Source organism: Paracoccus pacificus (genome assembly GCF_042680785.1).
Lineage (GTDB): Bacteria > Pseudomonadota > Alphaproteobacteria > Rhodobacterales > Rhodobacteraceae > Paracoccus > Paracoccus pacificus.
Window position 1 is genome coordinate 1 of record NZ_JBHUEN010000018.1, and the last position, 50,839, is coordinate 50,839.

Genomic DNA, 50,839 nt, shown 5'->3' on the forward strand with positions numbered 1-50,839 from the left:
CGGGCGGTCGCAGTCCCCGCTTCAAGCCGCTGATCTCGTCCGTTCAGAGGAATTCAGTGAAAAATCGAGGTGCCCCTGTGTCTCGTCACCCACGAAAAGCCCGACGGCGACACCGGCCTTGCTGCCGGCGTCGATGACCCGCTGGATGGCGGCGTCCAGCTCGGCCGAGGGAAAGCCGACGCCCAGCGATTGCGACAGGTCGGCCGGGCCGATGAACAGCACGTCCACATCGGGGTGGGCGGCGATCTGGTCCAGTTGGTCCAGCGCCGAGGCGTCCTCGATCTGCACCATGGTGACACTGGTCCGATCGCTGTGATCGCGGTATTCGGTCAGCCCCATGCCGCCATAATTCCCCGCCCGGGGCGAGGACGAGATGCCGCGTGCGCCATGGGCGAATTTCACCGCAGCGCAGACCGCGTCGGTGCGGGCGCGGTCGGCGACATGCGGCACCATGACCCCGGTCAGCCCCAGATCCAGCAGCGGCGCGATCCAGTCGGTCGACGCCCCCCAGCGCCGCGACAGCAGCGGCAGACCCGTCGCCCGCGCCGCCAGCGACAAAAGGTCCATGTCGGAAATGCCGATCGGCGCGTGCTCCTGATCGGCCACGGCGAAATCAAGGCCGGCGCGGCCCAGAATCTCGACCAGCTGAACCGCCGGGGTCTTGATGAAGGTGCCGATCACGGTTTCGCCGGCGCGGATGCGGTCACGCAGGGCGTCGCTCATGCCGCGAGGCCCACCAGCTCGGCCCCGGTGGTCGAGGTCATCTTGCGCACATCGTCGTCGCTGTATCCCAGTTCCAGCAGCATGGCGATGATCTGACGCATGCCCTCGGCTGGATCGGGGTTCTTCATCTGGCCCAGGTCCGAACCGAAGAAGGTATGATCGACCCCGGCGGCGTCAACGACCGATTTCAGATGGTCCTCGTCAAAGATCTTGAAGGTCGATTCCACGAACATGCAGATCGAATGTTCCATCTTCACGCCCATCCCCACCAGCGCGGTGATGTCCTGAAACGAGCATTCGTTGACATAGGTGGGATGGTTCAGGAACAGGCGCTTGACGCCGCGCGCGCGGGCTTCCTCATAGAACGGGAACAGCTCGCTGACATGGTGGTGCCCGCCCGAGACGACGGCGTCGGCCTCGGCGATCAGGTCGAGGATCTGCTTGACCTCGTCGCGGACCACGCCATTGTCGTCGGTCAGGGTCAGCGGGATCGGGGCGACGGTCTTGCGGGTGTTCTGCGGGAACTTGAAGCCGGGCTTGCTGGCCTCGTGATCCATGTGGTTCTTGGCATGCGCGGTCGCCATCCAGACGACGCGCGCGCCCTGCTTCAACGCGTAATCGACGGCCGAGGGGTTCAGCCCGCCCAGGGGATTGTTCAGCACGATCGAGCCGATGGCTTCGGCCTTGAAGCCAAGATTGTCGTTGATCAGCTTGGTGATCGGCATGGTCGGATAATAGTGATCCTTCAAAAGGATCGCGCGCATGCCCTGTTCGTCGGCCTGCCGCATCACCTCGATATGATCGACCTTGCGCGGATGCAGCGACGGACCGGAATGGATATGCAGATCCACCGCACCGTTCATCAGCGCGTCGATACGTTCTTTTTCGATTGCCATGGCTAATTCCTTTCGTGTTCAGCCCCGGCGCGCGGCGTCGGGAATAAAATTCCGCCAGACCTGATCGAGGACCGGCATCTCGGTGAATTTCCGTCTTGCGTCCGCGGCGCGACCGATCAGCCCGGCGGCGCTGGTGTCCTTGCGGATCAGGTAATCGTCCAGCTCGCGAACGGTCTTGGTGATCAGTCCGAAGCCGCGCATCATGACCGCCGACGAAAGTCCGACCGCCGAGGCCCCGGCCAGCATCATCCGCGCCACGTCGCCGCCCGATACCGCGCCGTTGATGCCGATCAGCGGTTGATCGGGGCCAAGTGCCGCGCGGGTTTCGGCAAGCCAGTGGCAGGTCAGTGGCAGATTCCAGAAGCCGCCGATGCCGCAGCTTGTGCCCAGCATCGGCGCCATGCTGTCCAGATCGGGCACCATGCCAAGCGCGCGACCCGCGATGACCACCGAGGCCGCGCCGGCCTTTACCGCCGCGCGGGACAGATCGGTCACCTTTTCGCTTTGGCCGGACAGCTTGACCCATACCGGGATCGAGACCGCTTCGGTGATCCCGGCGACGATCCGGCTGACGCGCGCGGGGTCAAGCTCGGTGCTGACGGCGCCTTTCTGGGCCTGGCTGGCGTAGGGGGTGCCGATGTTGAACTCCAGCACCCGCAGCCCGGCGTCCTGAACGGCGCGGGCGTTCGCGACGGCGGCCTCCATCCCGGACAGGATCAATGAGGGCACCAGCAGACAATCCGCCTGCCGGGCCTTTTGGTCCATGCGCACCGCCTGATCCAGCCAATCGCCGAAGGCCAGCGGATGCAGGCCCGAGCGGGTCAGCACCGTCGCGTCGCGGGGCGTGCCCTCCCCCCAGGGAAGAACCGTCCAGTCCGGCGACAGCGCGGCATATTCGGCCTGCGTCAACTGCCGCCGGGCGGCTTCGGATTCGTTGGTGGATTTCATCACCACGGCCCCGGCGCCGGCGTCGATCGCCGCGATGATCCCGGCGTCGCTGATCAGATGTTCGCCCGATGCGGCGATCACCGGATTCTTCAAACGCAGATCACCGACAAGAACGGAACGCCGATCGGACATCATCGCGCCCCCAGAAGCTCGGGCAGGATCAGCGAGATCTGCGGAAACAGCGCCACACAGGTCAGTACGATCAGCGCGATGCCGATCATCGGCAGCGCCTTCACCGCGATCTTTTCCATCGGCCGGCCGGTGACGCCCGCGATCACGAACAGGCACAGCCCGACCGGCGGCGTCACGAAGCCGACCAGCACGTTGAAGACGACCATCACCCCCAGATGCACCGGGTCCATGCCCAGCGTCTGGCCGATCGCCATCAGCGCCGGGACGGTCAGGATCAGGACGCCGATAGTGTCCAGAAACATCCCCATGAACAGCAGGATGATGTTCACCATCAGCAGGATGACGTATTTGTTGTCCGAGATCCCGGTCAGCAGCGCCACCGCCTTTTGCGGCAATTGCTCGATGGCAAAGATGAACCCGGCGACATTGGCGATGGCGATCAGGAAATAGATCGCGGCCGTGATCAGCGCGGTCGATACCAGCGCTTCTTTCAGGAACCGAAGGTTCATCGCCCGATACACGAAGGTCGCGACCAGAAGCGCGTAAAGGGCGGCCAGCGCGGCGGCCTCGGTCGCGGTGAAGATGCCGCCCCGGATGCCGACCACGATCAGGATCGGCAGGAACAGGACCGGGATCGCCTTGACGAAGCCCTGAAAGATCTCGGCCATCGACTGCCGTTCGGCGGTGGGATAGTTGCGCACCCGCGCGACCCAGACCGCATAGATCGACAACAGGATCGCCAGCATGAAGCCCGGCGCCAGCCCCGCTATCAGAAGCTGCGCGATCGAGGTGCCCGACAGCGCGCCATAGATGATCATCGCGATCGAGGGGGGCACCAGCGGCGCCATCAGCGAGGATACCGCGATCAGGCCGGCGGAATAATCGACGTCATAGCCCTGCCGCTTCATGTCGGGGACCATGACCGTGCCGATGGCGGCGGCATCGGCGGCGGCCGATCCGCTGACGCCGCCGAACAGGAAACAGCCCCAGATGGCGGTCAGCGACAAGCCGCCCCGGAACCGGCCGACGATGGAATTGGCGAACCCGATCAGCCGCCGGGTCAGCCCGCCCACATCCATGATGCTGCCGGCCAGCACGAACAGCGGAATTGCCAGCAGCACGAACATGTCCATGCCCGCCAGCATCCGCTGCGGCAGGACCAGCAGAAAGTTGGTCTGCCCGGTCATCACGAAATAGGCCAGCGCGCTGACGCCCAGCACGAAGGCGATGGGCATGCCGATCAGCAGCGTGATCAGAAAGGTGGTGCCAAGCCAGATCATAGCGCCTCCTCCGCGCCCATTGCATGGGCTTCGGCCGAGGGCTCTTTGGCGATGCCGAACAGTTCGTTCAGCGCGACGTGGATGGCCAGAAGCGCCGAGGCCACGACGATCGAGATGTGCACCCAGAACATCGAAATGTTCAGCGCCGTCGCCATCTGAAGGCGGGTGCCCCATGAAAAGATGAAGCCGTACCACATGATGACCGCCAGAAAGATCAGGACCAGAGCGGCCGACAGGATGTCGGCGCCCCGGCGCAGGGCGGGCGGCAGCTTTTCCACCACCAGCCGCATGCCCAGAAACTGCCCGCGGCTGTAGCTGATGCCGGCCCCCGCTGCGACGATCCACAGCATGAGGTAACGCATCAGCTCCTCGGACCAGTAAAGCGAGCTGCCGACGACATAGCGGAAATAGACCTGAAGCACCGCGACGATCAGGACTGCGGCGATACCGACGCAGCAAAAGGCCTCGATCGCGCCGGTATAGGCGCGCCACAATTTGCTCATAGGGGGTCCCCCAACGGCTGGTGGGTGGTTTCAGGCAGGGCCGTGCCGACCCTGCCAGCGGTCACGTCGTCACTGTGCGGGCGTAAGCGATCTGGCCTTTGCCGCGAAAGCCGCGATCAGCGGATCCGAATCCTCGTATTTCTTGACCACCGGCGCGAAGGCGGCGGCAAGCTCGGCCTTGAATTCGGGCGAGGGGGTGACGACAGGGATGTTCAGCTCTTCCAGGTGCTTCATGACCTTGGCGTCCAGTTCCTTCACCGCCATGATCTGCGGCTCGACGATTTCATCGGCGGCCTGCTTGATGGCGGCCTGCTGTTCGGGGGTCAGACCCTCGAACCGGGCCTTGTTGATCAGAACGAAGCTTGGCCAGAAATACTGACCTGTCAGGGTGACGCCCTTGGCGACTTCGTAATATTTCTCGCTTTCGATCGAGGTCAGGTTGATTTCGACCGCGTCCAGCGTGCCGGTTTCAAGCGCCGAATAAACCTCGCCATAGGCCATGGGGGTCGGGTTCACCCCGACCGCCTGCCAGGCGTCAAGGAACATGCGGTTCGGGGCCACGCGGGTTTTCAGTCCCTTCATGTCCGCGAGGCTTTCGACCGGCTTTTTCACCGTCATGAAATGCCGCAGCCCGCCATCGCTCAGCGACAGCGCGATCATGTTGTGGTCCTGCAGCTTGTCCATGATCGCCCGCGCCTCGTCCGATTTGGCCATGGTCACGAAGCTTTCGTAATCCGGGATCAGACCGGGCAATTGAAAGGCATCCACGGACGGAACCAGCGTCGCATAGGCCGAGGTCGAGTTGACCGTCATGTCGATAGTGCCGAACTGCACGCCTTCGGCGACTTCCTTGACGTCGCCCAACTGCCGCGCCGGATAGATGTCGACCTTCACGTCGCCGTTTGAAATCCGTTCGACCGCTTCCTTGAAGCGCACGGCGGTGTTGTGGATCGGGTGGGCTTCGAACACCGCATGGCCAAGGCGCAGGGTGACCGGATCGGCCATCGCGGTGGTGCCGGCCAGGATCGCGGCAGCACTCAGCATTCCAAGCGAAAAATATTTCATTGATTCCCCCTTTGATGTTCCCTATCAGAGAACGCTGTTCTCATATTGACGAAAGTCATGCGGTGAGTCAACATTTGAAAATCATGGAAGCTGACCACGCCCTTACCCAATCCGCCGCCCAGACCGTTCGCGCTGCCGATATGAGCCTGCGGATCTTGCAACATGTCGCCTTTGCGGATGTGCCGCAGGGGGTGACCCAGATCGCCAGTGCCGTCGGCATCGCCAAAGGCGCGGCCTACAAGCATCTGCGGACGCTGCTGGATCACGGGATGCTGGTTCAGGATCCGCTGACCTCGCATTACCGGCTGGGCCCGAAACTGTGGCTGATGGGGCAGCGCGCGCCGCAGGGACAGGCAATGTCCGAGATTTCGCAACCCCTGATGCGCAAGGTCCGCGACGAACTGGGGCTGGCGGTGGTGCTAAGCTCTCCCACCAAAAGCTCGGCCTTTGTTCTGGCCACCTTCAGCAGCAATCAGGCAATCGACATCGGCGTCAAGCCGGGCAGTAACCTGCAACTGCATTGCTCGGCGCAGGGCAAGATCTTTCTGGCCTATGACGCGCATCTACGCGAATCGCTGAAGGATCCGCTGCCCAGGGTCACCGCCAACACCATCACCGACCGCAGCGCGCTTATGGCCGAGCTGGAGCAGATCCGGCGCCAGGGCTATGCCGTCGCCCCCGAGGAGGTTTTGCTGGGCATCAACGCCCTTGCGGCGCCGATTTTCGACCGCAGCGGCGCCTTGGTCGGCAGCATCGGCCTGATCGGCTCGATCGGGCAATTGGGCGCGGTGCCCACGGAACGGCAACTGACCTTGCTGCGTGAATTGACGCAGACGATCTCCAAGCGGCTATAGGGCAGGGCGGCGTTCCATCCGGTACTGTTGCCGCCATGGGCGGGAAGGGTGCCGGGGTGGGGGGATCTGGAGCGGGTGAAGGGAATCGAACCCTCGTATTCAGCTTGGGAAGCTGCTGCTCTACCATTGAGCTACACCCGCGATGACGCCGCACTAGCCGACCGTGCGGGATGCGTCAAGTGCGGGCGGCAACGCCGCCGGCGACCCGGCTCAGCGCAGCCCCATTTCGGCAAGGGCGGCGGCGATCGCGGGGGGCAGGCTCTCCTCGGTCTCGCGGCCCGCCGGCAGGTCGGGCGGTGCATCGTCCGCCGACAGATAGCGCCAGCCCTGAAACGGGCGCCGCGGCACGGCCATCACCCGGACCAGCGTCGGGTCCAGCCGAATCGCGCAACGGTTGATCCCGTCCTCGCCGGTGACCTGATCCAGCCCGATGATCCGCTGGCGCGCCGACATGACCCCTTTGAACACCCAGTAAAGCGAGCCGCCGGCCAGGATTTCGTCGGCGCGCCGGGGCCACATGCGCGTGACATGCGTCGCCGTGCCGCCGCCCCAGCGGCTGGCGATCCAGCGTTCCAGATCGGCGGGGCTGTCCGCGCCCACGCATAGTTTTGCAAGGTGTACAAAGGTCATGGCACGACCCTAATATGCGGGCGCGCCGGTGACCAGCGTCGCACGACGGGCGGCCGTGCGGTCATCACCGCGGCAGGCGTCCGCGGCCCTGCTGCAACGTCGCCCAGTCGGGCCACATGCCCAGTTTCTCCAGCCCGACCAGCAACAGCGCGACGGCGATGATGCCCAGCACCAGAATCACCATCCGCGTCGAGGGCGGGCGGCGTGCCCAACGGGATGCGCGCAGCAACCAAATCAAGTTTCCCATCTTCACCTCTGCCCATCAGCCTTGCATTTTAGCCTGCGATTTTCCAAACCGGAGCCAAAGCTGAACCGGAAAGACCAGTTGCCTAGCCACGACGAAACCCGCGAACTGCCCTATCGGGCGCGACAGATGTATGATCTGGTCGCCGATGTTGAAAGCTATCCCCGGTTTTTACCGTGGAATTCGGCCGCCCGGATCAGGACGCGCCATGCCGGCCCCGACGGATCCGAGATCATCGAGGCGGATCTGGTGATCAGCTTCAAGGTGTTTCGCGAACGTTTCGGTAGTCGCGTGACGCTGTGGCCCGAGGATCTGCGCATCGACACCGAATATCTGGACGGTCCGTTCCGCTATCTGCGGGGCGGCTGGAAATTCACCGATCTGGCCGGGGGTGGGTGCCGGGTAGATTTCCACGTCGATTTCGAGTTTCGGAACGCGATCCTGCAAAAAGTCATCGGCATGGTCTTTGGCGAAGCGATGAGCCGCATCGTCCGCGCCTTCGAGGCCCGCGCCGGCGAACTTTACGGCTGACCCCCGCGTCCCCCCTTGCCCCGCCCGCCGCCAGCCGCTAATCCGCCCCGGTCGGAGGAGTGGCAGAGTGGTCTAATGCACCGGTCTTGAAAACCGACGTGGGGGCAACTCCACCGTGGGTTCGAATCCCACCTCCTCCGCCAGACACCGCCGATTCCCCTCTATGATGCGATATTGCCGTCAATTGCCGTATCATCGCCAAGTGGCAATGAGCCGCCGATTGCAGCCGTTTCCGCGCTACAGCTTACCAATTATACCAGCGGTTCGGTTGGGGACGAAAGGTTGTCAACAAGGCACTCTACAGACTCTTTACTCATCTCCTTGATGCTCGGGATGCTGAATAGTTAAGTTCCGCACATAGCCGCCGAGGCGAGCGTCTCCCCAATCCGACCGGTCCAGCGATACCCGCACGCTATCGACTACCAAGGCTCCGGGCTCGGAGGATTGAGCGCGCATGTAGATCGTCGCCGCCCGATCAGCGTCAAAAGCCTTAGCCAACAGGGTCAAAGCGCGTTCATCGAAGGCCTGCTGCGACTCTTGCGTGTCGTTCTGGTTCGAGCCATCCAGTGCAAGCCGCAGCCGCGTCACGGCACGCTCATTGCCGGTTAGGTAGTAGGAAATCCGATCCGCCAGCACTTTGTCATTCAGTTTCACCGATGGAATGTGCGAGAACCACTCCCATTGTGTGCGGTGATAGTCGTCGGTGACGAGGCCGTACTCTTCGAGAAATAGCCGCGCTGCGTACGGCGACCAACCTTCGGCGCGCGTAACAGTGGGCGGGTTCTTTTCAGCCTCGAAGAGCCGCTTGATTTCCCGGATGGCCTCTTTGATGCCCTGCTTCTCGGCAATTTCGCGCACACGAATATCCCGCGCGAGACGTTTCACCCCGTCAATATTGCAGCCGAACGCGAACAGAGCGCGCCATCGCGCATAGCGTACGATGGTAGCCTGCTCTGGCCTCATCTGTAAATAGATGAAGGCTTCCTCGTAGGCCATAAAGACCGCGAGTAAAAAAATGAACGGAATGAACATGAGCCAGAGCAGCAAGGGCAACCCGAACTCACGTAACGTGTTCAATGACCAGAATTCAGTAATGCTTGCGGCAACCAACCAATAGCTGAAGCCGAGGACAATGAGCCCTGTGAGCATCTGGAGCCCGCGAAGCAGTTTCAGCACTCGTGGCACGCCGGGTTTGTCAGTCTGGTGTTCGCCAACAACTATTAGGAGAGTGAGAAACGCCAGCGCCGGTAGCATTAGCAGTTCGACCCAGAGTGGGAAGCTCACCAACTCGGCAATGAACATGAGGACGGCAGAGAGCGTGAAGGCATCGCGCACCAGCTTGCGTAGCGCATGCGGCTTATCTTTAAGCTGCTGGGCTTCGAAGACGCTGGTAAAACCAACTGTCAGCCACCAAAGCAGGGTCGATTTGAGATTGGGCCAGTCCCAAAAATTCAGCCATGCGAGCAGCCAGACACAAGCCGCCACGTAGAGGGACATGAGCAGCCAGAGCTGCGCAAGCTTAGGCATAAAGAAGGCACGCACGACATTAAAGGCGAGAGGCCGCCCCGTTTTCCACAGAAGCACGGCGGCCAGTAAAAGGAAAAGATAAAATAGGACGGCAATCTCTCGATTGCTCAGGTCGAATCCGAAACTGGCCAATGTGCAGGACATATCTATTTAAACCGCGCCCCGCGCGAGGCGGCAGCCAATAACACCCCACGAAGCGCGGCGATCTGCTTGATGCTTCAATGCTTCAGCCGCGCCTGATCGTTCCAGCCGCCGCGATCATTCGGCTTTGCTTTTGCGGCGGGCGAATGCGGACGGTATCACCATGCCGGCCGCCGCCACCACGCCGATCTTGACCAGATCGCCCAGCACGAAGGGCAGCAAGCCGACGGCGAGCAACTGGCCGGCGGGAACGTATAGGGCAAGCCATGCCAGGCCGATCGCATAGACCGGCACCATTCCGGCCAGCATCGCGCCAACCCGTCCAAGCGTGCCTTTCCCGGCCGCCAGCATGCCGACCAGCCAAGAGGCGATCAGATAGCCCAGAAGATATCCGCCGGTCGGGCCGACCATATAGGCAAGACCGATGCCGCGCTCGGGTGAGCCTGCGAACACCGGCAGCCCGACGGCGCCCGCCGCCAGATAGGTGAGGAAGATCGAAACCGCGATGCGCGGCCCGAATGCCACGGCGAACGCCATGACGGCCAAAGTGTGCAAGGTCATCGGAACCGGCCAGAACGGGATCTGCACCTTGGCGGCGAGCGCCATCAGCGCCGCGCCGGCGATGATCGTCAGCCCGTTGCGGGCCGACAGCGCCAGCCGGCTTTCCATGGGTTTCGTGGCGGCGTTGCTCATGCGGCCTCTCCTTCAGGGTCAAATTATAGATAATTTATGGAAGCTATCGCTAAAGTAATCCACAGAAATGCGGTCATGGCAATAGCCATGCGTAAGGCACCACTTTGGGCCATGCGCCTGACACGCAACGGCCGCCTATTTCGGGCTCTTTTGCCCGATGGTCTGAACATGCCGCGCAAGCAGCGAGACCGCCGTTTCGGACTGTCCGGCCCGCAGCGCGTCCAGAATGGCGCGGTGGTCGCGGTCGGTCGGCGCCTCCCATTCGGCACGCCAGCCAGAGAACAGGAACCGGGCGCTGGCGGTATGCAGATCGTCGATCGCCCGGAGCAGACGCGGCATGCCGCAAGGGGTCAGGATGATGCGGTGGAAATTGCGATTGGCGTCCTCCCACGCCCGAACGTCACGGGCGCGATTCCCCGCGCGGCTGGCTTCCTCGGCCTGATCGAGGATGGCTTTGGTCAGATGCGAAACGGCATTGCGCAAAGCCAGGGTTTCCAGCGCGGCGCGCATCTCGGCAACCTCGCGCACCTCGTCCAGACCGAAGCCTGCGACACGCACGCCCCGACGCGGCTCACTGACGACCAGCCCTTGCGATTCCAGACGCCGGAAAGCCTCGCGCACCGGGACGTGGCTCGCGCCGAACTCATCGGCGATGTGGTCCTGACGCAGTTTCGCACCCGCCGCGATCTCGCCCGCGATGATGCGGCTGGCGAGGGTCCTGCTGATCTGCGCGGCGATCGTGTCTGATTTTGCGGTCGTCATGGTTTTATAGATAATTCACCAAGGACAGGAACGTCGACCCCAAATTCTTTTGCCGCAAATGTGGATCTTGGTTACTTTGGCTTCGGGTCAACTGAAATCAAACGCAATCCAACACCCCCTCAAACTGGGCCCGCCGCATTCTGGTGCCCCGTCCACACCGCGACGCGTGGCCCCGCCCATCTGCGAACCCCACCCGCCCCTCACGTATTGACATGCACCACCACCGACAGCCCGGGCGAGAGGTATTGTGACCGCTCCTGGCCGGGGTCGATGGATATGCGGACCGGCAGGCGCTGGGCGATCTTGGTGAAATTGCCGGTGGCGTTGGTTGCGGACAGCAGGCTGAATTCGGAGGCGGTCGCGGGCGAATAGGATTCCACCCGTCCGGTGAATGTCTGATCGTCAAGCGCATCGACGGTGAAGGTCACCGGCTGGCCGAGCTTCATCCCATGCAGGCCGGTCTCGTTGAAATTGGCGATGATCCAGACGTCCTTGCCGACATGCGACACCAGCGCCGTGCCGGCGGTGACATATTGCCCGACGCGGACCGCAACCTGACCCAGCCGCCCGTCCGCCGGCGCCCGGATCACCGTGTTGTCAAGGTCGATCCGGGCCAGTTGGACGGCGGCCTCGGCGCTGGCGATATTGGCCGTCGCGGTTGAGATCTGGGTCGTTGCGCTGTTGATGTTCTCGCGCTGCACATCCAGCGCCGCCTGGGCCTGACCGACCGCCGAGGCCGCGGTCTGAAGCGCCAGTCCGGATTGTTCGGCCGCCGCCTGCGTGGCCACGCCGCGGGATTGCAGGGCGCGGGTGCGGGCGTCGTCCGACTGCGCGGTCGTCAGCCCCGAACGGGCGGCGGCGAGGGCGGATTCATCGGCGCGGCGCACCGCCTCGGCCGATTGCACGTTCTGCCGCGAGACGGCGAGCGCCGCCCTTGCGGCTTCCAGCGCCGCCTCGGCCTGTGCCAGCTTCTGGCGATAGATCCGGTCGTCCAGCCGCGCGATCACGTCGCCCGCCGCCACGGTCTGGAAATCGGTGACCTCGACCGAGGCGACATAGCCCGACAGTTGCGGTGCAACGGTGGTGACCTTGCCGCGCACATAGGCGTTTTCGGTGGTGGGTTCGGCCGGTGCGAATGGCGGCAAATGCCACGCAAACAGCAGCAGCAGGACGCCGGCAATACCGATCAGGGTGGCGATCAACGTGGGCAGGATATTCGTCTTGGTCATGTCGCGGTCTCGGGTTGGGGGGCGGCCGTGCGGGTTGCAATACGGGCGGCCAGCCAGTCGCGCAGAAGGTGCAGAAGCAATGCGGCCCCTGCCACGACGGCGATAAGGAAAGTCAAAAAATACAGATCGTTATAAGCCATCACATAGGCCTGATTGGCGGTGTCCCGGGCCAGCGAGGATACCGCCTGCGCGCGGCGCAGCATCGCGTCCGGCGCCTGCGGGGCAAGTGCTGCCATCCGCCCGGCGATGTCGGACATGACGGCGGGCGCGGTCAGTTGCAACTGCTCGGCCAGCACCTGCTGGTGCATCGCCTCGCGCCAGTTGATCAGGGTGGTGAACCCGCCCGAGCCGATGACACCGCCAATCGACTGGGTCGACAGAAAGACGATCACGAAGGACAGCAGGTAATTCGGCCCCTTGCGCATGGCCGCACCAAGCCCGGCCAGCATCGCGGGCGCCATGAACAGCATGCCCGAAAACCCGATCAGCGCCTGACTGACGATCATCTGCGCGGGGCGGGTGTCGACGGTCGAATGCATGTCCATCCACGCGCCGCCGGCAATCAGCCCGAGTGCGACCAGATGGAAGGCCGGCAACCGCTGCGGGGTCATCCACGCGACGCAGGCCAGCGCGCCCATCACATTGGCCACAAGGATCACCGCGAACAACCCGGTCATCTGCGACGGCGCCACGCCCAGCATCTGGAACATCCGCGGGCCGCCGGTGCTTTGCTCGGACAGGATCAGGCGGAACAGGAACAGGGTGATGGTCAGGTGCACGATCTCGGGCGAGGCCAGCCAGCGCACGTCGAACAAGGGCGCCTTGCGGTGCAGCTCGATCATCACGACCAGCGTCAGCGCCGTCACGGCGGCGACCAGCACCCAGCCGATCCAGTTCTGGGCGGTCCACCAATAGATCGGCCCCATGACAAAGGCGATGATGATGCCGCCAAAGCCGATTCCGATCAGCAGGACGCTGATGAAATCCACGCCCTGAATGACCTTCTGGCGCGCCACCGTGGTCAGCGGCAGGATAAAGACCAGCGCCAGCGACGCCATGGCCAGCCCGAGTGCTGTCAGGTGGATCCATGTCAATCCGCCGTCCCCGATCAGGACGGGCGAGATCACCCGCGACAGAACCGGGCCGGCCGATATGGCGCAAAGCGCGACCGGCAGGCCAAAGCGCATTTTCCACGCCGGGCTTAGCGGCTCCATCATGTACAGAAATGCCAGCGATGACAGCGGTGCCGCGGCGATGCCGGAAAGCGCCTGCACCACGACCGCCGAGCGAAGATCCGACATCCATACCGCCAAGAAGGAAACCAGCAGATAGGCGATGATGCCAATTTCGGCAAAACGGCGCAGGCCGTACTGGGTGCGGATCTTGATCAGCATCACCGGCAGGACCGCGCGCGGAATCATATAGACGACGGTCAGCCAGCTTGCATCGGTCGTGCTGACCCCCAGATCGCCGGCGATCTGCGCGACGTTCACCGAAACGAAGCCCTGTCCCAGCCCCTGGGTCACCGCCAGAAGGATCGAGGCGAATACATAAAGCACGCCGCGATGCAGCGGCATGCCCGACGGCGGCGCGGGCGTTGGGGCCGGCGTGGTGGCCGGCGGCGCGGCCGGCGCGGTCCGATCGCTCATGGCTTGTTCAGCCTCGCGGCATTTTCGGCAATGCGGTCCAGCACCGCCGCCAGCCGGGATTGGTCTTCTTCGGAAATGCCGTCCAGAACCTGCACGCGCGTATCCAGCATGAATTTGCCGATGCGCGAGGCGCGGCTTTTCTCGGTCAGGAACAGCGCGCGTTTGCGGGCGTCGTCATCCATGCCGCGACGCTCGATAAAACCAGCCGCCTCAAGCGCGTCGATCTGCCGCTTGAGGGTCGGGGCCTCGATCTCCAGCGCCGCGGCAAGCTCGGCCTGGGTCACGCCCTCTTTCTGGGACAGGGTGGTGATCACCCGGGCCCGCGACATGGTCAGACCCAGTTCGGTGGCGCTTTGATCATAATGACGGCGCAGTTCGCGCATGGCGCGAAGCAGGGATTTGAAAAATACCGAATCTTCCATTGAAAGCATGCTAACTAATTGCGAAGCTAAGCACGTAGCATGCTTGCATGATGGTTTCAAGACCGGGGCGAGCGGTTCCGATCAGGCGTTGCCGCGACACCGGGGCAGGCGCCCGCGCGGCAACTCGCGGCGACGAAAATGTTAACTTTGCCATATCCCGGGGGGCTATTCGTCAGCGCAAAAAATGCTAGTTTCCGACAAACTTTCGCCGCAGGGTTAGGTTCAGGCCTCATAGCCAATAGATTACGGTTGCAGCGCGTGCGATGGCGGAGAGGAAAACTTTCGGACATCGCTCATTGCGGGTCGCTACACGCCTCCAATCCTTGAGGCGTCCGAACATGATCTCGATGCGGTTACGCCGGTTGTAGCGCCGCTTGTCGTATTTCACGATCTTCTAGTGCTGCTTGCGGCCCGGAATGCAGGCATGTATCCCTTTGTCTTGCAAGCCTCTCTGAACCAGTCCGCGTCATAGCCCCGGTCCCCGAGCATCCGGTTTACCTTCGGCAGGCTGGACAGGAGTGCCCGCGCACCAATGTAGTCGCTGACCTGTCCGGCAGTGACAAACAGGTCGAGCGGAGGCGGCGACGGGGCCACGACATTCGCGGTCGGTGGTCTAGCTGAACAGCATGCCGCCGTTGATGTCGACATTCGCCCCGGTAATGAAGGCGGAATCGTCGCAGGCGAGGAACAGCACCAGATTTGCGCAATCCTCGGGCGTGCCCTGCCGTTTCAGCGGGGTCGCGGCCTCGACGGTGCGGCGGACCTCGTCCCGGGTGTGGAGGTTGTGAAAATCGGTGTCGATCATGCCGGGGCACAGCGCATTGACGCGGATATTGGGGCCCAGCTCCTTGGCCAGTCCGCGGGTCATGGTCATGACGGCGCCCTTGGACGAGGCATAGGCGACCGAGCCGCCGCCGCCGCCGTCGCGGCCGGCCTGGCTGGCAATATTCACGATGGCGCCGGTTTTCAGATGCGGCAGGCAGGCCTTGACCATCAGGAACGTGCTGGTCAGGTTCAGCTCCATCACCGCCCGCCAGTGGTCCAGCGACATCTCGGCGATGGTCTTGCGCGCGATGATGCCGCCGGCATTGTTCACCAGAATGTCGATGCCGCCGAATTCCTTCACCGTCCGGTCGACCAGCGCATCGACGCCTTCCTGCGTGCGCAGATCGCCTTGCAGGGCGAAGGCGGTGCCACCGGCCGAGCGGATCTCTTGGACCGCCGCATCGGCGCTGTCGCCGCTGGCGAAATAGTTGATCGCCACATTCGCCCCTTCGGCCGCGAGTTTTCTGGCGCAGGCCAGTCCGATGTCACGGCCGCCCCCGGTGACGATCGCGGTTTTCCCGGTCAGTTTCATAAGCTCATTCTCCTTGGGATGTCACAGTGCCGGCGCCGCGCCGACATCGAAAGTCTTGGGCACGACGACGCGAAAGCTGCGGTCGTCGGCATCGGTGAAATACAGGTCGCAATCATAGCCCTGATCGTCGAGAAAGCTGAAAATCCGCTTGGGCGCGGCCAGCGCATAGGGCACCAGAAGGGTGGCGATCCGGTGCCGGCTCGACTTGGGGAATGTCGCTTTCAGGCAGGTGCTGACCGGCAGACCTTCGATTTCGACCGGGTCGACCCCGGGAAAGCCGGTGCGCTGGCTGATCGTGGGCGCGCCGGCCTCGGACCACAGGAACTGACCATAGAACCCGGCCCGCTGACCGCGATAGCGAAAGGTGGCGTCGCCCAGCGTCATCGGCGCATTGGCATGCAAAAGCCAGTCGATGGTTACCGGCTGTTCGGCATCTATACTGTCGATGATCACGAAATAATCGTTGTTGACGAAATAGACCTCGCGCAGGGCGCGGGTCACCTCGGGCGAAAGGCTGCGATAGGCCGCTGTGGCATCGCCGCGGATAAAGATGTGGTCGCCCCGGTCCTCGGCGATCTCCAAGCGCCCCGAGGCCTGGATGGCGCGGGCCTTGTCCTTGCCGGCATATTGCCCCTTGCCGTTGATCAGGATGGCATTTTTCGACAGCGTCTGGCGGCGCCAATTCTGGTGCATGGTGCTGTTGAAGGCGACGTAATGGCCGGACTGGATGGCCAGATCCTCGCCGAAGCCGGCAAGGCAGAAAGCGTTCTGGTCGCCGTGGCTGTGGCTGACCGACCCGAAGGGCGAGGATTTCATCACGAACTGGATGTGCTGGTCGGGGTCGTCCATCCGGTGCTGGATGGCGGCCCAGCCGATGCCCTTGAACCAGCGCAGCCGGTCGGCGGGATCGGGCGGGGTGGGCTCGACCGGCGGGAAATCGGTGCGATAGACCAGATCGTCGAAATTGAAATCCCACCAGCCCCAGTTGTAGAACGCCTTTTCGGTGCCGGGGTTGGTGCGGTTGATGGTGTCGAAATACCATTGATAGGCGCCGTTGCCCGTCACCCCGGCATATTGGCGCAGATTATAGCCGATCTTGACGGCGGGCAGGTCCCCCATGGTGCTGTCGTCGCCGAATGTGGCACGGCGGGTGTCGGGCGATTTGGTGTATAGCGGGAAATCACCGGTCTGCTGAAAGAACGGCCGCTGATAGAGGTCAAGACCAGTGTAGGATTTCAGCAGATTGGCCGCGTCGATCAGATAGGCCATGCCGGTCATCCAGTAATGCGGACCTTCCGCCCAGCCGCCCTGATGATCGCCCCACGGCGAATAGGCCGTATAAAGAAACTCGATCGCATAGTGCAGCCAGTCCTCGGCCTCGGGGGCGTCGTCCAAAAGCGCGATGGCGGCGGGGACAAGAACCGCCGACACCGCGCGGACGGCGTGGCTGTCAAAGGGGAACAGGTGGATCTTGGCGTTCCTGATGATGTGGTCCGCCGTTTCGCGGGTGCGGGCCAGAAGTGCTGCGCGCACCATGTCCCGTTCATCCCCGGACAGTTGGTCGTAAAGCCAGTCATAGCCCCAGGCCAGCGCCAGATTGACCCGAAAGGCCCATTCGTCGGTATAGGCGCGCGAGGTCGTGCCGGCCGGGTTCCACGCGGCGGCGGACAACAGCCATTCCCGGGCGCGGGCCAGCATGGCGGCGTCGCCGGTCACCTGACCGCCGATGGCAAGATGGCGGATCGCGTAAAGCAGTTCCTGACAGTCGATATAGGTCCGGCGCCAGATCGCGGCGACGCGCTTGTGGTCGGGATAGCCGGCGGGCTCGGCCATGATCTCGCGGTCCATCCACGGCAGGACCGAATTCTGATAGAAATGCGCCCAGTTGCAATGCGCCGGATCGGCGGCGAGTGCGCTGCGGAATGCGGCCAGCCGGTCGGGCGTCATCCACAGGCGAGGGTGGCTGCGGTCGGCCGCCGCAAGCCGCGTATCGCGCCCGGCAAGCGGGGTTTCGGGCAGCCCCGCCGGGACCAGAAAGCGGCGCGGCTGGCTCCAATTCGTGCTGGGCAGACCCGTGGCCGGGTCGCAGGTGGCATAGGACCAGTAATGCGTCCCCGCTTCCAGCACCGTATCGGGCGTAAAGAAATTCAGCGGGATCCGGGTGAAACTGCGGGTGCTGGCCGCCGGAAACTCGGGATTGGTGGAAATGCGCAGCACATATTCGGCCTCGTCCTCGACCACGGGCAACCATGTGAACCGGGGCGGGTTCTCGACGATCTCGGTCGTCTCGACCGGTGCGTATTGGATCGTCAGACGGCCCGGGGCGGGTTCGTCAAGAACGGGGGGCGGCGGTTTGGGCATTCTGTAAAACCTTGCTTGGTGGCGGTATCGGCCGGATCGGGTGCGAAAGCGCTATCCGGGTGGGGAAGCGGCTCCCACGCGCGGCGCGGCAATGCACCGCGCCGCCCGCGCGGGACGGGACCCCGCCATCAGCCGCCGTACTGGCGCTTGTAGGCCGTGTTCATCACCTCGATGACCTGCGCGTAGCCCATCTTGTTCAAGGTCGAGATATAGCCGTCCCAATCGGCCTTGACGTCGCCGGTGCCCAGCACCCATGCCTGCTGCCGCTCGAGCATATAGGTCAGGATCGACGGCCAGTAGCGGTCATAGATCGCCTGTTCTTCCTTGTTGAAGTTCACCCCGAGAAAGTCGGGAAGCAGCAGGTCATTCGCCTCGTAAAGTTCGATCCCCTTGCGGGCGGCTTCCGAGGTCCATTGCCATTCGTACCGGTAGTCCTGCCAATAGCCGCGCTGGATCTGGGCGCCGATCTCGTACATCTGGCTGTTGACGGCCATGTCGCTGTTCAGGACTTCGGGCTTATAGGTCGGCTCGCCGTTGACCATGTCCCATTGCTGCCCCTCGACCCCGAAATTGGCCAGATTGCGGCCCGGTTCGGTGAACCAGAAGTCGAAATACTTGATCGTCTCGACCGGGTTCTTGTTCTGATAGCCGATCGCCCAGCCGTCCGGTTTCACCGGGATGCGGCGGTGTTCCTCGACCCGCTTGCCGCCGGCCGAGGCGGGGGGCAGCATGGCGACGAAGTTCATCCCCGGCACCTTGTCCGCCAAGGCCTCGTTGTAGCCTGCGGTCGAGGCGAACCAGTCATGGGTCGCGCCGCCAAGGTTTTCCGACAGAAGATAGTCGCGGGCCGAGTTGCCGCGCGTGAAAACCTCGGGGTCGATCAGCTTTTCCTTGTACCAGCCGGCAAGGTTCGACAGCGCGTCGCGATAGGCTTCCTGCGCATAGGGATGCACCACCTTGCCATCGTCGGTCACGTAAAAATCATGGTTGGTGTCGGACCCCGAGGACCGCGCATCCCACAAGGTGACAAGCCGGATCACCTCGGGCCATTCGCGGGCGAAGAAGGGGATTTCGTCCTTGCGGCCGTTGCCGTTCGGGTCTCGGTCGCGGAAGGCGACCAGCACGTCGTGGAACTCGTCCACCGTTTGCGGCTGTTTCAGGCCCAGCTTGTCCAGCCAGTCCTGCCGGATGAAATAGGCCCGGCCGAATTTGCCGTCGGGAAGATAGGGAATGTAGTAATAATTGCCGTCATAGGCGGTGATGGATTTCAGAATGTCGGGGTGGCTGTCGAAAAACGCCTGAATGTTCGGCGCATACTGCTTGACCAGATCGTTCAGCGGTAGAAATGCGCCCTCGGGGCCGTATTGGTTGACCGGCTGCTTGATCAGATGGCCGCCCACGATGTCGGGCATCTTTCCCTGCGCCAGAAGCAGGTTCATCGCCTCGTTGCTTTCGGTGGTGTTGCGCCCGGCCGTGGCATCCTTCAGATGGATGCCGGTCATCGCGGCGGCGGCCTTTTCGACCGGATAATTCTCGTTATAGCCCTGCGAGCGCGGCCAGTGCATATGAATGGTCAGGTTCAGCGGCTCATCGACGATTTTCAGGTCGTCCTGTGCGAATGCCGGCGCGGTCAGCGCGGTCGTGGCAATGATGGCCATCCGGAATGTCAGTGTTCGCATGCTCTCCTCCTGATGCGATGTTCGGTTATTCCTTGACCCCGCCAAGCATGATGCCCTTGGTGAAGTATTTCTGAAGGAAGGGGTAAACCAGCAGGATCGGGATGATCGAGCAGACGATGATCGCGGCGCTGACCGTCTCGAAGGAATAGGCCGATTTCATCAGCGTATTGGCGAATTCCTGATCGTCGCTCAATTCGACGATGACCTTGCGCAGATAGACCTGAAGCGGGATCTTGCTTTCATCCTGCAGCAGCACCATGGCCCAGAAGAACCCGTTCCAGCGCGAAACGATGCAGAACAGCGCGACCGTGGCGATGGCGGGTTTGGACAGCGGCACGAAAACCTTCCACAGCACCTGAAATTCATTCGCGCCGTCCATTCGCGCGGCTTCCTCGAAGGAGGCCGGGATGCTTTCAAAGAAGTTACGCAGCAGGATGATGTTGAAGCCGTTGACGGCAAAGCCGATGATGATGCCGAAATAGCTGTCCAGCAGCCCCAGATCGCGCATGTTCAGGAAAAACGGGATCAGCCCGGCGTTGAACCACATGGTGAAGGCCACCGTCAGGTTCCAGAACCGCCTGCCGTAAAGCTGCGGACGCGACAGCGCGTAGGCGCCGGGAATGATGAACGCGAGGCTCATCAGCGTGCCGCCGATCGTGTAGATGAAGGTGTTCTTGTACGAGGTCCAGAACATCGGTTCGGACAGGACGCGCTTATACGCCTCGAGTGTGAAGCCGACCGGGGTCAGGATGACATTGCCGGCCCGCGCCTCGAACCCGGTGCTGAGCGAAAGCGAGGCCATGTAGATGAACGGGTAAAGCGTCGAGATCGTGAACAGGCCGATCAGGACCATGTTGACGATGACGAAGATCCTGTCGCCGCGGGAATACAGGTTCATGTTGCGCATCGCGTCCGCCCCCCGCCTACCAAAGCGACGTGCGCGAATAGCGCCGGGCGATGGTGTTGGCCCCGATCACCAGCACGAAGGCCACGACGGCGTTGAACAACCCCGCGGCCGCGGCCAGATCATATTGGCCGCCCTGAATGCCCTGACGATAGATGAAGGTGTTGACCACATCGGCGGTCTGGTAGGTCGCCGGCTGGTACAGAAGGATGATCATCTCGAACGAGACCTCCAGCATGTTGCCGATGCGGATGATCAGCATGATGATGATCGTGGGCAGGATGCAGGGCAGGGTGATCTTCCACATCATCTGCCAGCGCGACGCCCCGTCGACCACGGCGCTTTCGTACAGCGTGGGCGAAACCCCGGCGATGGCGGCCAGATAGACGATCGACTGGAAGCCGGCTTCCTGCCAGATCCCGGTGCCGACGAAGATCGGCCGGAACCACTCGGGCTTGGTCAGAAAATAGACCGCATCGAATCCCAGCCATTCCAGCACCGTGTTGACGATCCCGGCCGAGGGCGAGAATGCGGTGATAACGATCCCGGCGATGATGACCGAGGATATGAAATGCGGCAGATAGACGATGGTTTGCGCGGTCTTGCGGAAGGTCTGGTTCAGCACCTCGTTGAACATCAGCGCCAGGATGATCGGGATCGGAAAGCCGAAGATCAGCCCGTAAAAACTGATGATGACCGTGTTCTTCAACGCCCGCAGAAACTGGTCGTTGTGAAAAAGCGTCTGGAAATGCTCGAACCCGATCCACGGACTGCCCGAGACGCCGCGGAACAGGCTGTAATCCTTGAAGGCGATCTGCAACCCGTACATGGGTTTGTAAAGGAATATCAGCAGCCAAAGGATGGTCGGCAGCAGCATCAGGTAAAGCTGCCATTCCCGTTTCAGATGATCGCCGATGCGGACCACGCGACCGGGGCGGCGATAGCGGCGGGCTTCGCGCGCTTCGATGACCAGTTCCTCGGTCAGGGCGCCTGCGGTTTCGGGATCGCTGCTCATGTCGGGTTTGCCTGACCGGGCAGGGCGGTGCCGGTATCGACGTCGAAAACCCGGATCAGTTCCGGCGCGACGGTGAAGCCGGTGGCGCCCTCGATCGCGCCCATCCGGCCGATGGTGTCGCTGCGGATGACGAAGGGCACCCCGGCAAGCGTGGTGTGAACAAGCGCCTCGGAGCCCAGCGTCTCGACCAGATCCGGCGTGACCGGGACCCGGCCGGGCACATCCTTTGCGGCCAGCGTCACGAATTCGGGGCGGATGCCAAGAATGACCTCGCGCCCGGACGCATTTCGCAGCGCCGCCAGCGGGGCCAGCGGAATCCGGTGCCCGTCCACCTCGGCCTCGGGGCCGCGTGGGCCGTCCGTGACCGTTGCGCGGACCATGTTCATCGGCGGTGCGCCAAGGAAACTTGCGACGAATGTATTCGCCGGGTTCAGGAACAGCTCCATCGGCGTGCCGGTCTGCTCGATCCGGCCGTTGTTCATCACCACGATCCGGTCGGCCAGCGTCATCGCCTCGACCTGATCATGGGTGACATAGATGCTGGTCGCGCCAAGCCGGTTATGCAGGCGCTTGATCTCGGCCCGCATCTGGGTGCGGAGCTTGGCGTCAAGGTTCGACAGCGGTTCGTCGAACAGAAAGACCTTGGGACGGCGGACGATGGCGCGGCCCATCGCGACCCGCTGGCGCTGACCGCCCGACAGATCGGCGGGGCGGCGTTCAAGATAGTCGGTCAGGCCAAGGATGCCGCCGACCTCCCTGACCGCGGCCTGTATCGCCGCCGGCTTTTCCCTGCGGATGCGCAGCCCGAAGGCGATGTTGTCGGCCACGTTCAGATGCGGGTAAAGCGCATAGTTCTGAAACACCATCGCCACGTCGCGATCCTTGGGCGAGACGCGGTTCATCACCCGGTCGTCGATGGTCAGTTGCCCGTCCGAAATCTCCTCGAGCCCGGCGATCATCCGCAGCGTGGTGGATTTGCCGCAGCCCGATGGCCCGACCAGCACCACGAATTCCTTTTCGGCGACCTCAAGGTCGATGCCGTGAACCACCTGCAGGCCGCCATAGGCCTTGACGATGCCGTCCAAACGCACCCCTGCCATTCCACCTCCCTTGACCTGTTGCCCTTGGCCGGCACGTCGACCGGATCCGGTTCCAGGGTTCGTCAGTCGCCTCGTGACCCGGATTCGGGGCCGATAATGATTCGTATAACAATTTTCGACTAGTATACTAGTATTAATTTGAGGTAGGCGTATCGGGACGGTATTTCGCGCAGATTCGGTGTCTGTCGCATGGGCGGCCATCGGCATGGGCAGCGGTCGGAGGGGGAATGATGAAGGTCACCGAGGTTCTTGTGACGCCCATAGCCATCCCCGATGTCCCGCTTGCCAATACCAAGGGCGTGCACCAATCGGTGTTCCTGCGCGCGGTCATCCAGATGCGCACCGACACCGGGCTGGTTGGCCTGTCGGAAACCTATGGCGCCAAGCGCACGCTTGCGGGGCTGCGAAAGCTCGCGCCGTTGCTGGAAGGGCTGGACCCCTATGATCTGCGTGACCTGCGCCGGCGCATCGACGCCGCGTTGGCGGATGCCGGCGGCATCAACGCGCCCACCGCTCTGGCCGATCACAAACTGACTGATGTCGTCTTTAGCGCCTATGAGATCGCCTGTCTGGACCTGCGCGGCAAGGAACTCGGCCGACCGATGTACGACCTTCTGGGGGGTGCTGTCCGCAAGAAAATATCTTTCGGCGGTTACCTGTTCTTCAAATTCGCCAAGCGCGACCTGACATTCGGCCCGGACATCATGGGCGAGGTGATGACCCCCGATGAACTGGTCCGGCAGGCCCGCGCGTTCGTGGACGAATACGGTTTCCGCTCGCTCAAGCTCAAGGGTGGGGTGCTGGAGCCGGATCTGGAAATCGAGACGATGCTGAAACTGCGCGAGGCTTTTCCGCATCATGCGCTGCGCATCGACCCGATGGGCGCGTGGACGGTCCCGACCGCCTTGCGGGTCATCGAAAAGCTGGACGGCGTGCTGGAATATCTCGAGGATCCGTGTCGCGGCATGGACGCCATGGCCGCGCTGTCGGCCCGAACCGATATGCCGCTTGCCACCAATCTTGTCGTGGTCGAGTTCGAACAGGTCATCGAGGCGATCGGGAAGGATGCCGTGCAGATCATCCTGTCGGATCATCATTACTGGCGCGGTGCGACCGGCGCGATCCAACTGGGCGAGATGTGCCGCGCGGCCGGGCTGGGGGTCGCGATGCATTCAAACTCGCATCTGGGCATCTCGCTGGCCGCGATGTGTCACGTCGCGGCGGCGACGCCGAACCTGAGCTATGATTGCGACACGCATTATCCGTGGTCGACGCGCGAGATCATCAAGGGCGGCCGCCCCCGCTTCACCGATGGCGCGGTCCGGGTGCCCGAAGGCCCGGGGCTGGGGGTCGAACTGGATGACGTGGCGGTTGCCGAACTGCATGATCTGTATCAGCGGGCGATGGTCGCCGATCGGGATGATACGGACGAGATGCTGAAATACATTCCCAATTTTGTTCGTAAGGTGCCAAGATGGTAGAATACGCCGACGGCCTTGCAGGAAAGGCGCAGATGCCGCAACTGATCGACCGCCGGACCAGCGTCGACGTGATCTTCGATCACCTTTATGACCGGATCACGAAGCTGGAGCTTTTGCCGGGCGAGAAAATCTCCGAGGCCGAGATCGCGGCCAGTTTCGGCGTCTCGCGCCAGCCGGTCCGCGATGCGTTCAGCCGGCTGGCGAACCTTGATCTGTTGCTGATCCGTCCGCAGAAGGCCACCGAGGTCAGGCGGTTTTCGACGCGCGAGATCACCAAGTCACGCTTTGTCCGCGCCTCGGTCGAAGCGGCGGTCTTGCGGCTGGCCGCCGCCGCCTGCGACGGGCGGGGGGCGACACGGCTGGAGCACGAACTCGCCGCGCAGAAACAGGTCGTCGTCGCGGGCGATTACGCGGCCTTCGGCCGGCTGGACTATCAGTTCCACAAGATCCTGTGCGAGATCGCAAATGCCGAATTCGCCTTTGAGGTGATCGCGACCGAAAAATCCAAGGTCGACCGGCTTTGCCTGCTGAGCCTTGAACAGGAAAACCGGATGCCGCTTTTGCTTGAGGATCACCGCGCCATCGCGCAAGCGGTGATCGCCGGCCGGCCCGAGGATGCGGTCGCGGCGGGCATGGAACATCTGTCGCGGCTGGATGCGACGATCGCCGCCGTTTCGGCCAGCAATGCCGGGTTTTTCGATCCGTGAACGCTGACGTTGCGCCGTCCCTGCGCGGCTGACACGGCTGTTCATCAGCCGGTTGCAGCTATCGGCGACCTTGGTGGTGTCGCTGGCGCCGTTCGCGGATTTCGTCAAATTCCGGTTCGTTGACCCGCTATATTAAGGGCGCATGCAGGCGCGGCGCCGGATCGTCAGGTCGGCTGAACTCGCCGATAGGAAATGTCCCGCGCCAGCCAGCAGCCAAGCCGCAACCCGGTGACGCGGCCATCGGCGTCGCTTTGAAATACCGCCGTCCAGTCGCCGGGGGCGGGCGCGTCCATGCTGCGCCGGGTCGCGACGGTCCAGACATCCGGGCCGACGGGGGCCATGCGCTCGACCGCGCCGCTGCCCAGCATGCCGTGAAAGCGGCAATAACAGCCGCCGTCCCCTGCCATGATCTCTATCTCGGCGCCGGTTTCGTCCGACGCATAGCGCCCCGCGATCCGCGCCGGATCTGCGGTGTCGACCGTGGCCAGCGGCGCAAGCACCATGCGGCTGTTGTCCTTGGCGCGGGTCATGATCAGGTGGTCGTCGTCATGGTCAAGCGTCACGGCGGGACCGGACAGCCTGTCCGCATCGCTTTGATGCAATGCGTCCGGGCCGGTCGCATAGCGCAGATAGGCGGTCTGGCGATGCTGCTGCACGCGCGCAAGCAGGCCGTTCGGCGCCAGCCATTGACCGGTCCAGCGGCCGGTTATCGCGGGCGCGGGCGCCTCGTCCCGGCCAAGGGCGGCCTCTGCCAGCGCAATCGCGGCGCCATGGGCATCGGCTTCGTGGTTGAAGATCACCACCACCGACAGGCGCGCTTCGCGGCTGTTCAGCCGATGCGCCCGGAACCCGCGCAGCGCGCCGCCATGGCCGGTGAAATCAAGCCCCGCGATGGTTTCGCGCGCCAGACCATAGCCGTAAAGCGCCGGCGTGCCGTCCGCGAAAAATGGCTGCGTCGCGGCGCGGCGATACAGGCTTTGGGCATCGTCGCGCGTGCGGTCGATCCAGATCTCATAGGCCAGCATGTCATTCAGCGACGCGACGATGCCGGCATCACCGATCCAGTAGATCCCGTTCCGGGCCGGGAAATGGCCGACCGCCGCATTGCCCTCGTAACCGATGACCTGATCGACAGTTTGCCCGGTATCGGGCGACAGCACCGCCGTCGCCATTTCGGCCGGGTCCCAGATATGGCGGCGATAGAGCGTCTCCAGCGGTGTATCCGTTTCGGTCTCGATCAGTTCGGACAGGATGCGGAAATTCGCGTTGCAATAGGAATATTCGCTGCCCGGCGCGAAATGCCCGGTCCGCATCCGGGCGATCAGCGGCAAAGCATCGGCGCGGCGGAACGGTTGCTCGGCCTTGGCGCCGTGCAGAACCGTCAGGGCCCAATAGTCGCGCAGCCCCGACTGATTGTCGCATAACTGCCGCGTTGTCGGTAACGGCTCGGCGAAATCGGGCAGGTATTGCCCGATGCGGTCGTCAAGGCGCCCCGGGTCGTCAAATTCGGCCAGCAGCACCTGACAGGTGAATTGCTTGGAGATCGAGCAGATCGGCAGCCGCGCGGTGACGCCCATCTGTATGGCGTTGTCCAGATCGGCGTAACCCCACGCCCGCGCGGCCACGATCCTGCCGTCCTTGACCACGCCCGCGACGCCGCCCGGCCCCGGAAACCGGACCGGCAGGCCATCGAGGGCGCGGTTCAGCGTGGTCGGATCCATATCGGTCATGTTCGGTGCCCCGGCGGTTGATGCCGATGCAGATACCCTCAGGCGCCGCGAACCGCCAGACCGCCGTCGACGCGCAGGATTTCTCCGGTGATGAAGGCGGCCTGATCCGAGGCGAGGAACAGGACCGCGTCGGCCACCTCGGCGGACTGGCCGAAACGGCCCAGCGGATGGGCCTTGTTCCAGATCTCGATCAGCGCCTTGCCGCCGTCCTCTTGCGCGGCAAAGACCTGTTCGTTCAGCGGCGTCATGATGGTGCCGGGCGCGACCGCGTTCACCCGGATACCCGCCGGGGCAAGATCGACGGCGGTCTGGATGGTCAGCGCGTTGATCGCCCCCTTGGCGGCGGCATAGGCCGGCCAGCCGGTAAAGCCCCGCAGGCTTTGGACCGAGGACATGTTGACGATGGCGCCGCCGCCGCGTTTGCGCATTTCGGGGACCGCGACGCGCATGCCGCGCCAGACGCTGGTCAGGTTGGTGTCGATGACCTCTTGCCAGTCCGCTTCGTCGATTTCGTCGACCATGCCCTGAAACGGCCGGGCGGCGTTGTTGACCAATATGTCGATGCCGCCGAATGTTTCGACCGCCGCATCGGCCATCGCCTGCATCTGCGCCATCTGCCGGACATCGGTTTCGATGAATAGCGCGCGCTTTCCCAGATCGCGGGCCAGCGCGCTGCCGGCATCGCGGTCCACATCGGCCAGAACCACGCAGGCCCCACGGGCGTGAAACGCCTCGGCGCAGGACCGCCCGATGCCCTGAGCGGCCCCTGTCACGATCGCGACCTTTCCGTTAAAATCCATGATGCCCCCCTGATCCGCCATGGTTGCATAAAGCCAGACAAGACGCGCGGGTTCAAAGCCTTTCAGGGCGGGGTCGGATGATCGGGGCGGGGTCGGGTGATCGGGCAGGGTCGGGTGACCGGGCGGTGTCGGCGATTGTTGGGGCGCATGAAGGGGGTGACGATGACCAGAACCGTATTGATAACCGGCGCGGGTTCGGGGTTCGGGCGCGGCGTGGCGCTGGGGCTGGCGAGGGCGGGGCATGGCGTTATCGCGTCATGCCAGATCTGGCCTCAGGTCACCGACCTGCGGGTCGAGGCCGCGCGCGAGGGGCTTGATCTGCGGGTGATCAAGCTGGATGTCCTGTCCGCGATCGACCGCGCCCATGCGCTGGGTTTCGATTTCGACGTCCTGTTCAATAACGCGGGCATCATGGAATCCGGCCCGGTGGCCGAACTGCCGCCCGAGATCGTGCGCCGCATCTTTGACACCAACGTCTTTGCCGCGCTGGAAATGGCGCAAGGAGCAGCACGGAAATTCATCGCGGCAGGCGCGGGGCGGATCGTCTGGACCTCGTCCGTGGCCGGGTTGGTCAAGGTCCCGTGGGACGGCGCCTATTCGGCCAGCAAATACGCCGTCGAAGGGTTCTGCGCCGCCATGCGCGAGGAACTCGCCCCCTATGGCGTGCAGGTCTGCACCGTAAATCCCGGCGCCTATCGGACCGGGTTCAACGACACCGGGATGGAATCGCAGGATCAATGGTGGGGGCAGGGGCCACGGGTGATGCGCCACTGGCCGGTGCGGGAACTGACCCGCCAATCCGACCCGGCCGAGATGATCGCCGCGATGATCAACGTGCTGACGATGCCAAACCCGCCCTATCGCACCGTGCTGCCCGAGGCTGCCGCGGAAATGGCGCGGCGCGAGCAGACCGAGGAATGGGACAAGCGGCTGTAACCGACGCCCGTGCGGTAACTCACGCCCGCCAACCCACGCCCGCCGTGATGGCCGGGAATGCGGGCTGCTTCTTGCAGGGTCGGTTTCCGGCCGCGTTTTACACGTTATGGGTGTGGTCCTGAACCGAGCGGTATGGATCACTTGCGCGGGTCTATGCTCATGGCCCCGTCCCGTTGCGTCTGACGGTTGTCGGGCTGTGGTCAACCGGCAAGTGGACGGCTAGGCTCTGCGCAAATAGACATAATACCCATACATTTCTAAGCGACACTCGGTCGCGACAGCATTTTGAGGACGGAGCCGCAAGCATGAATGCCCCATTCAAGCAGATTGGCCGCACAGGGCAGTTGACGACGGTACTGGGTCGCGACGCGCTGGCATTGTTGCGCTTTGATGGCCGCGAGGCCCTGAACGACCTGTTCGAATACCGGGTCGAGGCGCTGTCGCCGCAGCCCATACCCGATTACGACGATCTGATCGGCACCCATGCCACCGTCAGCTTTCAGACCGCTTACGGGCCGCGCGAGTTCGACGGAATTGTCGCAACCGCCCGCGGCACCGGCATGACTGAAAACGGCTGGCGACACGAGCTGGTGCTGCGGCCGTGGTTCTGGGTGGCCAGCCATCGCCGCAATCAGCTGATCTTTCACGGCAAGACGGTCAGCCAGATACTGGAGGAGGTTCTGGCGCCCTATGCCGGGCTTGGCGATCCGGCGCTGGAACTGCGCCTGACCCGCGATTACCCGGTGCTGGAATACACCGTCCAGTTTCGTGAAAGCGACATGAACTTCGCCCGGCGCCTGATGGAGCGGTTCGGCATCAGCTTTCACTTCAAGCACGCGGCCGGTAGTCACACCATGGTGCTGACCGACGACATCGGCAGCCATGAGACCGCGCCCGGCAAGACGCGGCCGGTGCTGGGGGTCGAGCGTCTGCATCAGGCCGACAGCGAACATCTGTGGGATTGGGCGCCCGAGCGGAATTTCACCACCGGCGCGATCCGGCTGACCGACTGGAACTTCAAATCGCCGCGCGCCTCGATGGAAGCCGGGCGGGTCGGCGACGCGACCTATGCGCTTGGGCAGTTGGAAAGTTTCGACTGGCCCGGCGACTATGAGAATCAGAGCCAGGGCAAAAGCGTGGCGGCGCTGCGCACGGCGCAGGAACGCGGCCGCGACCGGCGCATCCGGGCCACCGGCGACGCGATCTCGCTGCGTGCGGGGATGGTGGTGACGGCGACCGGCGATGCCGGAGGTGCCGAGGTCATCTGCCTGTCCGCGACCCAGCATTTCCGCTCCGAAGCCTATGGGTCCGGCGCCCCGGAAAGCGATGATTATTCCTATACCGGCAACTATACGCTGATGCCGGTGACGGCGCCGCTTGCACCCCCCCGCGTCACGCCCATGCCCGTGGTTCAGGGCCCGCAGACCGCCGTTGTGGTCGGCGACGGCGAGATCGACTGCGACGATTTCGGCCGGGTGCTGGTCAAGTTCCACTGGGATCTGCAAAGCGCCTATTCGATGCGCTGCCGGGTCAGTCAGGTCTGGGCCGGCCCGGGTTGGGGGGGCATGCTGATTCCGCGCATCGGGATGGAGGTGATCGTCGAGTTTCTGGATGGCGACCCCGACAAGCCGATCGTAAGCGGCAGCGTCTATAACGCCGATACCTTGCCGCAATACGGGCTTCCGGCCGGCAAGTCGCGCATGACGCTGCGCTCGCAGACCCATCAGGGTCAGGGTTTCAACGAATTGCGGTTCGAGGATCAGGCCGGCAATGAAGAGGTCTTCATGCATGCGCAGAAGGACCACAACACCCAGATCGGCAACGACGAAAACCACAATATCGGCAACAGCCGCACCAAAACCGTCGCCGTCGACGACAGTGAGAAGGTCGGCAACAACAAGGCGATCAACGTCGGCTCGAACCACACCGAATCCATCGGCGTCGATCAGACCGTCTCGATCGGTTCGAACCAGACCGTCACGGTCGGCGCGAACCGCACCTTCAAGGTCAAGGGCGACAAGACGCTGACGCTGACCGGGAACCACGTGGAAACCATCACCGGGTTCATGACGCTGTCGGTCGACGGCTATCAGTCGACCAAGGTCAAGGGAAACAGGGCCGTGACCGTCACCTCCGGCAACCAGACGACGAATGTCGACGCGGGCGGCCACAGCGAGACGGTCGCCCTGACCCGGCAGACCAAGGCCAAGGACATCGTCACCGACTCGAAGACCCAGGAACACAAGGGGTCGGATATCATTTCGCTTAAATCCGGCGGCAGCACGATCACCATGACGCCGGCCGGAATCGAGCTGAAATCGGGGGGCAGCACCGTGTTCCTTGACAGTTCCGGGGTCTATGTGAACGGCACCGTCATCCACCTGAACAAATAGGCGTGAACACATAGGGGTGGCCGCAGCGTCCCCTGCGCCGCCCGATCATCTTGGAACGAAAGGATTTTCATGTCCAGTTTTGCCAATGCCGACTTGCGGCTGGATCTGCCCGAGGGCTGGATCGACCGCTCCATGCTGGTCTGGTCGGCGCCACCGGGCGAGGGCGGGGGGACGCCGCCGAATGTCGTCATCTCCTATGACCAGATGAAGGTGGGCGAGCAGCTTGCCGGCTATGTCACCCGCCAGACCGACAGTCTGCGCGCGGCGCTGGACCAGTGGACGCTGATCGAACAGGGTGCGACCCGGGTCGGGGGCAAGCCTGCGATCGCGGTCCGCTTCACCTGGCGCATGGCGCATGGGCTGATGATGCAGCGCCAGATCTTCGTCGAACTTGGCAAGCTGCGGATCGCCAGCATCGGCTGCACCGCCGGATCCGAGAATTTCGATGCCTGCGACCGTCGCTGGTTCGCGCCTATTCTGGACAGCATTCGCCTGAAGGAGTGACAGATGGGCGAGGAAGCCGCACGGGTCAATGACGGGATCGAACATTCGCACGCTCTGGGCGGGTTTCTGGCCGGGGCGCTGGCCGGGCTTGCCGTCGGTGTGGCGGTAGTCGCCTTTACCGTGGCGACCGGCGGCGCGGGTCTGGCCGTGGTGGCGGCGGTCGGAACCGCCATGGCGACCACCGGCGGCACCGCGATGCTGGGCGGCGCGCTTGGCAAGACCTCGACCTTTCCCGCCGGTCCGATCGCGGCGCCCTGCTCGTCCAACGTGTTCTACAACAACCGCGCCGCCGCCCGGGCCGAGCTGGACGGGGCGAATTGCACCGAACATCCGGGCCAGCCGAAGCTGATCGCCACCGGCGCCGCCACGGTTTTCGTGAACCAGCGGAATGCGGCGCGCAAAGGCGAAAAGACGGTATGCGACGGCACCATCAGTTCGGGATCCGATAACGTCCTGATCGGCGGCGAAAGCGTGCAGCTTTTGGAAATAACCCCCGAGATCCCGCCATGGATGACCACGACCGCCACCGTTCTGGTGATCGCGGGCACGGTCATCGCGCTGGGCGCGGGTGGGGCTGCGGCATTCGCCGGCGGGGGCACCTGCGCGCTGATCAATTTCGCCGGGCGAACCATCGGCGAATTCGCCCTCGGCTATCTTGGCGGCGAGCTGGGCGGCGCGATCGGCGGCCAACTCTTTGGCGAGCGCGGCGAGATCATCGGCAATTTCCTGGGCAGCATGGCGGCCGGCTTTGGCGGCAACAAGCTTGGCAACCGGGCAAGTGCGGGTCACCCGGTTGACGTGGCAAGCGGCGCGCTGTTCGCGCAGGAAACCGACTTCGCCCTGAACGGGCCGATGTTGCTGGCCATGCGGCGGGTCTGGATGTCCTCCAGCCGGGAAACCGGGCGCACCGGCTCGATGGGATCGAAATGGCATCATCCCTTCGACATGCGCCTGGTGCGGTGGGAGGACGGCGGCGGTGTCGTCGTCCGGCTGGAAGAGGGGCGGCTGGCCGCCTTTACCCATCCGCTGCCCGGGCGCCCCTCGCTCAACACCGCCGAGGGCATGACGCTTGAGGTCGTGCGGACGCCATGGGGCAACGGCTACCGGATGCAGGCCTATGACGGCCATTACGCGCTTTTCGGCCCCGCGCCGGGCCAGCCCGATCTGTGGCTTCTGGCCGAAACCGGCGATGCCAACGGCAACCGCGTCCGGCTGGAACGCGACGATCACGGATTGTTGCTGCGCCTGACCGACAGCACCGGCAGGGTTTTGCGCTTTACCAGCAACAAGCGCGGCTGGATCACCGCGATCCACGGACCCGCCCCCGATGGCAGCGGCGCCGAGCAGCGGCTGGTCAGCTATGCCTATTCCGATCAGGGCGACATGATCGCGGTCACCGACGGGCGCGGCAATGTCACGCGTTATGATTATGCCGCGCATCTGATGGTCCGGGAATCCCATCCCGGCGGTCTGCGCTATCATTTCCAGTGGGACGATCCCTTGCTTGGCCACAAGGCCCGCTGCATCCGCACCTGGGGTGAAAGCGCCGAGGCAAAAGTCACCGGCCTGCATCTGGCCGAACTGACCTATGACGATGTGGCGCGCACGACCTCGGTTCTGGACGGGTTCGGCGGCGTTACCGTCTATCACCGCGACAGCCGCGACAACATCCTGCGCAAGGTCGAGCCGAACGGGTTTGTCACCACCTACGCCTATGATTACGGCGCGCGACTTTTGTCCCGCGACGGCGTGCGGTCAGAGAAATTCACGGCGACCTATGACCGCTTTGGCCGGATGCTTTCCAAGGACGAGGCGCAGCGCGGCGCAACCCGCTATGAATATGCTTCGGACGACCTCGCCTCGCCCTTGTTCGCGGCGCGTTCGGTCATCGACAGCGCCAGCGACGGGTTGCATCGCTTTGTCCATGATGCGCGCGGCAACGTCGAAATCCACATCGACCCGCTGGGACAGGAAGTCCGCACCCTGCGCGACACGCGCGGCCGTCCGGTGGCCGAAATCGACGCGCTCGGCACCCGCTGGCGCTGGCAATGGGACGGGCAGGGGCTGCTGAGCGGCGAGGGCCCGGATGAGCTGACGCGCCATTATGGCCATGATGCGCTTGGCCGGCTGAATGCGGTCAGCGGCAAGGATTACGACCCGCTCAGGATCGTCCATGACGAGAACGACAATATCCTGCGGCTTGAATATCGCCACGGCGGCACGATCGCCATGGAATACGACCCCGACAACCGGCTGATCCTGCGCCGGGGTCAGGACGGGGCGGTGACGCGCTGGAATTACGCCGGGCTGCGCCGCCCCATCGCGCGGGCGAATGCGAACGGCACCATGCTGCGCTATAGCTACGGCCCCGAGATGCACCTGACCGGCATCATCAACGAAAAGGGCGAAAGCTATACCATCACCTATGGCGTGACCGGCCACCCCGAGCGCGAGACCCGTTTCGACGGTAGCTGGACGGCGTTTGGCCGCGCCCCCGACGGCATGCTCGTGGCGCTGGACGACATGGGCGAGGTCACGCGATATGACCTCGACCGGCAGGGGCGCATGGTCGAAAAGCATCTGCCCGACGGCAGCCAGCACCGCTTTGCCTATACCGAGGGCGGCCGCATGTCCTTGGGCGAAACCCCCGACAGCCGCATGGAGCTTTCGTTCGACGCGCTTGGCCGGGTGGACGCCATTCAGCAGGACGGCCAGACCATCCGCTATGGCTATGACGCCCGTGGCCGTGTGATCGAATGCCTGATCGGCAGCGACCGTCTGGGCTGGACGAGGAACCCGGCCGGCGCGGTGATGGACGCGCATCTGAACGACCAGCAGGTCGCAAGCTGGCGGTTTTCGGAAGATGGCCGCACGATCCGGCGGCAGCAGGGCGTGACGCGGCGCGACATCCGTCTGGATGATCGCGGCAATATCGCCGCCGACACGCTGACGATGGATGCGCAGGTGCCGGGCGCGGGCGGCGGGACGGGGCGGGATCTGGCGGGGCGAGATCTGCCCGGGCGCGAAAAGGTGCTGGTCAGCCGCCGCTATGACTGGAGCGATGCGGGCGCCCTGACCCGGGTCCAGGACAATCTGCGCGGCACCCGCAGCTATCACTATGATCCCGTCGCGCAACTGACCGCCGTCGAGGGCGAGGCGGCCGAGGAACGTTTCGCCTATGACCCGGCCGGCAACCTGCTGGGCAGCTATGACCCGGCCGAGACCGCGCCGCCGCCGCTTCATGCCGTGCGCGGCAACCGGCTCGAGATCATGGGCGACACGCAATATGCCTTTGACGCGCGGGGCCGGGTGGTGCGGATGCAGTCCGGGCAGGGCGGTCACCGGGTCACCGAACTGGAATGGGGCGGCAACAACCTCATGGTGGCGGCGCGGGTGACCGACCGTTCCGGCACCAAGGAAATCCGCTTCGGCTATGACGTGTTCAACCGCCGCACGCGCAAGGTGACGCGCCACGTCAGCGGCTGGGACGGGGCCGAGCAGGTTCTGGACGACACCGCCTATCTGTGGGACGCAAGCGACATTCTGGTGGCCGAGGGGCCGGCGGAAAGCGATCCGCTGGCCCGGCTGTACCTGTGGGACGAGGCGCCGTTTCAGCCGCTGGCGGTCGCCGACCGCCCGACGCCCGCGGCCGCGCGCGCGGTCTTTCACTATAACACCGATCACCTCGGCACCCCGCAAGAGGTGGTGGACGCGGACGGCAGGATCGTTTGGCAGGCGCGTTACCGGGCCTTTGGCGCCGCGCTTGAGACGGCCGAGGACGGTTTCCACCAGCCGCTGCGCTTCAAGGGCCAGTATTTCGACGCGGAAACCGGGCTGCATTACAACCGCCACCGCTATTATGATCCACGCGCGGGCCGTTATCTGCAACCCGATCCCATCGCCGAGTTCGGCGGCACCAATCTTTACAGCTATGGCCCCAACCCGGTCGTCTATACCGACGCATTGGGTCTGGCGCCGAATCTGCCGCCGACAAACGGGCCGCCCCCCGGCGATGGCAACTGGTCGCTTTACCACATCATCGACAACAAGACCGGCGAGGTCGTCTATGTCGGGATTACCCAGGACGTGCAGGCGCGGACCAACCAGCACACCCAGCAGATCATTCAGAACCCCGACGGCACGACCAGCCTTGGCCCCGGGCGGCTTGATCCCGGACAGCAGGATTATTCCTTCCAGGTTGAAGAAGGAGGCATGAGCGAATGGCGCGCCCGGGGTATGGAACAGGCCCATATCGAATACTACGGCACCCGGAACACCGCGAATATCGGCGCAGATCCGACGCCGGGCATGGGCAACAAGGTCAATTCATTCCTTGAGACCCGCACCGACCCGCGCGGCACGGCCTTCGGCTATTGGCTCGACAAGGAACGCCAGAGCCTTGGAGGCTGTAAGGGCTAACGTTCAGTGGACCTGGCGGCTGATCGACGACAGCGCCTTCTCGATCGTTTTCCGCGTGCCGGGGGGAAAATCGAAGCCGACGGGTTTCAACGTCGCGCGCTCGGCCTCGGAGGCGGGGCGCATTTCGTCCTTGCGCAGCACATCCCAGACCCGCGGGTTCGAGTTTGCACCCATGATGAAATAACGCTCGCCCGGCTCGATGGTGCCCGAGTGGATCTTTTTGGTCTTTATCCAGCTTTTGCCCAAGATCTGCTCTTCATGCGGTTTCATGCGGCGAAACTCGCTGCCGCCGATCCGCAGGTTCGGAATGGCGATGCCCGCGGCCTCGATATCGGCCGGCAGATCGGGGGTGCTGGTGACCAGATCATGGATCGTGGTCAGATACATCTGGCCGTTCGCGACCTCGGTAAAATAGCCATGCGCGAATGTGCCGTCGGAAAGCGGAACGGTAAAATACTGACCAAGCTGAAATTTCGGTTTGGCGGCGGCCATGGAAGCGTCCTTTGCTGGGCGTGATGGGGCCAAGCTTAGTTGCACGGCCCCGGACCGGCAACCGGGCGTTGCGGAATAATCCTTGACGAATGGATGTGTGCGGGCTTGATTTGGCGCATGGAGCGGTCTGCTGTCGCTGCGGCGGAAAGACCCGTGATGGGAGGGAATTATGTTCAAATACAAAGCTGTGGCTTTTGCCGCCGCAATGCTTGGCGCGACCGGCGTCGCAAATGCCGAAGTGTCGGTGATGATTCCGGCGAACCCCGGCGGCGGCTGGGACGGCACCGGTCGTCAGGCCTTCGCCGCGATGAACGAGGCGGGGATCTATACCGAGGGCGTGAACTTCACCAATACCGGGGGCGCCGGGGGCACCATCGGTCTGGCCGCGTTCCAGAACTCGGAATCCGGCAAATCCGACGCGCTGGCGGTGTTCGGCGCGATCACGGTGGGCGCGATCATGCTGAACAGCTCGCCCGTCGATCTGTCCAAATTCACCCCGATCGCGCGCCTGACCGCCGAATATCTGGTCATCGCCGTCGATGCGAAATCGGACATCCAGAACCTGCAGCAATTGGTCGATCTGATGAAGGCCGACCCCGGTGCCGTTCCGGTCGGCGGCGGCTCGGCCGGTGGCGTCGACCAGATCGCGCTTGCGCTTCTGGCGCAGTCGGCGGGGATTGATGTCGCCGATCTGAACTATATCCCGCAGGCGGCGGGCGCCGAAACGGTCACCGGGATCGTGAACGGCACGCTGAAAGCCGGTATTTCGGGCATCTCGGAATTCCAGCAATTCGCCGAACAGGGCCGCATCCGGATTCTGGGCATCACCTCGGCCGAAAGGATGGAGGGGCTGGACGTCCCGACCTTCAAGGAAGCCGGCTACGACGTCGAGATCGCCAACTGGCGCGGCATCCTTGGCGCCCCCGGCATGCCCGAGGAGAATGCCAAGGAATGGATCGCCCGTTTCGACAAGCTGAACGAAAGCGAACAGTGGCAGAAAGTGCTGCAAACCCAAGGCTGGGAACAGTATTATCTGGCCGGGCCCGAATTCGGCAAATTCATCGCCGATGAAAATGGCCGTATCGGCGAGATCCTGAAAAGCGCCGGACTGGTTAAGTAGCCCCGGCAAGGTCACGACCGGCGACGGTTGCCATCGTCGCCGGAATTCATGCGGCTGGAGCATCGGATATGATGACACCTGAATCCCAACCCCGGCCGTGGTGGCTGGCGGTCGCCGTCATCCTGCTTGGGCTGGTCTGTCTGTGGGGTGCATCCTCGCTGCCCCCGGCCAGCCGTTACGCCGGCATCGGTCCGGGCAGTTTCGCCATGATCATCGGCGGCGCTCTGGTCATTCTGGGGGGGCTTCTGGGCGTCCAGATCTGGCGCGGCGAAAGGTTCGAGCCGCAGGAAACCGAAAACGCCGATGCCAGCGGCCGGATGAATCCGCGCGCCTTTTTCTACGCGCTTCTGGCCGTCTCGCTGCCCATCGTCACCATGAAAACGCTGGGCCTGCCGTTCACCGCGATGCTGAGCTTCACGCTGGTGGCACGCGCCTTCGGCTCCAAGACGCTGGTCCTTGATATCATCACCGGCGCTATACTGGGCAGTCTCGCGTGGTTCCTGTTCGACAAGCTGGGGCTTCAGCTTGGTGCGTTTTTCCCATTGGCCGGGGTCTGAGCGATGGACAGCCTTCAATATCTGATGCAGGGCTTCGGCGTGGCGCTTCAGCCGGCGAACCTGATGTGGGCCTTTATCGGCTCGGCGCTGGGAACGGCGATCGGGGTTCTGCCGGGCATCGGGCCGGCGCTGACCATCGCGCTTTTGCTGCCGGTCACCATCTCGATCGCCCCGACGGCGGCGTTCATCATGTTCGCCGGTGTGCTTTACGGCGCGATGTATGGTGGCTCTACCACCTCGATCCTGATCAACACGCCGGGCGAGGCGGGCTCGATGATGACCGCGCTCGAGGGCAACAAGATGGCCCGCAACGGGCGCGGCGCGGCGGCGCTGGCGACGGCGGCCATCGGGTCATTCGTGGCCGGCACGCTGGCCACGCTGGCGCTGACCTTCGTGGCGCCCTTCGTGGCCGAGCTGGCCTTTATCTTCAAGCCGGCGGATTATTTCGCCCTGACCATTCTGGCCTTCTGCTCGGTTGCGGTGGTGATGGGCAGTTCGCGGGTGCGCGGCTTCATCTCGCTGTTCATCGGGCTTGGCATCGGGGTCATCGGCATCGACCGGATGACGGGCGCGCCGCGCCTGACCTTTGGGGTGACCGATCTTCTGGACGGGATCGAGCTGACCGTGGTTCTGGTGTCGCTTTTCGCGGTGGGCGAGATCCTGTTCGTCGCCTCGCGCTATGACCCCGGTCAGGATCAACCGCTGAAAGTATCGGGCAAATGGTTCACCCGCGAGGATTTTGACCGAAGCTGGAAGCCATGGCTGCGCGGCACCGTGATCGGCTTTCCGATGGGTACGCTGCCCGGGGGCGGGTCCGAGATTCCGACCATGCTGAGCTATACGCTGGAGCGGAAACTGTCCAAACACCCCGAGCAATTCGGCCATGGCGCCATCGAGGGCGTCGCCGGTCCCGAGGCGGCGAACAACGCCGCCGCCGCCGGGGTGCTGGTCCCGTTGCTGACGCTTGGTCTGCCGACCTCGGCCACGGCGGCGGTGCTGCTGGCCGCGTTCCAGAACTATGGGCTGCAACCGGGGCCGTATCTGTTCACCTCGAACGCCGAACTGGTCTGGGGGCTGATCGCCTCGCTTTACATCGGCAACGTGATGCTTCTGGTGCTGAACCTGCCGCTGGTGGGGCTGTGGGTCAAACTGCTGTCGATCCCCAAGCCGCAGCTTTATGGCGGGATTCTGGTGTTCGCGATGATCGGGATCTGGGGCGTTTCGGGGTCAACGGTCGATCTGCTGGTGATGGTGGTGATCGGTCTCGCCGGCTATGTGATGCGGGTCTATGACTTTCCGATCGCGCCGGTGCTGATCGGGATGATCCTTGGCCCGATGGCCGAGAACCAGTTGCGCGTCGCGTTGTCGGCCGGGCAGGGCAACCCGCTGGTTCTTGTCGAAACGCCGATCTCGATCGGGTTCCTGCTGGTCGCGGTGGGCGTGTTCTTCGTGCCGCTGCTGCTGAAGCGGTTGCAACGCTAAGGCAGCGCGGGCGCGGGGAATGGGCGCCGCCCCAAGCACCCCTGCGCGACGTTATGATCGCCGCTTCCTGGCGCCGCCCACGCCAGCCGCCGGTCGCCTGCGCCGCCGTCAGTCCGCGCCGCCCGGCAGACGCAACAGTTCGATCCGGGTTTCCGGGCCGAAATGCAGGCTGTTCGTGGCGATCCGGCTGCGACGCGAGGTGCCCTCGGGCTCTCCGGTGTTCGGGTTGATGTCGTATTTCGGGAAATTCGACGACGAGATGTCCAGCCGGATCCGGTGGCCTTTGGCGAAAAGATTGGCCGTTGCGAAGGGGGTGATGGTGATCTCGAACGCGCCTTCGTCGGGCCTCACCAACGCCGGGCGATCAAAGCCGTCGCGATAACGCACCCGGAAGATCCCGTCGGTTATGTTCAGCGCATAGCCGCGCGGATAATCGGCCGAGGGCGGATAGACATCGACCAGCTTGGCGGTGAAATCGGTGTCCGGGGCATCGGTCTGAACCTGCAGCCGCACGGTGACCGGCCCGACGACCGCGATATCTTCGGCCAGAGGCGCGGTCACGAAGGACAGCACGTCCCGGCGCGCATTCAGCGGCATGCCGGGATTGCGGCAGCCGAAAAACGCGGGGTCCTCGACCTGATCGAAGCCACCGCCGGTGAATATCGGCTCGCCCGAGGTCAGCGATCCGCCGATGGTCGGCACCGGATCGCGCGGATCGTAATCATAGCTGAGCGTTTCGCCGGCCGCGGGGGCATCACCGTCAAGACCCATGTCGGGCGTTGGGTACAGGGTCAGCGGAACCGTCTCGGGCAGCGGCCAGTCGGTGCCGGAAATCCAGCGGCCGCCGTGGTCGAGATGACCTTCCGCCGTCTTTGCCCCCGAGCCGCCGCCCATCAGGAAAAGCTGCACCTTGGGCGGTGCCGGCTGCGGCTCGTCCTTCAGCCAGCGGGCGAAGAATTTCAACCGCCACGTCAGCCAGTCCTGATCGACCTGCCCGTCAAACGTCGCCGCCGGTCCGAAATCGACATCGCCGAACACCCTTGCCGAACGGTTGCCATGGGTCCACGGCCCCATGATCAGCGTCAGGGGGCGGTCGGGATCACCGTTCAGACCGGCGTAATTCTCGGTCGTGGTCTGGACGTAGGCGTCATACCAGCTTGACATGAAGGCGATCGGAACCTTGGGGAAGCTGTCGTAATAACCCGCCGCCCAGATCCCCGGACGCTTCCAGAACCCGTCAAAGGTGCCGTGTTGCCACTGGTCCAGCAGATAGGCCTCGAAATCGGGGTCCCAATGGACCGGAGAACGGCCCTTGGTCCAGGGCGTCCTGTGCATCCAGCCATGCAGGTCCTCGGCCTCGATGGCCCGCAACAGCGCCGGGTGGCGTTGCAGGAACGGGCTTTCCTGCGCCCGGTTCCACGCCCAGGTCGCCTGTTTCATTTCAAAGGCGCCGCCCTGCCGGATGCCGCAGGTGAAAGCGTTCGAGAAACCGCCGGAATCGACCGCCATGCAGGCAAGCCCGGGCGGGTTCAGACAGGCCATCGCCATCTGCACATGCGCATCATAGGACAGCCCCATCGTGCCGATCCGGCCATTGCAGAACGGTTGCGCGGTGATCCAGACCATGCTGTCGAAACCGTCCTCGGCCTCGTTCACGTATTTGGTGAACTGTCCCTCGGACCCATAGCGGCCGCGGCAATCCTGCCAGATGACGACATAGCCCTGACGGACCAGAAGCATGGCAAGCTCGGGGCGGGAATAGGATTGCGGGCGCGCCACCGACAGTTCCGTCCGTGGCGTCCCGGCCTTGTCGTAAGGCGTGCGTTCAAAGATGACGGGAAGCGGTCCGTCGATGGGCTGCCCGCCCCGGGCGGGGCGATAGATGTCGGTCGCAAGCCGGATGCCGTCGCGCATCGTGATCATCGTGTCGCGATGAACGGCAACATCGTCGGCCAGCATCACGGGCGCGGCAAGGCCCGATTCCGGGGCGAGCAGGTCGGTCACTTCAGGCTCTCCACGTCCTGCGGCAGGGTGTATTCGCTAAGCCCGCCCTTGATGGTCAGCCCGTCCTTCGTGCCCCAGAACAGCTTCTGCCAGTAAAGCGGCACGATCGGGGTTTCGGCAAAGACCATCTTGGTGGCCTCTTGCAAGGCGGCCAGACGCGCGGGCTCGTCGAACTCTTCCTGCGCAGCCTCAAGCGCGGAATCGAACGCCGGGTCCGAGAAGCGGACGCGGTTGAACGCGCCCTTGCCGGCTTCCTTGTCATAGGTGTGCAGCAGCGATTGCAGGTTCGGCGCCGATGTAGGGGTCGACGAGCCCAGCGAGAACACGAAGGCCCCATAGGTGCCGTCCGTGGCCGCCTTGGAATAGACGTTATAGGGGTAGACCTCGACCCCGTTCACCTTCAGCCCGCCCCGGGTCAGCATCTGGCCAAGCGCCTGCGCCAGATCGGCATCGCCGGGAAAGCGGTCGTTGGACGAGGCGACGGTCAGGCCGAAGCCCTCGGGATAGCCGGCTTCGGTCAGCAGTTCCTTGGCCTTGGCGGGATCGGCCTGATCGGGGGCAAGGTCGGGCACATAGCCGCCAAGTGCCGCCGGCACCAACTGTCCGGCCGCCACGCCCGCGCCGCCAAGAATGCGGTCGATGATCAACTGCCGGTCGATCATCAGCGAGATCGCCTTGCGCACCTTGGCGTCACGGAACGGGTTCGTCGGCAAGGGCGCGCCCGACAGGTCGGTCACGCCCGGGGGGGCGGTTTCGTCCCGCATCGACAGGCCCAGATAGACCAGCCGGCCCGAATCCGCCTCGTCGATGCGAAAGCCCGAGGTGCCCGAGATCTTCGGCACGTCGGTCGCCGGCACCGCGTCGATCACGTCCACCGCACCGGACAGAAGCGCCGCGACCCGCGCCGCGTCATTGGCGATGAAACGGATCTCCACATCCTTGAACTCGGGCTTCTTGCCCCAATACCCGTCATAGGCATTGACCCGCAAAGTCTCGCCCGGGGTCCATGACACGAATTTATAGGGGCCGGTTCCGATCGCCGCGCCACCGCTTGCGAAATCCTCGCTGGATTTGCCGTCGACGGCGGCCTGCTTGACGATGAACACCCGGCCGATGTCCTCCATCAGCGTCGGCGCGGGGGTCTTGGTCGTGATCCGCAGCGTCTTGTCGTCGACCTTCTCCATCTTGTCGATCGCCGAGACCTGATCGGTGAAGGGCGCGGGCGAGTTCGGCACCTCGTCGGCGCGTTCAAGCGAGAAGATCACATCCTCGACCGTCAGAGGAGATCCGTCGTGAAAGGTCACCCCGTCGCGCAGCGTGATGTCCCATGTCAGCGGATCGGTGTTGGTCCAGCTTGCGGCAAGACCGGGGCTGATCTGAAGGTTCTGATCGAATTCGACCAGTTGTCCGAAGATCATGTTCGCGGTCATCTGGTTGTTGCCGGTGCGCGAGAATTGCGGGTCGATCGAGGATTGCTCGGACGATCGGCCGATCCTTAGATCCTGCGCCAGCGCGGGCAACGCGCCCATCGCCATAAGGGCCGCCAGCGCGACCGAGGCAAGTTTGGTGTTCATCAATCAGTTCCTCCCATGGAATTGGTGGTGGTGGCGGGGCGTCCAAGGCCGACGTTCAGAAGGCAGGCGGCGTCATGTTCCGGCGCGACCAGTCTCAGCGGCGGCCGGACAAGGCTGCATTCGGCGAAGGCATAGGGGCAGCGCGGATGAAAATGGCATCCCGTCGGCGGGTTCACCGGCGAGGGGATTTCGCCCTTGATGGTGGAAAACGCCCGGTGGCGGCGGTCAAGCCGGGGAATTTCCTCCAGCAGCGCCTGCGTATAGGGGTGGCGCGGATTGCTGAACACCTGATCGGTCGGCGCGCTTTCCACGATGCGGCCCAGATACATGATGACCACTCGGTCGGCGATGTGGCGCACCACGGACAGGTCATGGCTGATGAACAGGATGGTCAGGTTCAGCTCGCGCCGCAATTCCATGAACAGGTTGATGACCTGCGCCTGAATGGACACGTCCAGCGCGGCGATGCTTTCGTCGCAGATCAGGAACTCCGGGTTGACGGCAAGCGCGCGGGCGATGCCGATCCGTTGCCTCTGGCCGCCCGAAAACTGGTGCGGATAGCGGTTGGCCATGGCCGGGTCCAGTCCCACCCGGGCCAGCAGGTCGGCGACCAGTTTCGGCATGTCGGCGCGGCGGACAAGGCCGTGAACCACCGGCGCCTCGCCGATGATGTCGCGCACGCGCTTGCGCGGGTTCAGCGAGGACATCGGGTCCTGAAAGATGATCTGCGTCGCCAGCCGCATGCGCCGGGCCCGGTCGCCCCTTAGCCGGGCGATATCCTCGCCGCGCTGGCTGACCACGCCTTCGGACGGGGCGAGCATGCCGGCGGCGATGCGGCCAAGGGTCGACTTGCCGCAACCGCTTTCCCCGACAAGGCCGACGACCTCGCCCTGGTTTATCGTAAGGTTCACCTGATCCAGCGCGTGGACGGAGGGCGGCGCGGCCGCGAGGCCAAGCCGGATCGCGAGCCGATCGACGGCATCGGTTTGGCGCTGAAAGCGACGCGAGACGTTATCCACCCGGACAAAGGCCGTATCGCTCATTCCGCGTCCCCCTGCGGGTTGAAACAGCGCCACATGTGACCCGATGCGGCGACCGTCTCGGCCGGTTCGGTCAGGCAGGCTTCGGTCGCATGGGCGCAGCGCGGGCGGAACGGGCAGCCCTTCGGGCGGTTCAGCGGCGGCGGCGCCGCGCCCGGGATCTGGCGCAAGGGCTGACCGCGATCATTCGCCATCGGGGTCGAGCCGATCAGCCCGCGGGTATAGGGGTGACGCGGGTTGTCAAGCACCTCGTCCACGGTGCCGCGTTCAACGATGCGGCCGGCGTACATGACCGCGATATTGTCGGCCAGCGCCGCGACCACCCCCAGATCGTGGCTGATCCAGATCATCGCCAGCCCCATCTCGGCGGTCAGCTTCTGCATCTCGGCCAGAATCTGGCTTTGAATGGTCACGTCCAGCGCCGTCGTCGGTTCATCGGCGATGATCAGGTCGGGCTGATGCAAAAGCGCGATGGCGATCGCGACGCGCTGGCGCATGCCGCCCGAAAACTGGTGCGGATAGGCGTCGATGCGCTCCTCGGGGTTGGGAATGCCGACGCGCGCCAACGCGGCGACCGACATGGCGCGGGCCTCGGCGTGGCTGACCTTCTTATGGGCCAGCACCGTTTCGATCATCTGGGTGGCGATCTTCAGGACCGGGTTCAGCGTCATCATCGGATCCTGAAAGATCATCGCGATGCGGTTCCCGCGCAGGCTGCGCAGCCGGTCGGGCGTGGCGGTGCGCAGGTCCTCGCCATGAAAACTGATCACGCCATCGACCACCTGACCGGGCGGATCGACCAGCCCCAGAAGCGAGAACCCGGTGATCGACTTGCCCGATCCGCTTTCGCCGACAAGGCCGAGGATCTGGCCGCGCGTCAGGCGCAGGTCGACGCCATCCACCGCCTTGATGGTGCCGTTCGGGGTCGGGAACCAGGTTTTCAGCCCCTCGACGGTCAGAAGATCGCCGCTCATGTCGCCAGCCTCGGGTTCAGGATTTCGCGCAAACGGTCGCCGACCACGTTGATCGAAAAGACCAGCACCAGAAGCAGAAGGCCGGGATAGACGCTCATCCAGTAGATGCCGGCCAGCAGCACCTGATAGCCGTTCGCGATCAGCAGCCCCAGCGAGGGCTCGGTGATCGGAAGGCCGATGCCCAGAAACGACAGCGTTGCTTCGGCCGCGATGGCGGTCGCGACCTGAATGGTGCCGATCACGATCAGCGGCGGCAGGCAGTTCGGCAGGATATGCGCGGCAAGGATGCGTGGCGCCGACAGACCCAGACAGCGGGCGGCCTCGACATATTCCTTACCGGTCTCGACAAGTGCTGCGGCCCGCACGGCGCGCGCGAAATAGGCCCATTGCACGAAGACCAGCGCAAGGATGACCTTCCACGTCCCCTGACCGAACACCACAAGGATCATCAGCGCCACGAGGATGGTGGGAAAACCCAGCATCAGATCGACGAAGCGCATGATGAAGCTGTCGACCCTGCCGCCGAAATAGGCGGCGATCAGGCCAAGCGCGGTTCCGACCAACAGCGCGAGCACGCCCGCCGTGACGCCGACCGCAAGGCTGGTGCGCAGCCCGTAGAGCATCGCCGACAGCATGTCGCGGCCCTGCGTGTCGGTGCCAAGCCAATAGGTGATGCCGTTCATCCCGACGCTTCCGGGCGGCAGGCGCGAATCGAAAAAGTCGATCTGCCCCAGATCATAGGGGTTCTGCGGCGCGATCCACGGCGCGAGCACCGCCGCCACGATCAGGATCACGCAGACCGACAGGGCGATCATCGCCTTGGGGCTGGCCCGCATGCCGCGCCAGACGCGCGCCGACATGCCCTCGGCTGCAAACACCGCGCCGCTCATGCCCGGCTTCTTATGCGGGGGTCGAGCGCGGAATAAAGCAGGTCGACGACAAGGTTGATGACGATGAACATCGTCACGATGACAAGGATATAGGCCACGATGATGGGCCGATCGAGCGCGTTGATCGAGTCGATGATCAGCTTGCCGACGCCCGGCCACGCAAAGATCGTCTCGGTCACCACGGCAAAGGCGATCAGTGACCCGAACTCGACCCCCAGAACCGTGACGATGGGGATCAGGATGTTCTTCAGCACATGCACCAGAAGGATGCGCCACTCCGAAAGGCCCCGGGCGCGGGCGAATTTCACGAAATCCAGCGGCATGGTTTCCTGCACGCCCGTGCGCGTCAGCCGGATCACCAGCGCGATCTGCGCAAGCGCCAGATTGACCGCCGGCAGGATAAGGTGGCTGATCCCGTTCCAGGTCGCGAAGCTGGTGCGGATCCCAAGGATTTCGCCGGTCTCTCCCCGGCCGGTCGAGGGCAGCCAGCCCAGCCAGACGGCGAAGATCATCACCAGCATCATGCCCTGCCAGAAATTCGGCAGCGAGAACCCAAGGATCGACCCGGTCATGACCGTTTCATCGACCAGCGTCTTGGGCCGGGTTCCCGCCCAAAGCCCCAGAGGCAGACCGATCAGCAGCGACAGGATCAGCGCGGTGAAGGTCAGCTCCAGCGTGGCGGGCAGGCGTTCGAAGATCACGTCCAGCGCCGGGCGGTTATAGACGAAGGACCGGCCGAAATCGCCGCTGAGCGCCGAGCCGAGGAAGGTCAGATACTGCATCGGCAGCGGGGCATCCAGATTGAGGTCGCGCGCCACCTGCGCCCGCTCGGCCACGGTCGCGTCGCTGGGCAGCAGGATCTCCAGCGGGTCGCCGATGGCATAGACGCCCACAAAGACGATGACCGAGGTCAGCAGCAGCACGAAAACCGCCTGCAACAACCGCCGGAACAGGAATACGGTCATGCCGTGCGGCCTTGGGCCGAATCGGATCGTGGTGAATGGCGCATGATGACTTCCCCCTCGCGACTTCCTTAGCGAGGAGATTTCCTCCTATGCAATAATATGAGAAAACGGGATTGCCCGATGCAAAGGACGCATAGTCATGGATCTGGAATTGCTGCGCACCTACAAGGCGATCGCCGAGACCGGCAGCACGATCGGTGCCGCCGAACGTCTGGGCCTGTCGCAATCCGCGGTAAGCCGCCGGCTGGCGCAACTGGAGCAGGTCCTTAACCTGCCGTTGTTCCTGCGCGACCGGGGCCGGCTGATCCCGACCCGCGAAAGCCGCCATATCGAGGCGCAGATGCTGTTGCTGGTCGATCAGGGTGACCGGCTGGCCGCCCGCGCGGCCGAGCTGCGCTCGGGCAATGCGGCGCAGATCGCGCTTCGGGTGGCGGTGCCGATCAGCCTGATGCAGTCGCTTATCCCGCAGATCCTTACCGAGTTTCTGGCCAAGCATGACCGGGTTCAGGTCGAGCTGCATTTCGGCGCCTATGACACCATCGAGCGGATGCTGATCGACGAACGGGCCGAAATCGGCTTTCTGAGGATGCCGATCCAGCGGCCGGGGCTGCGCAGCCTGCCGGTGATAAAGGCGCCGACCGTGGTGGTGATGCCGCATGACCACCCGCTTGCCGCGAAACCGGTGGTGTCACCGCAGGAATTATCCCGGGTGCCGCTGATCCTTCTGGGCCGGATGCGGGCACCGCGACGCGAGATTGACGAGCTGTTCTTCGACAAGGGGCTGCGTCCGAATGTGCGGCTGGAGGTGCATTCGGTGATGGCCGCCTGCGCATTGGCGGCGCAGGGTCTGGGGGTGACGCTGGTGAACGGGCTCATGGCCGAGGATTTCCGTCACCTGCCGATCGCGATCCGCCCGCTGAACGAGGCGATCGTCCACCGCTTCGCCTTCGCCACCAACGAGGCCATGCCGATGTCCGCGGCGGCCGAGGCCTTCATCGCCATCGCCTCGCGCCATCTGCACGCCGCGCTGAAACGCGGCGGCGGCGGGGCCGGACAGGGGGCCAGACAGGGGGCCAGACAGGGGGCCGGCGATGCCGGGGCCAGCCAAGCATAAGCGGGGGACGATTTTTCGCCGGGTCAGGCCGCGCATCCGTTGATGGCAGGCTGTAGCCGCGTAGCTGCCAAGGCGGTGCGGTCACCCCGGTCGCGATTTCGCCGTGTATCAACCCGGTCGTGACGGGCACGGGTTTCGACGCCCCCAAACGCCGACCATCGCGCCATATGACCGCCCGGAAAACCGGGTGCATCATGCTGCCGCCGGGCGCAGTTGAAAACGACGGATGCGGGATGATTTGGTGGAGCCAAGGGGAGTCGAACCCCTGACCTCTTGAATGCCATTCAAGCGCTCTACCAACTGAGCTATGGCCCCACCGGAGGTCCGGACCGTGCCAGGCACCGTCCGCGTGGGGGGTCGTATAGGGGGCCGCGCGGGGGGAGGCAAGCGGAAAAAACGCGGTTTTGAAATTCGGGTCCCCTGAAATGAAAACGGGGCCCGTCCGGCCCCGTTACGTCGTCAATTGTCGCGCGGCATCAGTTCTCTTCGTCGCCGTCGGCCACGTCGGCGATCTCATCCAGCGAGACGTTGTCGTCGTCGTCATCATCCTCCAAGAGATCGTCGTCCAGTTCGACGTCGCCGGCATCATCATCCAGATCCGTATCGGTATCGTCATCCGGTTCGTTCCCGGCGCCGCGCGCGCTGGTCTTTTCCGACACGAGCGAGCGGCCACGGCCCGCCTGAAGGCTTTCCGCGGTAAAGGTGGTGCCGCAGGCCGGGCAGGTCATCGGATCATGGGTCAGGTCGTAAAACCTGGTCGAGCAATGCGGGCACAGCCGTTTGGTGCCCCATTCTTCTTTGGGCATGGTTTTCTCCTTCAGCCGCGGTTATTCAGAACCGGGTTCCCCTGCCACAAGCGCGGGAGGGTGTCAAAGGCTTTTCGCCGGAATGGCGAATGGCGGATTTCGGCCGCAAGAAGCCGGGCAGAATTGGGGCGAAAGCGGGGATGGCAGCACAGTCGGCAGCACAGGACGCCAAGGCGCGTCGCAGGCTTTCAAGCGGGACCGAGGTCGTGTTGCGCAGATCGGCGCGGGCGCGGCGGATCAGTCTGCGCGTCTCGCGCACGGACGGGGCGGTTACCCTGACGCTGCCGGTGCGGGTCTCGGAATCCGAGGCGCTGGCATTCGCCGAATCGAAGATTGACTGGATCACCCGCGCGGCCGCCGGGGCGCCGCAGATCCGGCTGGTCGCGCCGGGGGCGGTGCTGCCGGTCGAAGGGCAGGGGATGGTGATCACCCCCGCCGCCGTGCGGCGCGTCACCGCCGCCGACGGCCGGTTGCTGGTGCCGCAGGGGCGGCCGGTGGGGACGGTCGTATCGGTCTATCTGCGCCATCTGGCCCATCAGCGCCTGACGGTTTCGGCCGGGCGCCATGCCCACGCGCTGGGGCGGCCGTTCCGGGCCATCGCGCTGCGCGATACCCGGTCGCGCTGGGGGTCCTGCACCTCGGACGGGCGGCTGATGTTTTCATGGCGGCTGGCGATGGCGCCGCCCGAGATCCTCGATTACGTCGCGGCCCATGAGGTCGCGCATCTGGCCCATATGGATCACTCGCCGCGCTTCTGGGCCACGGTCGAGCAATTGCTGCCGGGCCATGCCCGTCATCGCGGCTGGCTGCGCAGCCATGGCGGCGGGTTGCAGGCCTGGGTCTTTCGCGCGGCCGCCCCGGCATGAGCGCCGCCGCTTCCCGCCCCAGCGACCCGGCCGCGCATGAGCGGCTTTATCGCAGCCTGCGCCAGCAGATCCTTGTCGGAGAGCTGTTGCCCGGCCATGCGCTGACCATGCGCGGCATCGCGCAGGCGAACGGCGTCTCGATGACCCCCGCGCGCGAGGCGCTGCGCCGGCTGGCGGCCGAGGGGGCGCTGACGATTTCATCCTCGGGGCGGATCAGCACACCGGAACTGTCGAACGAACGGATCGAGGAACTGGCGGCGCTTAGGGCGCTGATCGAGCCGGAACTGGCCTCGCGCGCGCTGCCAAGGGCGCATTTCGCGCTGATCGACCGGCTGGCCGCGATCAACGGCGCGATCGCCGATGCCGTCGACCGGCATGATGCGGTGGCCTATATCCGCAGCAATCTGGAATTTCACCGCACGCTGTATCTGCGCGCGCAATCGCCCGCGATGCTTGCGGTGATCGAAACCGTCTGGCTGCAGCTTGGCCCGACGATGCGCGCCGTCTATGGCCGCGTGCGCCGTCAGGAACCGCCGCGTCACCACCGGATGATACTGGCGGCGTTGCGGGCCGGGGACGAGCCGGGCCTGCGGCTGGCGGTGCGCGCCGACGTGACGCAGGGGTTGCGCCATCTGCCGACCTGAACCGGCCGGACCGCCCGCCGCTGGGCGGCGGATCAGGCGCGCAGGCCGGTTTCGCGCAAAAGCCCGCGCCGCTTGGCCTCGTAATAATAGCCGCGCGAATACCACATGACGGCCTTGTCGTAGCTCCCGTCCGAGACCATCCACGCGCCGCGCAGGTATTTCACCCCGTATTTCAGGTTGGTATCGGCGTCCAGCAAACCCTCGGCCGAGCCGCGATAACCCATGGTGCGCGCGGTGCCGGGCAAAAGCTGCATCAGCCCGTAATAAGGCCCGTTCCGGGCGCCCGGGCGATAGCGGCTTTCGCGTTTGACGACGCGGTGGACCAGCGCGGTCGGCACCTCATACTGATCGGCGTAATAGTTGATCTTGGTCCGCAACTCGGGCGTCTCGTTGGGATAAAGCCCGGTTGTCGGCCGCGGCCGGGGTTTCGCGGCACCGCTGCTGGGGCTTTGTTCACAGGCGGCAAGCGCGGTCGCGGCGAACAACAGCCCCAGCATGCGCCGGCGCGAGGCCAAGTGCTGAATCAGATCGGTCATTGACTGCTCCCTCGGTTTTGCAATCGGCTTTACCAGAATGCGGATATGAGAAAAGAGGGGAAAAACCGGCGGCGATGGGCATGGGCTGAAATGCGCTAGGTGTTCAGTCCCGGCATCTGGTGGATCGGATTGACGATGAATCTGTCTGGCTCTGAAGTCC

45 protein-coding genes, 3 tRNA genes and 1 pseudogene are annotated in these 50,839 nt (G+C 64.2%); 15 read left to right on the top strand and 34 right to left on the bottom strand.

Translation table 11 applies throughout. The annotated features are described in order from the left end of the window. Positions 1–21 precede the first annotated feature (21 nt). The 6 genes from ACFSCT_RS06485 to ACFSCT_RS06510 all read right to left on the bottom strand — a co-directional run bounded on the left by ACFSCT_RS06485 (position 22) and on the right by ACFSCT_RS06510 (position 5,547). A complete protein-coding gene (locus tag ACFSCT_RS06485) occupies positions 22–723 on the bottom strand; it encodes an HpcH/HpaI aldolase family protein (protein ID WP_379141149.1) in 702 nt (233 codons plus the stop codon). Continuing rightward, on the bottom strand, positions 720–1,619 hold the full coding sequence (locus ACFSCT_RS06490; protein ID WP_379141151.1) for a DUF6282 family protein: 900 nt from the start codon (positions 1,617–1,619) through the stop codon (positions 720–722). The genes ACFSCT_RS06485 and ACFSCT_RS06490 overlap by 4 nt, the downstream gene beginning before the upstream one ends. An 18-nt stretch (positions 1,620–1,637) precedes the next feature. After that, positions 1,638–2,699, bottom strand: a complete 1,062-nt coding sequence (locus tag ACFSCT_RS06495) for a tRNA-dihydrouridine synthase (protein WP_379141154.1) — start codon at positions 2,697–2,699, stop codon at positions 1,638–1,640. Further along, positions 2,699–3,979 carry a TRAP transporter large permease gene (locus ACFSCT_RS06500; RefSeq protein WP_379141156.1) on the bottom strand — a complete coding sequence of 427 codons (1,281 nt, stop codon included), beginning with the start codon at positions 3,977–3,979 and terminating at the stop codon, positions 2,699–2,701. The genes ACFSCT_RS06495 and ACFSCT_RS06500 overlap by 1 nt, the downstream gene beginning before the upstream one ends. Continuing rightward, on the bottom strand, positions 3,976–4,482 hold the full coding sequence (locus ACFSCT_RS06505; protein ID WP_379141159.1) for a TRAP transporter small permease: 507 nt from the start codon (positions 4,480–4,482) through the stop codon (positions 3,976–3,978). Before ACFSCT_RS06505 ends, ACFSCT_RS06500 begins: the two co-directional genes overlap by 4 nt. A 69-nt stretch (positions 4,483–4,551) precedes the next feature. After that, positions 4,552–5,547, bottom strand: coding sequence for a TRAP transporter substrate-binding protein (locus ACFSCT_RS06510; protein ID WP_379141161.1), 996 nt, complete (start codon positions 5,545–5,547; stop codon positions 4,552–4,554). 83 nt (positions 5,548–5,630) lie between these two features. On the opposite strand from ACFSCT_RS06510, the gene ACFSCT_RS06515 reads away from it, so the two are divergent. Continuing rightward, complete coding sequence (locus ACFSCT_RS06515; protein ID WP_379141163.1) at positions 5,631–6,401, top strand: IclR family transcriptional regulator; 771 nt, start codon at positions 5,631–5,633, stop codon at positions 6,399–6,401. A gap of 67 nt (positions 6,402–6,468) precedes the next feature. Here the strand turns inward: ACFSCT_RS06515 and ACFSCT_RS06520 are convergent. From ACFSCT_RS06520 to ACFSCT_RS06530, 3 genes are all read right to left on the bottom strand, one after another. Continuing rightward, positions 6,469–6,542: transfer RNA gene (locus ACFSCT_RS06520), tRNA-Gly, on the bottom strand. A 69-nt stretch (positions 6,543–6,611) separates the two neighbouring features. Next, positions 6,612–7,031, bottom strand: coding sequence for a DUF1489 family protein (locus ACFSCT_RS06525; protein ID WP_379141165.1), 420 nt, complete (start codon positions 7,029–7,031; stop codon positions 6,612–6,614). A 64-nt stretch (positions 7,032–7,095) separates the two neighbouring features. Next, positions 7,096–7,278: a hypothetical protein gene (locus tag ACFSCT_RS06530; protein ID WP_379141168.1), complete on the bottom strand. Its 183-nt coding sequence runs from the start codon at positions 7,276–7,278 to the stop codon at positions 7,096–7,098. 78 nt (positions 7,279–7,356) lie between these two features. Here ACFSCT_RS06530 and ACFSCT_RS06535 point away from each other — a divergent pair, with 78 nt between their 5' ends. Both ACFSCT_RS06535 and ACFSCT_RS06540 read left to right on the top strand, forming a co-directional pair. After that, on the top strand, positions 7,357–7,806 hold the full coding sequence (locus tag ACFSCT_RS06535) for a type II toxin-antitoxin system RatA family toxin (protein WP_379141169.1): 450 nt from the start codon (positions 7,357–7,359) through the stop codon (positions 7,804–7,806). Positions 7,807–7,859: 53 nt separating this feature from the next. After that, positions 7,860–7,949 (top strand) — tRNA-Ser (locus ACFSCT_RS06540). A gap of 166 nt (positions 7,950–8,115) precedes the next feature. On the opposite strand, the gene ACFSCT_RS06545 is transcribed toward ACFSCT_RS06540, so the two are convergent. The 13 genes and pseudogenes from ACFSCT_RS06545 to ACFSCT_RS06605 form a co-directional block, all read right to left on the bottom strand. Next, on the bottom strand, positions 8,116–9,465 hold the full coding sequence (locus tag ACFSCT_RS06545; protein WP_379141171.1) for a hypothetical protein: 1,350 nt from the start codon (positions 9,463–9,465) through the stop codon (positions 8,116–8,118). A 126-nt stretch (positions 9,466–9,591) separates the two neighbouring features. Next, positions 9,592–10,167 (bottom strand): biotin transporter BioY, encoded by a 576-nt coding sequence (locus tag ACFSCT_RS06550; RefSeq protein ID WP_379141173.1) that lies wholly within the window; start codon positions 10,165–10,167, stop codon positions 9,592–9,594. A gap of 135 nt (positions 10,168–10,302) precedes the next feature. Continuing rightward, positions 10,303–10,929, bottom strand: coding sequence for a GntR family transcriptional regulator (locus tag ACFSCT_RS06555; protein ID WP_379141175.1), 627 nt, complete (start codon positions 10,927–10,929; stop codon positions 10,303–10,305). A gap of 200 nt (positions 10,930–11,129) precedes the next feature. Then, positions 11,130–12,158: an HlyD family secretion protein gene (locus tag ACFSCT_RS06560; RefSeq protein WP_379141177.1), complete on the bottom strand. Its 1,029-nt coding sequence runs from the start codon at positions 12,156–12,158 to the stop codon at positions 11,130–11,132. Then, positions 12,155–13,807, bottom strand: coding sequence for an efflux MFS transporter permease (locus tag ACFSCT_RS06565; RefSeq protein WP_379141179.1), 1,653 nt, complete (start codon positions 13,805–13,807; stop codon positions 12,155–12,157). The genes ACFSCT_RS06560 and ACFSCT_RS06565 overlap by 4 nt, the downstream gene beginning before the upstream one ends. Beyond that, a complete protein-coding gene (locus ACFSCT_RS06570) occupies positions 13,804–14,229 on the bottom strand; it encodes a MarR family winged helix-turn-helix transcriptional regulator (RefSeq protein ID WP_379141181.1) in 426 nt (141 codons plus the stop codon). The genes ACFSCT_RS06565 and ACFSCT_RS06570 overlap by 4 nt, the downstream gene beginning before the upstream one ends. 229 nt (positions 14,230–14,458) lie before the next feature. Further along, positions 14,459–14,796: pseudogene (locus ACFSCT_RS06575) on the bottom strand (transposase); the annotation flags it as partial. Positions 14,797–14,842: 46 nt separating this feature from the next. Continuing rightward, on the bottom strand, positions 14,843–15,586 hold the full coding sequence (locus tag ACFSCT_RS06580; protein ID WP_379141184.1) for an SDR family NAD(P)-dependent oxidoreductase: 744 nt from the start codon (positions 15,584–15,586) through the stop codon (positions 14,843–14,845). A gap of 21 nt (positions 15,587–15,607) precedes the next feature. Continuing rightward, a complete protein-coding gene (locus ACFSCT_RS06585) occupies positions 15,608–17,947 on the bottom strand; it encodes a DUF4962 domain-containing protein (RefSeq protein ID WP_379141186.1) in 2,340 nt (779 codons plus the stop codon). A gap of 128 nt (positions 17,948–18,075) precedes the next feature. Then, on the bottom strand, positions 18,076–19,626 hold the full coding sequence (locus tag ACFSCT_RS06590; protein WP_379141188.1) for a type 2 periplasmic-binding domain-containing protein: 1,551 nt from the start codon (positions 19,624–19,626) through the stop codon (positions 18,076–18,078). Positions 19,627–19,651: 25 nt separating this feature from the next. Further along, on the bottom strand, positions 19,652–20,524 hold the full coding sequence (locus ACFSCT_RS06595; RefSeq protein WP_379141190.1) for a carbohydrate ABC transporter permease: 873 nt from the start codon (positions 20,522–20,524) through the stop codon (positions 19,652–19,654). Positions 20,525–20,549: 25 nt separating this feature from the next. Beyond that, positions 20,550–21,545, bottom strand: a complete 996-nt coding sequence (locus ACFSCT_RS06600; RefSeq protein WP_379141191.1) for an ABC transporter permease — start codon at positions 21,543–21,545, stop codon at positions 20,550–20,552. Further along, positions 21,542–22,645 (bottom strand): ABC transporter ATP-binding protein, encoded by a 1,104-nt coding sequence (locus tag ACFSCT_RS06605; protein ID WP_379141193.1) that lies wholly within the window; start codon positions 22,643–22,645, stop codon positions 21,542–21,544. The genes ACFSCT_RS06600 and ACFSCT_RS06605 overlap by 4 nt, the downstream gene beginning before the upstream one ends. A 227-nt stretch (positions 22,646–22,872) precedes the next feature. Between ACFSCT_RS06605 and ACFSCT_RS06610 the strand changes: the two genes are divergently transcribed. Beyond that, positions 22,873–24,126: an enolase C-terminal domain-like protein gene (locus tag ACFSCT_RS06610; RefSeq protein WP_379141195.1), complete on the top strand. Its 1,254-nt coding sequence runs from the start codon at positions 22,873–22,875 to the stop codon at positions 24,124–24,126. After that, on the top strand, positions 24,120–24,833 hold the full coding sequence (locus ACFSCT_RS06615) for a GntR family transcriptional regulator (RefSeq protein WP_379141197.1): 714 nt from the start codon (positions 24,120–24,122) through the stop codon (positions 24,831–24,833). The genes ACFSCT_RS06610 and ACFSCT_RS06615 overlap by 7 nt, the downstream gene beginning before the upstream one ends. 164 nt (positions 24,834–24,997) lie before the next feature. On the opposite strand, the gene ACFSCT_RS06620 is transcribed toward ACFSCT_RS06615, so the two are convergent. Together ACFSCT_RS06620 and ACFSCT_RS06625 are read right to left on the bottom strand one after the other, a co-directional pair. Next, complete coding sequence (locus ACFSCT_RS06620) at positions 24,998–26,563, bottom strand: D-aminopeptidase (protein ID WP_379141198.1); 1,566 nt, start codon at positions 26,561–26,563, stop codon at positions 24,998–25,000. Positions 26,564–26,601: 38 nt separating this feature from the next. Beyond that, positions 26,602–27,363, bottom strand: coding sequence for an SDR family NAD(P)-dependent oxidoreductase (locus tag ACFSCT_RS06625; RefSeq protein ID WP_379141200.1), 762 nt, complete (start codon positions 27,361–27,363; stop codon positions 26,602–26,604). A gap of 162 nt (positions 27,364–27,525) precedes the next feature. Between ACFSCT_RS06625 and ACFSCT_RS06630 the strand changes: the two genes are divergently transcribed. The 4 genes from ACFSCT_RS06630 (at position 27,526) to ACFSCT_RS06645 (ending at position 35,615) form a co-directional block, all read left to right on the top strand. After that, positions 27,526–28,299, top strand: a complete 774-nt coding sequence (locus ACFSCT_RS06630) for an SDR family oxidoreductase (RefSeq protein WP_379141202.1) — start codon at positions 27,526–27,528, stop codon at positions 28,297–28,299. Between the two features lie 305 nt (positions 28,300–28,604). Further along, positions 28,605–30,692: a type VI secretion system Vgr family protein gene (locus tag ACFSCT_RS06635; RefSeq protein ID WP_379141204.1), complete on the top strand. Its 2,088-nt coding sequence runs from the start codon at positions 28,605–28,607 to the stop codon at positions 30,690–30,692. A 69-nt stretch (positions 30,693–30,761) separates the two neighbouring features. After that, entirely contained in the window at positions 30,762–31,196 is a 435-nt protein-coding gene (locus tag ACFSCT_RS06640) for a DcrB-related protein (protein WP_379141206.1), read from the top strand. Between the two features lie 3 nt (positions 31,197–31,199). Next, positions 31,200–35,615: an RHS repeat-associated core domain-containing protein gene (locus tag ACFSCT_RS06645; protein ID WP_379141208.1), complete on the top strand. Its 4,416-nt coding sequence runs from the start codon at positions 31,200–31,202 to the stop codon at positions 35,613–35,615. A gap of 3 nt (positions 35,616–35,618) precedes the next feature. Here the strand turns inward: ACFSCT_RS06645 and ACFSCT_RS06650 are convergent, their stop codons facing one another. Continuing rightward, positions 35,619–36,107, bottom strand: coding sequence for a hypothetical protein (locus tag ACFSCT_RS06650; protein ID WP_379141210.1), 489 nt, complete (start codon positions 36,105–36,107; stop codon positions 35,619–35,621). Positions 36,108–36,276: 169 nt separating this feature from the next. On the opposite strand from ACFSCT_RS06650, the gene ACFSCT_RS06655 reads away from it, so the two are divergent. The 3 genes from ACFSCT_RS06655 (at position 36,277) to ACFSCT_RS06665 (ending at position 39,266) form a co-directional block, all read left to right on the top strand. Beyond that, positions 36,277–37,227, top strand: coding sequence for a Bug family tripartite tricarboxylate transporter substrate binding protein (locus ACFSCT_RS06655; RefSeq protein ID WP_379141212.1), 951 nt, complete (start codon positions 36,277–36,279; stop codon positions 37,225–37,227). Between the two features lie 71 nt (positions 37,228–37,298). Continuing rightward, positions 37,299–37,784, top strand: coding sequence for a tripartite tricarboxylate transporter TctB family protein (locus ACFSCT_RS06660; RefSeq protein WP_379141214.1), 486 nt, complete (start codon positions 37,299–37,301; stop codon positions 37,782–37,784). A gap of 3 nt (positions 37,785–37,787) precedes the next feature. After that, complete coding sequence (locus ACFSCT_RS06665; RefSeq protein ID WP_379141217.1) at positions 37,788–39,266, top strand: tripartite tricarboxylate transporter permease; 1,479 nt, start codon at positions 37,788–37,790, stop codon at positions 39,264–39,266. Between the two features lie 108 nt (positions 39,267–39,374). On the opposite strand, the gene ACFSCT_RS06670 is transcribed toward ACFSCT_RS06665, so the two are convergent. From ACFSCT_RS06670 to ACFSCT_RS06695, 6 genes are read right to left on the bottom strand one after another with little or no spacing between them, the layout of a single operon-like run. After that, a complete protein-coding gene (locus tag ACFSCT_RS06670) occupies positions 39,375–41,270 on the bottom strand; it encodes a CocE/NonD family hydrolase (RefSeq protein WP_379141219.1) in 1,896 nt (631 codons plus the stop codon). Beyond that, positions 41,267–42,844: an ABC transporter substrate-binding protein gene (locus tag ACFSCT_RS06675; RefSeq protein ID WP_379141221.1), complete on the bottom strand. Its 1,578-nt coding sequence runs from the start codon at positions 42,842–42,844 to the stop codon at positions 41,267–41,269. Before ACFSCT_RS06675 ends, ACFSCT_RS06670 begins: the two co-directional genes overlap by 4 nt. Next, positions 42,844–43,887, bottom strand: coding sequence for an ABC transporter ATP-binding protein (locus ACFSCT_RS06680; RefSeq protein WP_379141223.1), 1,044 nt, complete (start codon positions 43,885–43,887; stop codon positions 42,844–42,846). Before ACFSCT_RS06680 ends, ACFSCT_RS06675 begins: the two co-directional genes overlap by 1 nt. After that, the gene (locus tag ACFSCT_RS06685; protein ID WP_379141225.1) at positions 43,884–44,858 is read right to left on the bottom strand and encodes an ABC transporter ATP-binding protein; all 975 of its coding nucleotides are present in this window, start codon (positions 44,856–44,858) and stop codon (positions 43,884–43,886) included. Before ACFSCT_RS06685 ends, ACFSCT_RS06680 begins: the two co-directional genes overlap by 4 nt. Continuing rightward, a complete protein-coding gene (locus ACFSCT_RS06690; RefSeq protein ID WP_379141227.1) occupies positions 44,855–45,748 on the bottom strand; it encodes an ABC transporter permease in 894 nt (297 codons plus the stop codon). Before ACFSCT_RS06690 ends, ACFSCT_RS06685 begins: the two co-directional genes overlap by 4 nt. Then, entirely contained in the window at positions 45,745–46,713 is a 969-nt protein-coding gene (locus ACFSCT_RS06695; RefSeq protein WP_379141228.1) for an ABC transporter permease, read from the bottom strand. Before ACFSCT_RS06695 ends, ACFSCT_RS06690 begins: the two co-directional genes overlap by 4 nt. Before the next feature lie 139 nt (positions 46,714–46,852). Here ACFSCT_RS06695 and ACFSCT_RS06700 point away from each other — a divergent pair, with 139 nt between their 5' ends. Continuing rightward, positions 46,853–47,827: a LysR family transcriptional regulator gene (locus ACFSCT_RS06700; protein ID WP_379141231.1), complete on the top strand. Its 975-nt coding sequence runs from the start codon at positions 46,853–46,855 to the stop codon at positions 47,825–47,827. Positions 47,828–48,066: 239 nt separating this feature from the next. Here ACFSCT_RS06700 and ACFSCT_RS06705 read toward each other — a convergent pair. Together ACFSCT_RS06705 and ACFSCT_RS06710 are read right to left on the bottom strand one after the other, a co-directional pair. Next, positions 48,067–48,142 (bottom strand) — tRNA-Ala (locus ACFSCT_RS06705). Positions 48,143–48,303: 161 nt separating this feature from the next. After that, complete coding sequence (locus ACFSCT_RS06710; RefSeq protein ID WP_379141233.1) at positions 48,304–48,633, bottom strand: TIGR02300 family protein; 330 nt, start codon at positions 48,631–48,633, stop codon at positions 48,304–48,306. Positions 48,634–48,773: 140 nt separating this feature from the next. On the opposite strand from ACFSCT_RS06710, the gene ACFSCT_RS06715 reads away from it, so the two are divergent. Both ACFSCT_RS06715 and ACFSCT_RS06720 read left to right on the top strand, forming a co-directional pair. After that, the gene (locus ACFSCT_RS06715; protein ID WP_379141239.1) at positions 48,774–49,499 is read left to right on the top strand and encodes a M48 family metallopeptidase; all 726 of its coding nucleotides are present in this window, start codon (positions 48,774–48,776) and stop codon (positions 49,497–49,499) included. Next, a complete protein-coding gene (locus tag ACFSCT_RS06720) occupies positions 49,496–50,143 on the top strand; it encodes a GntR family transcriptional regulator (RefSeq protein ID WP_379141235.1) in 648 nt (215 codons plus the stop codon). The genes ACFSCT_RS06715 and ACFSCT_RS06720 overlap by 4 nt, the downstream gene beginning before the upstream one ends. Before the next feature lie 32 nt (positions 50,144–50,175). Here the strand turns inward: ACFSCT_RS06720 and ACFSCT_RS06725 are convergent, their stop codons facing one another. Then, positions 50,176–50,679, bottom strand: a complete 504-nt coding sequence (locus tag ACFSCT_RS06725) for a transglycosylase SLT domain-containing protein (RefSeq protein ID WP_379141237.1) — start codon at positions 50,677–50,679, stop codon at positions 50,176–50,178. Between the last annotated feature and the right edge of the window lie 160 nt (positions 50,680–50,839).

Bases quoted from the DNA above. Each gene is read 5' to 3' on its own strand.
- ACFSCT_RS06525 (WP_379141165.1), bottom strand. From the start codon at position 7,031: ATGACCTTTGTACACCTTGCAAAACTATGCGTGGGCGCGGACAGCCCC.
- ACFSCT_RS06605 (WP_379141193.1), bottom strand. From the start codon at position 22,645: ATGGCAGGGGTGCGTTTGGACGGCATCGTCAAGGCCTATGGCGGCCTG.
- ACFSCT_RS06700 (WP_379141231.1), top strand. From the start codon at position 46,853: ATGGATCTGGAATTGCTGCGCACCTACAAGGCGATCGCCGAGACCGGC.
- ACFSCT_RS06720 (WP_379141235.1), top strand. From the start codon at position 49,496: ATGAGCGCCGCCGCTTCCCGCCCCAGCGACCCGGCCGCGCATGAGCGG.
- ACFSCT_RS06665 (WP_379141217.1), top strand. From the start codon at position 37,788: ATGGACAGCCTTCAATATCTGATGCAGGGCTTCGGCGTGGCGCTTCAG.
- ACFSCT_RS06585 (WP_379141186.1), bottom strand. From the start codon at position 17,947: ATGCCCAAACCGCCGCCCCCCGTTCTTGACGAACCCGCCCCGGGCCGT.
- ACFSCT_RS06625 (WP_379141200.1), bottom strand. From the start codon at position 27,363: ATGGATTTTAACGGAAAGGTCGCGATCGTGACAGGGGCCGCTCAGGGC.
- ACFSCT_RS06620 (WP_379141198.1), bottom strand. From the start codon at position 26,563: ATGACCGATATGGATCCGACCACGCTGAACCGCGCCCTCGATGGCCTG.
- ACFSCT_RS06655 (WP_379141212.1), top strand. From the start codon at position 36,277: ATGTTCAAATACAAAGCTGTGGCTTTTGCCGCCGCAATGCTTGGCGCG.
- ACFSCT_RS06675 (WP_379141221.1), bottom strand. From the start codon at position 42,844: ATGAACACCAAACTTGCCTCGGTCGCGCTGGCGGCCCTTATGGCGATG.
- ACFSCT_RS06515 (WP_379141163.1), top strand. From the start codon at position 5,631: ATGGAAGCTGACCACGCCCTTACCCAATCCGCCGCCCAGACCGTTCGC.
- ACFSCT_RS06565 (WP_379141179.1), bottom strand. From the start codon at position 13,807: ATGAGCGATCGGACCGCGCCGGCCGCGCCGCCGGCCACCACGCCGGCC.
- ACFSCT_RS06610 (WP_379141195.1), top strand. From the start codon at position 22,873: ATGATGAAGGTCACCGAGGTTCTTGTGACGCCCATAGCCATCCCCGAT.
- ACFSCT_RS06580 (WP_379141184.1), bottom strand. From the start codon at position 15,586: ATGAAACTGACCGGGAAAACCGCGATCGTCACCGGGGGCGGCCGTGAC.
- ACFSCT_RS06595 (WP_379141190.1), bottom strand. From the start codon at position 20,524: ATGAACCTGTATTCCCGCGGCGACAGGATCTTCGTCATCGTCAACATG.
- ACFSCT_RS06505 (WP_379141159.1), bottom strand. From the start codon at position 4,482: ATGAGCAAATTGTGGCGCGCCTATACCGGCGCGATCGAGGCCTTTTGC.
- ACFSCT_RS06550 (WP_379141173.1), bottom strand. From the start codon at position 10,167: ATGAGCAACGCCGCCACGAAACCCATGGAAAGCCGGCTGGCGCTGTCG.
- ACFSCT_RS06490 (WP_379141151.1), bottom strand. From the start codon at position 1,619: ATGGCAATCGAAAAAGAACGTATCGACGCGCTGATGAACGGTGCGGTG.
- ACFSCT_RS06630 (WP_379141202.1), top strand. From the start codon at position 27,526: ATGACCAGAACCGTATTGATAACCGGCGCGGGTTCGGGGTTCGGGCGC.
- ACFSCT_RS06650 (WP_379141210.1), bottom strand. From the start codon at position 36,107: ATGGCCGCCGCCAAACCGAAATTTCAGCTTGGTCAGTATTTTACCGTT.
- ACFSCT_RS06640 (WP_379141206.1), top strand. From the start codon at position 30,762: ATGTCCAGTTTTGCCAATGCCGACTTGCGGCTGGATCTGCCCGAGGGC.
- ACFSCT_RS06560 (WP_379141177.1), bottom strand. From the start codon at position 12,158: ATGACCAAGACGAATATCCTGCCCACGTTGATCGCCACCCTGATCGGT.
- ACFSCT_RS06485 (WP_379141149.1), bottom strand. From the start codon at position 723: ATGAGCGACGCCCTGCGTGACCGCATCCGCGCCGGCGAAACCGTGATC.
- ACFSCT_RS06530 (WP_379141168.1), bottom strand. From the start codon at position 7,278: ATGGGAAACTTGATTTGGTTGCTGCGCGCATCCCGTTGGGCACGCCGC.
- ACFSCT_RS06635 (WP_379141204.1), top strand. From the start codon at position 28,605: ATGAATGCCCCATTCAAGCAGATTGGCCGCACAGGGCAGTTGACGACG.
- ACFSCT_RS06600 (WP_379141191.1), bottom strand. From the start codon at position 21,545: ATGAGCAGCGATCCCGAAACCGCAGGCGCCCTGACCGAGGAACTGGTC.
- ACFSCT_RS06680 (WP_379141223.1), bottom strand. From the start codon at position 43,887: ATGAGCGATACGGCCTTTGTCCGGGTGGATAACGTCTCGCGTCGCTTT.
- ACFSCT_RS06570 (WP_379141181.1), bottom strand. From the start codon at position 14,229: ATGGAAGATTCGGTATTTTTCAAATCCCTGCTTCGCGCCATGCGCGAA.
- ACFSCT_RS06615 (WP_379141197.1), top strand. From the start codon at position 24,120: ATGGTAGAATACGCCGACGGCCTTGCAGGAAAGGCGCAGATGCCGCAA.
- ACFSCT_RS06695 (WP_379141228.1), bottom strand. From the start codon at position 46,713: ATGACCGTATTCCTGTTCCGGCGGTTGTTGCAGGCGGTTTTCGTGCTG.
- ACFSCT_RS06590 (WP_379141188.1), bottom strand. From the start codon at position 19,626: ATGCGAACACTGACATTCCGGATGGCCATCATTGCCACGACCGCGCTG.
- ACFSCT_RS06555 (WP_379141175.1), bottom strand. From the start codon at position 10,929: ATGACGACCGCAAAATCAGACACGATCGCCGCGCAGATCAGCAGGACC.
- ACFSCT_RS06725 (WP_379141237.1), bottom strand. From the start codon at position 50,679: ATGACCGATCTGATTCAGCACTTGGCCTCGCGCCGGCGCATGCTGGGG.
- ACFSCT_RS06510 (WP_379141161.1), bottom strand. From the start codon at position 5,547: ATGAAATATTTTTCGCTTGGAATGCTGAGTGCTGCCGCGATCCTGGCC.
- ACFSCT_RS06495 (WP_379141154.1), bottom strand. From the start codon at position 2,699: ATGTCCGATCGGCGTTCCGTTCTTGTCGGTGATCTGCGTTTGAAGAAT.
- ACFSCT_RS06685 (WP_379141225.1), bottom strand. From the start codon at position 44,858: ATGAGCGGCGATCTTCTGACCGTCGAGGGGCTGAAAACCTGGTTCCCG.
- ACFSCT_RS06645 (WP_379141208.1), top strand. From the start codon at position 31,200: ATGGGCGAGGAAGCCGCACGGGTCAATGACGGGATCGAACATTCGCAC.
- ACFSCT_RS06690 (WP_379141227.1), bottom strand. From the start codon at position 45,748: ATGAGCGGCGCGGTGTTTGCAGCCGAGGGCATGTCGGCGCGCGTCTGG.
- ACFSCT_RS06660 (WP_379141214.1), top strand. From the start codon at position 37,299: ATGACACCTGAATCCCAACCCCGGCCGTGGTGGCTGGCGGTCGCCGTC.
- ACFSCT_RS06715 (WP_379141239.1), top strand. From the start codon at position 48,774: ATGGCAGCACAGTCGGCAGCACAGGACGCCAAGGCGCGTCGCAGGCTT.
- ACFSCT_RS06500 (WP_379141156.1), bottom strand. From the start codon at position 3,979: ATGATCTGGCTTGGCACCACCTTTCTGATCACGCTGCTGATCGGCATG.
- ACFSCT_RS06710 (WP_379141233.1), bottom strand. From the start codon at position 48,633: ATGCCCAAAGAAGAATGGGGCACCAAACGGCTGTGCCCGCATTGCTCG.